The sequence below is a fragment of the Curtobacterium sp. MCBA15_001 genome (assembly GCF_001864835.1).
In the GTDB taxonomy this organism is placed as follows: Bacteria; Actinomycetota; Actinomycetes; order Actinomycetales; family Microbacteriaceae; genus Curtobacterium.
This window is the reverse complement of the sequence record NZ_MJGI01000023.1, coordinates 360,912-416,553: the sequence shown is the minus strand read 5'-3', so window position 1 is coordinate 416,553 and position 55,642 is coordinate 360,912. Positions and strand designations below refer to the sequence as shown.

55 protein-coding genes, 1 pseudogene and 1 riboswitch (1 of these 57 running past the window's edge) are annotated in these 55,642 nt (G+C 72.5%); of the genes and pseudogenes, 24 read left to right on the top strand and 32 right to left on the bottom strand.

Annotation, left to right across the window (positions count from 1 at the left end; all coding sequences use genetic code 11):
- A protein-coding gene (locus tag BIU90_RS11315; protein WP_071300275.1) for a TetR/AcrR family transcriptional regulator crosses the window boundary here: on the top strand, window positions 1-513 show its 3' portion. Its footprint begins 78 nt before the window's first position; only the last 513 of its 591 coding nucleotides appear in the window; its start codon lies beyond the left edge, outside the window; its stop codon occupies window positions 511-513.
- Window positions 514-579: 66 nt separating this feature from the next.
- Here the strand turns inward: BIU90_RS11315 and BIU90_RS11310 are convergent, their stop codons facing one another.
- From BIU90_RS11310 to BIU90_RS11290, 5 genes are all read right to left on the bottom strand, one after another.
- On the bottom strand, window positions 580-1,194 hold the full coding sequence (locus BIU90_RS11310; protein WP_071300274.1) for a superoxide dismutase: 615 nt from the start codon (window positions 1,192-1,194) through the stop codon (window positions 580-582).
- Between the two features lie 44 nt (window positions 1,195-1,238).
- Window positions 1,239-1,778 (bottom strand): flavin reductase family protein, encoded by a 540-nt coding sequence (locus BIU90_RS11305; protein WP_071300273.1) that lies wholly within the window; start codon window positions 1,776-1,778, stop codon window positions 1,239-1,241.
- 156 nt (window positions 1,779-1,934) lie between these two features.
- A complete protein-coding gene (locus BIU90_RS11300; protein WP_071300272.1) occupies window positions 1,935-3,458 on the bottom strand; it encodes an MFS transporter in 1,524 nt (507 codons plus the stop codon).
- Window positions 3,459-3,638: 180 nt separating this feature from the next.
- The gene (locus BIU90_RS11295; RefSeq protein WP_071300271.1) at window positions 3,639-4,676 is read right to left on the bottom strand and encodes a LacI family DNA-binding transcriptional regulator; all 1,038 of its coding nucleotides are present in this window, start codon (window positions 4,674-4,676) and stop codon (window positions 3,639-3,641) included.
- Window positions 4,655-6,715, bottom strand: a complete 2,061-nt coding sequence (locus BIU90_RS11290) for an aldo/keto reductase (protein ID WP_071300270.1) — start codon at window positions 6,713-6,715, stop codon at window positions 4,655-4,657. Before BIU90_RS11290 ends, BIU90_RS11295 begins: the two co-directional genes overlap by 22 nt.
- Before the next feature lie 202 nt (window positions 6,716-6,917).
- Between BIU90_RS11290 and BIU90_RS11285 the strand changes: the two genes are divergently transcribed.
- From BIU90_RS11285 to BIU90_RS18720, 5 genes are all read left to right on the top strand, one after another.
- Window positions 6,918-8,228 carry an ABC transporter substrate-binding protein gene (locus BIU90_RS11285; RefSeq protein WP_254787023.1) on the top strand — a complete coding sequence of 437 codons (1,311 nt, stop codon included), beginning with the start codon at window positions 6,918-6,920 and terminating at the stop codon, window positions 8,226-8,228.
- Window positions 8,225-9,268: a carbohydrate ABC transporter permease gene (locus tag BIU90_RS11280; RefSeq protein ID WP_083403901.1), complete on the top strand. Its 1,044-nt coding sequence runs from the start codon at window positions 8,225-8,227 to the stop codon at window positions 9,266-9,268. The genes BIU90_RS11285 and BIU90_RS11280 overlap by 4 nt, the downstream gene beginning before the upstream one ends.
- Window positions 9,265-10,182, top strand: a complete 918-nt coding sequence (locus BIU90_RS11275; protein WP_083403900.1) for a carbohydrate ABC transporter permease — start codon at window positions 9,265-9,267, stop codon at window positions 10,180-10,182. The genes BIU90_RS11280 and BIU90_RS11275 overlap by 4 nt, the downstream gene beginning before the upstream one ends.
- Window positions 10,183-10,246: 64 nt before the next feature.
- Window positions 10,247-10,795 (top strand): TetR/AcrR family transcriptional regulator, encoded by a 549-nt coding sequence (locus BIU90_RS11270; protein WP_071300269.1) that lies wholly within the window; start codon window positions 10,247-10,249, stop codon window positions 10,793-10,795.
- Window positions 10,796-10,862: 67 nt separating this feature from the next.
- The gene (locus BIU90_RS18720) at window positions 10,863-11,033 is read left to right on the top strand and encodes a hypothetical protein (RefSeq protein ID WP_175470196.1); all 171 of its coding nucleotides are present in this window, start codon (window positions 10,863-10,865) and stop codon (window positions 11,031-11,033) included.
- A gap of 197 nt (window positions 11,034-11,230) precedes the next feature.
- Here BIU90_RS18720 and ribH read toward each other — a convergent pair whose 3' ends face one another.
- The 7 genes and pseudogenes from ribH to BIU90_RS18710 all read right to left on the bottom strand — a co-directional run bounded on the left by ribH (window position 11,231) and on the right by BIU90_RS18710 (window position 20,810).
- Complete coding sequence (gene ribH, locus BIU90_RS11265; RefSeq protein ID WP_071300268.1) at window positions 11,231-11,713, bottom strand: 6,7-dimethyl-8-ribityllumazine synthase; 483 nt, start codon at window positions 11,711-11,713, stop codon at window positions 11,231-11,233.
- Window positions 11,714-11,733: 20 nt separating this feature from the next.
- Window positions 11,734-12,357, bottom strand: a pseudogene (gene ribB / locus BIU90_RS11260) (3,4-dihydroxy-2-butanone-4-phosphate synthase); the annotation flags it as partial.
- Window positions 12,358-12,485: 128 nt separating this feature from the next.
- Window positions 12,486-13,157, bottom strand: a complete 672-nt coding sequence (locus BIU90_RS11255) for a riboflavin synthase (RefSeq protein WP_071300267.1) — start codon at window positions 13,155-13,157, stop codon at window positions 12,486-12,488.
- A gap of 118 nt (window positions 13,158-13,275) precedes the next feature.
- Window positions 13,276-13,409, bottom strand: a riboswitch (FMN riboswitch).
- Between the two features lie 119 nt (window positions 13,410-13,528).
- On the bottom strand, window positions 13,529-15,952 hold the full coding sequence (locus BIU90_RS11250; protein ID WP_139195239.1) for a bifunctional lysylphosphatidylglycerol flippase/synthetase MprF: 2,424 nt from the start codon (window positions 15,950-15,952) through the stop codon (window positions 13,529-13,531).
- A complete protein-coding gene (locus tag BIU90_RS11245) occupies window positions 15,949-17,277 on the bottom strand; it encodes an esterase family protein (RefSeq protein ID WP_083403899.1) in 1,329 nt (442 codons plus the stop codon). The genes BIU90_RS11250 and BIU90_RS11245 overlap by 4 nt, the downstream gene beginning before the upstream one ends.
- A 251-nt stretch (window positions 17,278-17,528) precedes the next feature.
- Complete coding sequence (locus BIU90_RS18715) at window positions 17,529-19,415, bottom strand: chaplin family protein (protein WP_175470195.1); 1,887 nt, start codon at window positions 19,413-19,415, stop codon at window positions 17,529-17,531.
- Window positions 19,416-19,499: 84 nt separating this feature from the next.
- Window positions 19,500-20,810, bottom strand: coding sequence for a hypothetical protein (locus tag BIU90_RS18710; protein ID WP_071300264.1), 1,311 nt, complete (start codon window positions 20,808-20,810; stop codon window positions 19,500-19,502).
- A gap of 109 nt (window positions 20,811-20,919) precedes the next feature.
- Between BIU90_RS18710 and BIU90_RS11230 the strand changes: the two genes are divergently transcribed.
- On the top strand, window positions 20,920-21,351 hold the full coding sequence (locus BIU90_RS11230) for a GNAT family N-acetyltransferase (RefSeq protein WP_071300263.1): 432 nt from the start codon (window positions 20,920-20,922) through the stop codon (window positions 21,349-21,351).
- A 33-nt stretch (window positions 21,352-21,384) separates the two neighbouring features.
- Here the strand turns inward: BIU90_RS11230 and BIU90_RS11225 are convergent, their stop codons facing one another.
- Genes BIU90_RS11225 through BIU90_RS11215 form a run of 3 tightly spaced genes read right to left on the bottom strand, consistent with a single transcriptional unit; the run spans window position 21,385 to window position 22,887 of the window.
- Window positions 21,385-21,909, bottom strand: coding sequence for an Lrp/AsnC family transcriptional regulator (locus BIU90_RS11225; RefSeq protein WP_083403919.1), 525 nt, complete (start codon window positions 21,907-21,909; stop codon window positions 21,385-21,387).
- A gap of 59 nt (window positions 21,910-21,968) precedes the next feature.
- Window positions 21,969-22,475, bottom strand: a complete 507-nt coding sequence (locus BIU90_RS11220) for a hypothetical protein (protein WP_071300261.1) — start codon at window positions 22,473-22,475, stop codon at window positions 21,969-21,971.
- Between the two features lie 22 nt (window positions 22,476-22,497).
- Window positions 22,498-22,887, bottom strand: coding sequence for a DUF5997 family protein (locus tag BIU90_RS11215; protein WP_071300260.1), 390 nt, complete (start codon window positions 22,885-22,887; stop codon window positions 22,498-22,500).
- A 33-nt stretch (window positions 22,888-22,920) separates the two neighbouring features.
- Here BIU90_RS11215 and BIU90_RS11210 point away from each other — a divergent pair, with 33 nt between their 5' ends.
- Entirely contained in the window at window positions 22,921-23,700 is a 780-nt protein-coding gene (locus tag BIU90_RS11210; protein ID WP_071300259.1) for a LysR family transcriptional regulator substrate-binding protein, read from the top strand.
- Complete coding sequence (locus BIU90_RS11205; protein WP_071300258.1) at window positions 23,697-24,167, top strand: GNAT family N-acetyltransferase; 471 nt, start codon at window positions 23,697-23,699, stop codon at window positions 24,165-24,167. The genes BIU90_RS11210 and BIU90_RS11205 overlap by 4 nt, the downstream gene beginning before the upstream one ends.
- A gap of 21 nt (window positions 24,168-24,188) precedes the next feature.
- Here the strand turns inward: BIU90_RS11205 and BIU90_RS11200 are convergent, their stop codons facing one another.
- The 3 genes from BIU90_RS11200 to BIU90_RS11190 form a co-directional block, all read right to left on the bottom strand.
- Entirely contained in the window at window positions 24,189-25,022 is an 834-nt protein-coding gene (locus tag BIU90_RS11200) for a DJ-1/PfpI family protein (protein WP_139195238.1), read from the bottom strand.
- Between the two features lie 9 nt (window positions 25,023-25,031).
- Entirely contained in the window at window positions 25,032-25,622 is a 591-nt protein-coding gene (locus BIU90_RS11195; protein ID WP_071300257.1) for a DNA-3-methyladenine glycosylase I, read from the bottom strand.
- 178 nt (window positions 25,623-25,800) lie between these two features.
- Window positions 25,801-27,945: a heavy metal translocating P-type ATPase gene (locus BIU90_RS11190; RefSeq protein ID WP_083403897.1), complete on the bottom strand. Its 2,145-nt coding sequence runs from the start codon at window positions 27,943-27,945 to the stop codon at window positions 25,801-25,803.
- An 84-nt stretch (window positions 27,946-28,029) separates the two neighbouring features.
- Between BIU90_RS11190 and BIU90_RS11185 the strand changes: the two genes are divergently transcribed.
- Window positions 28,030-29,121, top strand: a complete 1,092-nt coding sequence (locus tag BIU90_RS11185; protein ID WP_139195237.1) for a glycoside hydrolase family 5 protein — start codon at window positions 28,030-28,032, stop codon at window positions 29,119-29,121.
- Here BIU90_RS11185 and BIU90_RS11180 read toward each other — a convergent pair.
- Entirely contained in the window at window positions 29,105-30,091 is a 987-nt protein-coding gene (locus tag BIU90_RS11180; RefSeq protein ID WP_083403896.1) for a CPBP family intramembrane glutamic endopeptidase, read from the bottom strand. The two genes, BIU90_RS11185 and BIU90_RS11180, sit on opposite strands and share 17 nt — an antisense overlap.
- A 79-nt stretch (window positions 30,092-30,170) precedes the next feature.
- Between BIU90_RS11180 and aroQ the strand changes: the two genes are divergently transcribed.
- A complete protein-coding gene (gene aroQ, locus BIU90_RS11175) occupies window positions 30,171-30,614 on the top strand; it encodes a type II 3-dehydroquinate dehydratase (protein WP_071300256.1) in 444 nt (147 codons plus the stop codon).
- Window positions 30,615-30,618: 4 nt separating this feature from the next.
- Here the strand turns inward: aroQ and BIU90_RS11170 are convergent, their stop codons facing one another.
- Entirely contained in the window at window positions 30,619-31,215 is a 597-nt protein-coding gene (locus tag BIU90_RS11170) for an NAD(P)H-dependent oxidoreductase (RefSeq protein ID WP_071300389.1), read from the bottom strand.
- A gap of 88 nt (window positions 31,216-31,303) precedes the next feature.
- On the opposite strand from BIU90_RS11170, the gene BIU90_RS11165 reads away from it, so the two are divergent.
- Window positions 31,304-31,879: an MSMEG_6728 family protein gene (locus BIU90_RS11165; protein ID WP_083403895.1), complete on the top strand. Its 576-nt coding sequence runs from the start codon at window positions 31,304-31,306 to the stop codon at window positions 31,877-31,879.
- Here the strand turns inward: BIU90_RS11165 and BIU90_RS11160 are convergent.
- The 7 genes from BIU90_RS11160 to BIU90_RS11130 form a co-directional block, all read right to left on the bottom strand.
- Window positions 31,839-32,129 carry a hypothetical protein gene (locus BIU90_RS11160; RefSeq protein ID WP_071300255.1) on the bottom strand — a complete coding sequence of 97 codons (291 nt, stop codon included), beginning with the start codon at window positions 32,127-32,129 and terminating at the stop codon, window positions 31,839-31,841. The two genes, BIU90_RS11165 and BIU90_RS11160, sit on opposite strands and share 41 nt — an antisense overlap.
- Before the next feature lie 239 nt (window positions 32,130-32,368).
- A complete protein-coding gene (locus BIU90_RS11155; protein ID WP_139195236.1) occupies window positions 32,369-32,635 on the bottom strand; it encodes a hypothetical protein in 267 nt (88 codons plus the stop codon).
- 97 nt (window positions 32,636-32,732) lie between these two features.
- Window positions 32,733-33,887, bottom strand: a complete 1,155-nt coding sequence (locus BIU90_RS11150; RefSeq protein ID WP_071300253.1) for a cysteine desulfurase family protein — start codon at window positions 33,885-33,887, stop codon at window positions 32,733-32,735.
- Window positions 33,888-33,890: 3 nt separating this feature from the next.
- Window positions 33,891-34,775 carry a carboxylating nicotinate-nucleotide diphosphorylase gene (gene nadC / locus BIU90_RS11145; RefSeq protein ID WP_071300252.1) on the bottom strand — a complete coding sequence of 295 codons (885 nt, stop codon included), beginning with the start codon at window positions 34,773-34,775 and terminating at the stop codon, window positions 33,891-33,893.
- Complete coding sequence (locus BIU90_RS11140; protein ID WP_071300251.1) at window positions 34,772-36,403, bottom strand: L-aspartate oxidase; 1,632 nt, start codon at window positions 36,401-36,403, stop codon at window positions 34,772-34,774. Before BIU90_RS11140 ends, nadC begins: the two co-directional genes overlap by 4 nt.
- Before the next feature lie 3 nt (window positions 36,404-36,406).
- Window positions 36,407-37,678: a quinolinate synthase NadA gene (nadA, locus tag BIU90_RS11135; RefSeq protein ID WP_071300250.1), complete on the bottom strand. Its 1,272-nt coding sequence runs from the start codon at window positions 37,676-37,678 to the stop codon at window positions 36,407-36,409.
- A gap of 8 nt (window positions 37,679-37,686) precedes the next feature.
- Entirely contained in the window at window positions 37,687-38,394 is a 708-nt protein-coding gene (locus BIU90_RS11130) for an NUDIX domain-containing protein (protein ID WP_071300249.1), read from the bottom strand.
- Window positions 38,395-38,516: 122 nt separating this feature from the next.
- Here BIU90_RS11130 and BIU90_RS11125 point away from each other — a divergent pair, with 122 nt between their 5' ends.
- The 3 genes from BIU90_RS11125 (at window position 38,517) to BIU90_RS11115 (ending at window position 41,761) form a co-directional block, all read left to right on the top strand.
- Window positions 38,517-38,798 (top strand): acylphosphatase, encoded by a 282-nt coding sequence (locus BIU90_RS11125; protein ID WP_071300388.1) that lies wholly within the window; start codon window positions 38,517-38,519, stop codon window positions 38,796-38,798.
- 99 nt (window positions 38,799-38,897) lie between these two features.
- The gene (locus BIU90_RS11120) at window positions 38,898-40,388 is read left to right on the top strand and encodes an MDR family MFS transporter (RefSeq protein ID WP_071300248.1); all 1,491 of its coding nucleotides are present in this window, start codon (window positions 38,898-38,900) and stop codon (window positions 40,386-40,388) included.
- Between the two features lie 134 nt (window positions 40,389-40,522).
- Entirely contained in the window at window positions 40,523-41,761 is a 1,239-nt protein-coding gene (locus BIU90_RS11115) for a D-arabinono-1,4-lactone oxidase (protein WP_071300387.1), read from the top strand.
- A 76-nt stretch (window positions 41,762-41,837) separates the two neighbouring features.
- Here the strand turns inward: BIU90_RS11115 and BIU90_RS11110 are convergent, their stop codons facing one another.
- Window positions 41,838-42,332, bottom strand: coding sequence for a 2'-5' RNA ligase family protein (locus BIU90_RS11110; protein WP_071300247.1), 495 nt, complete (start codon window positions 42,330-42,332; stop codon window positions 41,838-41,840).
- Between the two features lie 157 nt (window positions 42,333-42,489).
- On the opposite strand from BIU90_RS11110, the gene BIU90_RS11105 reads away from it, so the two are divergent.
- From BIU90_RS11105 to BIU90_RS11095, 3 genes are read left to right on the top strand one after another with little or no spacing between them, the layout of a single operon-like run.
- On the top strand, window positions 42,490-43,443 hold the full coding sequence (locus tag BIU90_RS11105; RefSeq protein ID WP_071300246.1) for a MetQ/NlpA family ABC transporter substrate-binding protein: 954 nt from the start codon (window positions 42,490-42,492) through the stop codon (window positions 43,441-43,443).
- Window positions 43,443-44,495 (top strand): methionine ABC transporter ATP-binding protein, encoded by a 1,053-nt coding sequence (locus tag BIU90_RS11100; RefSeq protein ID WP_071300245.1) that lies wholly within the window; start codon window positions 43,443-43,445, stop codon window positions 44,493-44,495. Before BIU90_RS11105 ends, BIU90_RS11100 begins: the two co-directional genes overlap by 1 nt.
- On the top strand, window positions 44,492-45,163 hold the full coding sequence (locus BIU90_RS11095) for a methionine ABC transporter permease (protein ID WP_071300244.1): 672 nt from the start codon (window positions 44,492-44,494) through the stop codon (window positions 45,161-45,163). Before BIU90_RS11100 ends, BIU90_RS11095 begins: the two co-directional genes overlap by 4 nt.
- A 218-nt stretch (window positions 45,164-45,381) precedes the next feature.
- On the opposite strand, the gene BIU90_RS11090 is transcribed toward BIU90_RS11095, so the two are convergent.
- Both BIU90_RS11090 and BIU90_RS11085 read right to left on the bottom strand, forming a co-directional pair.
- Window positions 45,382-46,140 carry an endonuclease/exonuclease/phosphatase family protein gene (locus BIU90_RS11090; RefSeq protein WP_083403892.1) on the bottom strand — a complete coding sequence of 253 codons (759 nt, stop codon included), beginning with the start codon at window positions 46,138-46,140 and terminating at the stop codon, window positions 45,382-45,384.
- A 195-nt stretch (window positions 46,141-46,335) separates the two neighbouring features.
- The gene (locus BIU90_RS11085) at window positions 46,336-47,742 is read right to left on the bottom strand and encodes an MFS transporter (RefSeq protein ID WP_071300243.1); all 1,407 of its coding nucleotides are present in this window, start codon (window positions 47,740-47,742) and stop codon (window positions 46,336-46,338) included.
- A gap of 126 nt (window positions 47,743-47,868) precedes the next feature.
- On the opposite strand from BIU90_RS11085, the gene BIU90_RS11080 reads away from it, so the two are divergent.
- From BIU90_RS11080 to BIU90_RS11060, 5 genes are read left to right on the top strand one after another with little or no spacing between them, the layout of a single operon-like run.
- Window positions 47,869-49,080, top strand: coding sequence for an alanine racemase (locus BIU90_RS11080; protein WP_071300242.1), 1,212 nt, complete (start codon window positions 47,869-47,871; stop codon window positions 49,078-49,080).
- Window positions 49,080-49,904: an IclR family transcriptional regulator gene (locus tag BIU90_RS11075; protein WP_071300241.1), complete on the top strand. Its 825-nt coding sequence runs from the start codon at window positions 49,080-49,082 to the stop codon at window positions 49,902-49,904. The genes BIU90_RS11080 and BIU90_RS11075 overlap by 1 nt, the downstream gene beginning before the upstream one ends.
- On the top strand, window positions 49,901-50,866 hold the full coding sequence (locus BIU90_RS11070; RefSeq protein ID WP_083403891.1) for a sugar kinase: 966 nt from the start codon (window positions 49,901-49,903) through the stop codon (window positions 50,864-50,866). The genes BIU90_RS11075 and BIU90_RS11070 overlap by 4 nt, the downstream gene beginning before the upstream one ends.
- 25 nt (window positions 50,867-50,891) lie before the next feature.
- Window positions 50,892-51,569 carry a bifunctional 4-hydroxy-2-oxoglutarate aldolase/2-dehydro-3-deoxy-phosphogluconate aldolase gene (locus BIU90_RS11065; RefSeq protein ID WP_071300240.1) on the top strand — a complete coding sequence of 226 codons (678 nt, stop codon included), beginning with the start codon at window positions 50,892-50,894 and terminating at the stop codon, window positions 51,567-51,569.
- Window positions 51,566-53,125 carry an amidohydrolase family protein gene (locus tag BIU90_RS11060; RefSeq protein ID WP_071300239.1) on the top strand — a complete coding sequence of 520 codons (1,560 nt, stop codon included), beginning with the start codon at window positions 51,566-51,568 and terminating at the stop codon, window positions 53,123-53,125. Before BIU90_RS11065 ends, BIU90_RS11060 begins: the two co-directional genes overlap by 4 nt.
- 59 nt (window positions 53,126-53,184) lie before the next feature.
- Here the strand turns inward: BIU90_RS11060 and BIU90_RS11055 are convergent, their stop codons facing one another.
- Window positions 53,185-53,571: a RidA family protein gene (locus tag BIU90_RS11055; RefSeq protein WP_071300238.1), complete on the bottom strand. Its 387-nt coding sequence runs from the start codon at window positions 53,569-53,571 to the stop codon at window positions 53,185-53,187.
- Between the two features lie 162 nt (window positions 53,572-53,733).
- On the opposite strand from BIU90_RS11055, the gene BIU90_RS11050 reads away from it, so the two are divergent.
- Window positions 53,734-54,963 carry a hypothetical protein gene (locus BIU90_RS11050; protein ID WP_083403890.1) on the top strand — a complete coding sequence of 410 codons (1,230 nt, stop codon included), beginning with the start codon at window positions 53,734-53,736 and terminating at the stop codon, window positions 54,961-54,963.
- Window positions 54,964-55,005: 42 nt separating this feature from the next.
- Here BIU90_RS11050 and BIU90_RS11045 read toward each other — a convergent pair whose 3' ends face one another.
- Window positions 55,006-55,497 carry a pyridoxamine 5'-phosphate oxidase family protein gene (locus BIU90_RS11045; RefSeq protein ID WP_071300237.1) on the bottom strand — a complete coding sequence of 164 codons (492 nt, stop codon included), beginning with the start codon at window positions 55,495-55,497 and terminating at the stop codon, window positions 55,006-55,008.
- Between the last annotated feature and the right edge of the window lie 145 nt (window positions 55,498-55,642).

Below are 55,642 nucleotides of genomic sequence, written 5' to 3'. Positions count from 1 at the left end.
GAGGATGTCTCCGTCCGGAGCCTGGGTCGCGTGCTCGGCACCAGCGCCTACCCGATCGTGTACCACTTCGGGACACGTGACGCGCTCATCGACGCCGTGGTGGACCACCTGGACCCGGCCGATGCCGCCCCGCGCCTCGACCCCACCGCGGACGACGACGACCTGGCACGCTGGTTCGTCGCCCGGTTCGGTGGCCTCGACGACCCCGACCGTGCACTCGCTGCCCGACTGACCTTCGAACTCGGAGCCGTGGAAGCGCTCGGGGGCCGTGACCGCGAGCACCGCACGCACGTCGAGCTGGTCGATGCGGTCCGAGCGTGGTGCACGGCGAACGGCCACCCGGAGTCCGATGCGCCCGCTGCCGCGCGGGCCGCGGTCCTGGCCGCACGGGGCGTGCAGTGGGGCCGGGTGGTCGAGTGTGAGCCGACGGACGTCGACGCCGCGCTGCGCGCGATCGCGGGCACGCTGTCCGCCGGCGCCCGCGTCACGTCCGGTCCACGCACCCGCTGCTGACCACACGGACGACGGGAGGCCAGGTGCCAGCTGGCACCGGGCCTCCCGTCGTTCAGGCGGTCACGCTCAGAGCGTGACGAACTGCTGCGACTTCGCGGTGGCGAAGCGCGCGGCGACGTTCTCCCAGTCGACGATGTTCCACACGGCCTTGACGTAGTCCGCCTTGACGTTGAGGTAGTCGAGGTAGAAGGCGTGCTCCCACATGTCGAGCATGAAGATCGGCACGACGCCCAGCGGCACGTTCGCCTGCTGGTCGAAGAGCTGGAACGTGACGAGCTTCTGGCCGACGGTGTCCCAGGCCAGGACGGACCAGCCGGAGCCCTGGATGCCGTTGGCGACCGCGGCGAACTGCGCCTGGAACGACTCGAACGAGCCGAAGAACTCGTCGATCGCGGCGGCGAGCTCACCCTCGGGGACCTTGGTGTCCGGGCCGAGGTTGGTCCAGAAGATCGAGTGGTTCACGTGGCCACCGAGGTGGAACGCGAGGTCCTTCTCGAGCTTGTTCACGGCACCGAAGTTGCCGGACTCGCGGGCCTCGCCGAGCTGCTGCAGCGCGGTGTTGGCACCGGTGACGTAGGCCTGGTGGTGCTTGTCGTGGTGCAGCTGCATGATCTTGCCGCTGATGTGCGGCTCGAGCGCGGCGTAGTCGTACGGCAGCTCCGGCAGGGTGTACTCAGCCATGTGAGTTCCTTTCGATCAGTGGTGGGCGGACGGTGCTCCGCGGCTCACGAGAGCCGGGAACGATCGGTGAGGGAGTGGAATTCCCGGTTGTGGTAGACCAGCGGCTCGCCCCGGTCGGCACCGAGGACGATGTCGAGCACCTCGGCGACGACCACGGTCGAGCTGCCGATCGGCGTCGTCGACAGCGGGCGGCAGCGCAGGACCGCGGCGGCGGAGGGCAGGTAGCGGTCCCCCGACGGCAGCGTGCCCCACACCGGGTCGTCGGCGGCGGGGCTGCCCGTGGAGGCGAAGCGCTTGGCGAGGGCGACACCGTGCGAGTCCATCAGGTGCACGACGAACAGCGGCGCGCCGAGGATCGTGCCGGCGGAACCGGAGCCGGTCGACAGCGAGAACACCAGGACCGGCGGGTCGACGGCGACGCTGGCCACGCTCGACGCGGTCAGGCCGGTGGGGCCGTCGGGTCCCTCGGCGGTGATGACCGCAACGCCCGCGGGGTGGCCGCGGAACGCCGCCTTGTAGGCGTCGGCGACGGTCGAGGGGACGGTGGTCGACGCGGCTGCGTCCGACGGTGCTGCTTCGGGCATGGGTGTCGTGGTTCGTTCCTCGTGAGGGGTGGCGGTCACGGTGCTCGCGGCCATGTCCCAACGTAGGACCTCAACCAAGGTCGAGGTCAACGATTCACAGGTTCGCGGTGCCCCGGGCGTGGCGCGGGGGACGCACGGTGCGCGCCCGCGCCCGCGTCAGCGGCGGCGGAGCATCACGACAGCGCCGGCAGCAGCGACGAGCATCAGCACCGCGGCGACGCCGGCCGTGATCGTCACGCCGGAGTCGAACGCCGCGCGGGCCGACTCGAGCAGGGCCTGCCCGGCACTCCCCCCGAGCGACGACGCCGCGGCGACCGCTCCCCCGAGGGTCTCCTGCGCTGCGGTGTGCTCCGCCCCGAACAGCCCGTTCGGCACCGACACGTGCGCGCGGTACGCCGACGCCAGGATCGTCCCGAGGATCGCGGTCCCCAGCACGGCACCGATCTCGTACGCGGTCTCCGACACCGCCGAGGCCGCGCCGGCCTTGTCCGCCGGGGCCGTCGAGATGATGAGGTCGTTCGTGACGGTCTCGGACGCACCGATGCCGATGCCGAGCAGCACGAACGCGAACGCCAGCGCGGCGATCGAGGCGTGGTGCCCGAGCACGGCGACGAGGGCGTACGCGGCCGCCGAGAAGAGCAGCGCGACGGCGACGACCCAGCGCGGTGCGACCCGGGCGACGATCGGCACGACGACGAGTCCGGCGACGATGGTGAGCACCGACCCGGGGATGAGCACGATGCCGGAGGCGAACGGGTCGAGCCCGGCGACGAGCTGCAGGTGCTGCGCGATGAAGAACAGGAAGCCCGTCAGCGAGAACATCGCCGCCATGTTCATGAGCACGCTGCCGGTGAAGGCGGTGCTGCGGAACAGCCGCAGGTCGAGCATCGGGGTCCGCGTCCGCAGCTGCCGACGGACGAAGGCCACGCCGCACAGGACGCCGACGGCGAGCATCGCGATCGCGAGGCCGCGCTCCTCCGGGTGCACGACGGACTTGATGGCCCAGGCGATCGGCGCGAGGGTGCCGAGCGAGAGCAGCATGCTCACGACGTCGACCGGCCCCGGGTTGCGGTCGCGCGACTCGGGCACGCAGAACGGCACGGCGACGAGCATGACCACCAGGATCGGCACCGCGACCAGGAACACGCTCCCCCAGTGGAAGTGCGCGAGCAACGCCCCACCGACCAGCGGACCGAGCGCGTTGCCGGCGGCGAACATCGTCGACCAGACGGCGAGCGCCATGCGCCGCTCTCCCGCGTCCGGGAACACGTTGCGGATGATCGACAGCGTCGCCGGCATGAGCATCGCGCCGAAGACGCCCATCGCGATGCGGGCGGCGACGAGCATCCACGCGTCGGTGGCGAACGCGGCGGCGACGGAGAGCAGGGCGAAGCCGGTGGCGCCGACCACCAGGATCCGGCGACGGCCGATCCGGTCGCCGATGCTGCCCATCACGACGAGCAGCCCGGCCAGGACGAGCGGGTAGGCGTCGACGATCCAGAGCTGCGTGGTGGCGTCGGGGTTGAGGGCGCGGGCGATCGACGGCAGCGCGAAGCTGAGGATCGTGTTGTCGACCGAGATGAGCAGCACGGGCAGCATCAGGACCGCGAGCGCCAGGAACCGTCGGGGACGGCTCGCGGTGACGCGCGTCGCGATCGGGCTGGTGAGGAGTGCGGACATGGTGGTGCTCCACGGACTTCGAGGGGGCGTCACGGGCGCGGAAGTCGTCACGCAGCCCGGCAGGACTCTCCTACTGTACCGTCTGGACGGGTTGGTTGCAAATGCAACCAAACGCCGGATGGGAGGCTCGTGGCGGCGCCGCCACGAGCCTCCCGTCCCCGCGAAGTGGCGGTGGGCCGACTACGCGGACTCGCGGAGCAGCAGCCGGTGGCGCACGGTGCGCTGCACCGCAGCGCCCTGCCGCGGTAGCTCGCCGGCCAGCATGCCGAGCGCGAGTTCCAGCGCCTCGGCGGCCACGGCGTCGAGGTCGACCGCCAGCGTCGTGAGCGTCGGCGTGACCAGCGTGCCGAGCGGCAGCCCGTCCACGCCGACCACCCGGACGTCACCGGGCACGTCGACCCCTGCCCGTCGGCACGCGGAGAGCACGCCGAGGGCCATCACGTCGTTGAACGCGAGGATCGCGTCGAGCCGGCGGCGACGCCCGAGCAGCCGTTCGGTCTCCTCGGCCCCGCACTCGGCGGTGCCGTGCGCGGCGTGCACGATCTCGGGGAGGTAGCCGCGGCGGCGGAGCGCGTCGAGCATGAGCAGCCCGCGGGCGCTCGGTTCGTCAGGCTCGGAGTTGTCGAGCACGACGGGGTGCCGGACGCCGGTGGCGACGAGGTGGTCGGCGAGGACCTCGATCGAGTCGGACGGGTCGATCCAGACGGCGCCCGTCGGCGGCTCGGACGCCGGGTCGAGCTCGACCATCGGCACGGTGCCGAGCACCTCGTTCCAGCGCTCTCGACGTGACCCGAAGTACCCGATGACCACGTCGGTCTGCGCACCGAGCGCCGCGACCATGCGATCGGCGTCGCTGGCCAGGTCGACGTCCGCGAGCATCACGTTCCAGCCCTGCTCGGCTGCCAGACGGACCACCGCGGCGGCGAGCTGGGGCGTGTAGGGGTTCCGCAGGTCGTTGACGACCAACCCGAGCTGGTGCTCGCCACCCGTGACCAGCCCACGACCGAACCGGGACGGACGGTAGTGCAACTGCGTCGCCGCAGCGAGGACGCGCTCCTTCGTGGCCGCACTGATGCCCGGCATGCCGTTCATCGCCCGGGTCACGGTCTGGCGCGAGACACCGGCGGCCGCGGCGACGTCGATGATCGTCGCGCGGCCACCGGCGGTCTGCCCTGGGGCAGGGGCAGCGTCCGGTGTCAGTCGCGGAGGTCCAGCCATGCCACCTGTTCGGGAGTGAGGTCGACGGAGAGGCCGGTCATGGACGACCGGGCCTCCGCGATCGTACGCGGTCCGAAGAGCGGGAACGTCGGGAACGGCTGGTTGAGGACGTAGGCCAGGGCGATCGCGGTCGCGGGGACACCGAACTGCTCGCCGAGCTCGGACGCCCGACGGAGCCGCTCGAAGTTCTCGTCGCTGTAGTAGCAGCGGACGAGTTCGGCGTCGCTGGTGTCCTCCGGCTTCGCGCGACCGGTGAAGAACCCGCGCGCCTGGGACGACCACGGCAGGAGCGGGACCTGTCGTTCCTCGAGCCAGGCCTTCGATGCCGGGTCGGTCGCGTGGCGGCAGCCGGCCCACGGGACGTCGTACGCCTCGGCGAGCCCGAAGTGGTTGCTCAGGACCTCGAACTCGTGCTTGCCGTTGGCCCGGGCGTAGGCGTTCGCCTCGTCGAAGCGCGCGAGGCTCCAGTTCGAGCCGCCGTAGACGCGGATGCGGCCGGCGCGGCGGTGCTCGTCGAGGACGTCGACGAACTCCCCCACCGGGATGTCCTCGTTGTCGCGGTGCATCATGTAGATGTCCGCGTAGTCGGTCCCCTGGCGCTCGAGGCTCTCGAGCAGCTGGCGGGTGAGCGACTCGGGGTCGCAGTACGGGGTGTGGGCGCCCTTGGTGATGACCACCACGTCCTCGCGGACGCCGCGGTTCTGGATCCACTTCCCCAGGCGTCCCTCGAGCACGCCGCCGCCGTAGATGTACCCGGTGTCGAAGACGTTGCCGCCCCGCTCGACGAACAGGTCGAAGATCGCGCTCGCGTGCGCCAGGTCGGGCTGGTTGTCGACGCCCATGACCAGGCGGGACATGCGCTTGCCGACGCCGGGGACTTCGCCGTAGCGCATGGTGTTGTCGTCCTGCACGGTCAGCGTCCGGCCGCTCACGGTGGGGATGTCCGCCGTCTCGGCTTCGAACGGGTAGCGCAGGTCGATCGCGGCGCGCCACCGGTCGAGCGTGCGGGCGGTCGCGAGGGACTCGTCGAGCGTCATCTCCGGTGCCTCGACGCGACCCCCGGCGAGCGCCGCCGTGGTGGCGTCTGCTTCTCGGGCGTACGGGTGTTCTCCGGCGAAGGACAGCGTGCGGGGGTCCTCGTCCACGGTGCGGACCTCGATCGTGGGGTCGTCGCCGAGGGTCCAGGGGTCGGTGAGGCGGATCCGCCCGGTCGTGCCGTACACGGTGACCGCGTTGTCGTCCTCGACGCGGACCCCGGTGCGGACGCTTGCGGTGATGACGGCCGGACCGGTGGCACCACCGCGGTAGGTCAGGTGCGCGCTCGTCCACTCGTCGACCCCGGTCGGACCGAGCGACCCGGTGGCCGTGAGCTCGGTCGGCTCGGCGACCGCGACACCGGTCGCGGCCTGCACGACCGCGGCGGCCATCGTGACCGGGTAGCCACCGACGTCGAGGATGCCGCCGCCGGCGGTGTCGACGTCGAACAGCCGACCGGCGCGGGACCCGGCACGGAACGCGAAGGACGCGTCCACGTGGGTGACGTCGCCGATCGCGCCGCGCCGCACGAGGTCCAGCAGCGCGGCGGTCTGCGGGTGGAAGCGGTACATGTACGCCTCGACGAGCGGCAGCCCGGCCTGGCGCGCGGCGTCGACCAGGGCCATGGCGGTGCCGTGGTTCGGCGACAGCGGCTTCTCGCAGAGCACGGCCTTGCCGGCGTCGAGCGCGGCGAGGACCAGGTGCGCGTGGCCGGTGTGGACGGTCGACACGTACACGGCGTCCACCCGCGGGTCGGCGAGGACCTCGGCGTAGGTCGTCGGGGTGACGTCGGCGAACCCGTGCTCGGCGGCGTCGGCGGCGAACGACTGCGCACGCTCGGGCGACGAGCTGCCCGCGGCCACGAGGGTGCCGCCGGCCGTGCTGGCGGGGAGCTGGGACAGGAACCGACGGGCGATCCCACCGGGGCCCAGGACGGCCCAGCCGGGGGTGTCCCCGGTGCCGCGGGTCGTCGTGTCTGAGGTGGTCGCGGTCTGCGCTGACATGCGGGTCCTGTTCGTCTCGTGAACCTTCACGGTGCTTCGGGTCGGAACGACGCTACTGCCCGAGTTCCCGCACTGCAACGGCACGGCGGTACTGAAGTGCTTGACACGGCGTGTCGCCCAGGCAATGCTCTGGTCAGTTCCGTGAGCGTTCACGGTCGAACGCGCACGACAACCCGATCTCAACGACGAGAGCAGGTCTCCAGTGACAGCAGCATCACCGATCAGTCTGAGCCGGCGGGGGTTCCTCGCCGGTGCCGGTGCCCTCGGGGCACTCGCCACCACCACCCTGTTGGCAGGGTGTTCCACCGGCACCGCCATCTCGAAGGACCCCGACGAACTGGTGCTCTGGTACTGGAACCGGTCCCTCGACCCGAAGTTCCTGCAGCAGGCCGCGAAGGGCATCGACGGGCACCAGCCCAAGCGGCTCCGTCCCGACCTGATCGGCGGCGCGTCCTACGACACGAAGTTCCGCACGGCACTCGCGGGCAACGCGTTCATCCCCGACGTGCTCATGGTCAACTCGAACTGCTGGCTGTACTTCCCCGACGAGCAGCTGTTCACCGACTTCGACGACCACGGCGGTGGCGCGAAGCGGTCCGAGTACTACGACTGGAAGCTCTCGCTCGGTCGCACGCCGAGCGGACGGCAGTGCTTCTGGCCCGTCGACACCGGCCCGACGGCGTTCTTCTACCGACAGGACGTCCTGGCGAAGGCGGGGCTGCCCACCGACCCCGACGAGGTGTCCGCGGCGATGCGCACCTGGGACGACTTCCGCCGGTTCGGCTCGACCCTGCGCGAGAAGACCGACGTCGCGACCGTGATCACCGCGAACCAGCTCTTCAACCAGTACGTGTACGCCAGCCCCACGCGCTACTTCGACCGCGACGACCAGCCCGTGTTCGAGCGGGACGACAGCAGCATCCGCAAGGCCTGGGACAACGCCGTCGCGTGTGCACGCTCCGGCGTCACCGGGAACCTGCAGTCCGGCACCGACCAGAACGCCGGATGGGTGTCGGGTCGGGTCGCCGGGCAGATCGAGGGCGCGTGGTGGACGCAGGTCATCCACGACACCGCGCCGGACTCGGCCGGACAGTGGCGGATCGCGCGCCAGCCGGAGCGGCCCGGCAACAGCGGCGGGTCGTTCCTCGCTGTGCCGAAGACGTCGAAGGACCCGGCCGCCGCGGTCGCCTTCGCGCAGTGGATCACCTCGCCCGAGGTGCAGTCCCACACGTACAACGACATCCAGCTCTTCCCGTCGACCCCGGGCTCGTTCAGCAACGGGCTGATGCGGCAACCCGGCGACTTCTTCGGGGACCAGGACCCGCTGGCGTTCTTCAGCGACACCGCCGGCGACGTGCCGGTGACCTACATCTCGAACTCGGAGCGCTTCGTGGGCGCCTTCGCGACCGAGATCACCAACGTCGAGGCGGCCGGCAAGGACCCGGACCGCGCGTGGCAGGACGCCGTCGACCAGACCAACCGGGTCCTCGAGAAGCGTGGGGTCGGCGCATGAGCACGAAGCAGGCACCACCGACCACGAGCATCCCGGCGGTCGTCGGGACGCCCACGTCCTCGATCACGACCGCGGCGACGGGCAAGCGCTTCGGACTGCGCCGCTTCTGGCCGCAGTACGTCGCCATCGCGCCCTTCTACGTCCTGTTCCTGGTGTTCGGCCTCTTCCCGATCGTGTTCTCGATCGTGCTGTCGTTCACCGACTGGGACGGCATCGGCGCTCCGGCCTGGGTCGGGTTCGCGCAGTACCAGTACCTGCTCGGCGACCCGCGGTTCTGGAACGCCGTCGCCAACACCTTCCTGATCTGGATCATGTCGACGATCCCGATGCTGTTCCTGGCGCTCGTGCTGGCGTTCCTGCTGCACGGCAACATCCGCGCCAAGGGCTTCTACCGCGTCGCGTTCTTCATCCCGAACGTGACGAGCATGGTCGCGATGGCGATCGTCTTCGGCTCGGTCTTCTCCGACGGCTTCGGCCTGGTGAACGCGGCGATGCGGGCGATCGGCGCTGACCCGGTCGGCTGGCTGTCGTCGTACTGGGGCATCAAGGTGACCATCGCCGTGATGGTCATCTGGCGGTGGACCGGCTACAACGCGATCATCTACCTGGCTGGGCTGCAGTCGATCCCGACCGAGCTCTACGACGCCGCCAAGGTCGACGGCGCCAACACCTGGCAGATCTTCTCGCGGATCACGGTCCCGCTCCTGCGCCCGGTCATCCTGTTCACGGTCATCACCTCGACGATCGGTGGGCTGGGGTTGTTCACGGAGCCGCAGATCCTGTTCAACGGCGGCTCGGTCGGTGGTCCCGACGAGGCCGGCATGACGATCGTGCTCTACCAGTACGACCAGGCGTTCAACCAGTTCGACTTCGGGTACGGGTCGGCGATCGCCTGGGTGCTGTTCATCTTCTCCGTGGTCTTCGCGATCATCAACTGGCGGTTGCTCAGCGAACGCGACGGCCTCAAGACACCGAGGCGACTCCGCGCACCGCGCCAGGTCCGCGCCGCCTCGATCACCAGGACGGGGGTCGACGCATGACCGCGACACAGCCCACCACGACGACGACGAACACCGCCGCCGCCCTCGGACGACCCGGCGCCGCCGGCGACGACCGGCACCGCGGGTTCCGCCGCGGCTGGGTCGGCACCCTCGTCACGCACGTCTGCCTGGTCATCGGCGTCGTGCTGTCGATCTTCCCGTTCTGGTGGTTGCTCGTCATGTCGACGTCCACGAACGCGCAGATCTTCGGCTACCCGCCGTCGCTGTGGTTCGGCACCAACGCGCTGCAGAACGTCGCGTCGGTGTTCGCGAACGTCGACATGCTGCGGGCACTCGGGAACACCGTCATCGTGGCGGGTGGCACCGCCGTCCTGGTGATGCTGTTCGACTCGCTCGCCGCGTTCGCCTTCGCGAAGTACGAGTTCCCGTTCAAGCGGTCGCTGTTCACGGTCATGCTCGCCACCTTCCTGGTGCCGGGCAGCCTGTCGCTGGTGCCGAGCTTCGTGCTCATGTCCCAGCTCGGGTGGATCGGCGGACTGCAGGCGCTGATCATCCCCGGGGCCGCCAACGCGTTCGGCATCTTCCTGCTCCGGCAGTTCGCGACCGGGTCGATCCCGAACGAGATCATCGACTCGGCCCGGGTCGACGGCGCAGGGTTCTTCCGCACCTGGTGGTCGATCGCCGTGCCGATGCTGCGCGGTGGTCTCGCGTTCCTCGGCATCTTCACGTTCATCACCGCGTGGAACGACTACGTCTGGCCGCTCATCGTGTTGATCGACCCGAAGGGGCAGACCCTGCAGGTCGCCCTCGCCGGCCTGAGCTCGGTGAACGCGACCGACCTCGGAGCGGTGATGGCCGGCGCGGTGATCAGCGTCTTCCCGCTGATCGGGGTGTTCATCATCGGCTCGCGGCACTTCATCGCGAACATCGCCGCCGGTGCCCTGAAGGGATGAGGCCGCAGGACGCAACGGCGCGGATGGCACGCCGTTGCGTCCTGTACTCCCTAGACTCCTCCCCATGGCCAGTGCCCGCGACCGCGTCCTCGACAGCTTCGTCGCCATCGTGTGCGAGGAGGGCGAGCGTCCTGCCACCCTCGACGCCGTCGCCGCGCGCGCCGGTGTCTCGAAGGGCGGGCTGCTCTACCACTTCGGGTCGAAGGCGGCGCTGGTCGAGGGGCTGTGCGACCGCCTCGCCGACCTGTCCGCCGCCGACGTCGAACGGATGCGCGACGCCGAGGACGGCCCGGCACGCTACTTCGTCCGCAACTGCCAGTTCGTCGGCAGCGAGCTCGATCTGGCCCTCCTGGCGGCCAGCCGACTGCAGCAGGCCGGGTACGCCGAGGCCGGCCGGACCCTGGACGAGACCGAGAACGCGTGGCTGGCGACCCTGGTCGACGCGCTCGGGGACGTCCCCACCGCGCAGGCGATCAAGCTCATGGGCGACGGGCTGTACCACGCGGCGTCCCTCGGCGCGGCGAGCGAGGTCCGCCCCGACCGCGCCACCGTCGACATGGAGCCGCTGCTCGTCGTCGTCGACCGCCTGGTGTCCGCCCGGCCGTCCGCGTGAACGTCGCCGTCACCACCTGGGGATAGACTGGCAGCGATCCACCCGCCTGACTTCCGGAGGTACCACCGTGGGCCGCGTCATCGCTGCTGTCTTCTCGATCCTGCTGCTCGTGGTCTCGATGTACCTGTTCGGTCTGGCCTTCCAGGTCGCCGCGGGTCAGGCCTTCGTCTTCATGGGCGGCGTGCTGCTCATGTGCATCTCGTTCTTCCTGCCGATCCACGTGTTCGGCAAGCGCTAGGAACCACGCGACGCCCCACTGCGGCCCGCGCACAAGGACGGCCCGCACGCAGAACGGCCCCGTACCGATCGGTACGGGGCCGTTCTACGTGCTGCCCGCAGTGCGTCGCACCCCGGTACGGACATCGCACCCCGAAGCGACGGGGTGCGATGTCCGCCACGGGGCGCGATGCGGCCGCACGGGCCCGTGACCGGGACTCAGACCACCGGCACCGTCAGCGTCTTGAGCAGGACCGCCGTCGCCACCGCGGCGTGCGCGGCCTCGGCGCCCTTGTCCTCCTTCGAGCCGGGGAGCCCGGCGCGGTCGATCCCCTGCTGCTCGTCGTCCAGCGTCAGCACGCCGAAGCCGACCGGCTTGCCCGACTCGATCGCGACCTGCGTCAGGCCGTCGGTCGCCGCGGACGAGACGTACTCGAAGTGCGGGGTCCCACCGCGGATGATCACGCCGAGCGCCACGACGGCGTCGAACCCGGCGCTGAGTGCGGCCTTCGCGACGACCGGGAGCTCGAAGCTGCCGGGGACGGGCAGGACCATCGCCGAGGCGCCGAGCCGCTCCACCTCGCGCTGGGCACCCGCGAGCAGTCCCGCCGCGATCGTCTCGTGCCACTGCCCGGCGACGATCGCCACCCGGACCCCGCTGCCGTCGACCTGGTCGCGCTCGGCTGCGCCTGCTCCGCTCATCGTGCTGTCCCTTCGGTGGGCGCGGCGTCGGCCGCCGCCCGGTCTGCCGCGTCGAGCCACTCGACGAGTGCGGCGATGGTGATGACGGGCACGTCGGCGCGTGCCCCGAGTTCGACCAGGCGCGGCAGCCGCATCATGCTGCCGTCCTCGTCGACGATCTCGCAGATCGCCGCGGCCGGGCGCAGGCCCGCCGCGGTGACCAGTTCGATCGCGGCTTCGGTGTGCCCGGCACGCTCGCGGACCCCGCCGGGTCGCGCCCGCAGCGGCACGACGTGGCCGGGCCGGTGCAGGTCGTCGCGGACCGATGCGGGATCGGCGAGGACCCGGAGGGTCCGGGCGCGGTCGTGTGCGCTGATGCCGGTCGTCACGCCGACCGCTGCGTCGACGGTGACGGTGTACGCGGTGCCGCGGACGTCCTCGTTGAGCGCCACCATCGGCGGCAGGTCGAGGGCGTCGGCGATCTCGGCGCTGACCGGTGCGCAGATGAACCCGGACGAGTGGGCGACGGTCCAGGCGATCCACTCGGGGCTGGCGAGCTCGGCGGAGAGGATGACGTCACCCTCGTTCTCGCGCTGCTCGTCGTCGGCCACGATGACCGGCCGCCCGGCGGCGATGGCGGCCACGGCCGCCTCGATCGTGGACAGGCCGGAGACCGCGGACGGGTCGGAGACGGTGGACGGGACGGGGACCGCGGACGGGACGGTCGGACTGGAGGCCGTGGTCACCGGCCCTGGACCGGTCACGTCGGCGGGGTGCCGGGTCTCGGTGCCCATCACCGGGCCTCCTGGCCGACGGCCTGCGACGCGCTTGTCTCGAGCGTCTGCGACGCCGCGGCGTCGAGCCGGAGCATCCGGCGGACGTGCCGGGCCAGGACGTCCGTCTCCACGTTCACCCGGTCGCCCGCGACGCGGTCGCCGAGCGTGGTGGCAGCCAGGGTCTCGGGGATCAGGCTGACCTCGAACCAGGCGTGCGCGGGGTCGGTGTCCTCGGACGAGACGGCGCTCACCGTCAACGACACCCCGTCCAGCGCGACCGAGCCCTTGTCGACCACCAGCGGGCTGAGCGCGGGCGACAGCGCGAAGCGCACCCGGCGCCAGCCGTCGCCGTCGGCCGTCTCGAGCACCGTGGCGGTGCCGTCGACGTGCCCCTGCACGATGTGACCACCCAGCCGGTCCCCGACCGACGCCGCGCGCTCGAGGTTGACCGGGTCCCCGACCTGCAGCGACCCGTGTGCGCTCATGTCGAGCGTCTGCTTCATCACGAAGGCGGTGAAGGACTCCGGGGTCTGCTCGACGACGGTCAGGCAGACGCCGCTCGTCGCGATGGAGTCGCCGTGACGCGCGTCCTGGACGACCAACGGGCCGCGGATGGTGAGCGCGACGGAGTCGCCACGGTGGTCGACCGCGGTGACGGTGCCGAGTTCCTCGATGATGCCGGTGAACACTGGTGTCCTCTCAACGGGACTCCGGGCGTGCACGACGGTCGTCGGCTGCAGCGGAAGGCGAGGAGCACCCCCGAGGGGTGGTCCGTGCCGTCCACGAGGGGACGGACTTGCCTTCCGCCAGCGCTTCCTCCCGTCCGGACTCTCACCGTCGGTCCCGGGATTCCACCGGGTCAACCTCTGCCGGGTCTGCACCCGTCATCAGTTCGTGGACTGTCACCACCGGTTCGGACTTGCACCGACCCCGGAGCGCTTGCGTACCCCGAACGATACCCCAGCGCCCCGACGCCCGCGTCCGGGCGGGTCATGCGCCGTCACGGACGGAGCGGCCACGCCGGTCAGCCGGCCGCGCTGGTCCGCCGCGGCTGTGCCGGTCAGCCGCGCCCGCGTGCCAGGGCGAGCGTCTGGCGCAGGGACAGGTCGGGCAGGTACGCCCGGACGACGGCCACGCCGATCGAGGGCAGGGCGACGGCGTCCGGGTACGCCAGCACGAGCGGGTGCAGGTCGGGCCCGAACTTCAGCTTGAACTTCAGCAGCGACCGGAAGCCGTAGACGGGCTCGAGCACGCCGCCGACCAGGTCGAGCAGGCTCTGCACGCCGTCGCCGGACGGAGCCGAGCCCGGGGCCTGGGCGAGGGGCGCCGCCGACAGGCTGAGTCGCTCGACGCCGTCCTCGCGCATCTGGTCGGCCGCGCTGGCGACCAGGAACTCCATCACGCCGTTCGGCGCGGCGCCGGTGCGGCGCATCACGTCCAGCGTCCAGCCGACGACGCGGCCCTCGCGGTACGACGGGAGCCAGCTCGTCACCGCGAGCACGGTGCCCTCGGCGTCCTGCGCGACGAGCGTCCGGACGTCGGGATCGCGCATCTCGTCGACCCCACCCAGTGTGAAGCCCATCTCAGGCAGCTCACGCTCGGACACCCACTCCTCGGAGATCGCCTCGATCTGCCGGGTCGTCGCCACGGGCAGGTCGTGCCAGCTCGACCACGTGGCGGTGATGCCCTCGCGCTTCGCCTTGTTGACCGAGGTCCGGACGTCCTGCTTCTTCTTGCCGCTGGTCGTCCACGGGCGGGGGTCGAAGTCGGCGTCCTCGGCGACGGGCAGCGTGCTCCAGCCCACCGCGCGGAGCGGTGCGGCGACCGAGTCGTCGACGCCGTAGAACACCGGGGTCCAGCCGTTGTCGTCGCAGTGGCGAGCGAACGCGGCGAGCGCCGGGGTCCTGGCGTCCTCGTACCCGAACGGTCCGCCCAGGGTGACGGCGACGCCGCCGTTCCGTCGGTAGGCGATCCCGGCACGGCCGTCCGGCGCGAACCAGTAGGCGTTGCCGTGCCAGGTCGTCATCCACCCGAACGTGTCACCACCGCCGGCCTTGAGGAGCGCGCGGGCACGGTCGCGGGCGTCGCGCGTGCCGTCCGGGTCGTGGTCCTGCGGCGCGGCACCGGTCGGGCGGACCGCGGCGATCGCCACGACGAGCCAGAGCACGGGGCCGGCGATCCCGAGGGCGAAGCGCAGACCCGGGTCCATCGAGGGCAGGTGCTCCCAGAACGTCGTCGGCGAGATCGGCCCCAGGGCGGCGACGGCGATGCGCAGGGGGTCGTCGACCCGGGCGGGCGAGGCGTCCGCGACGACGAGCAGGATCCCGACCAGGACGACCGCCGTGCCGAGGACGACCGCGCCGAAGGTCGCGAGTCGACGGCGTGTGGGCAGCACGGTGAACGAGCGGCGGAGCACGACGAGGACCACCGCCGTGGCGAGCGGCACCAGCACCGAGGCGACGATCGACAGCGTGACGATGAACTGGTCCTCGGTGCCGTGCAGCCGTGCGACGCGTCCGGGGACGGCCGTGTAGGTCACGGCGGCGGCGATGGCCGTCACGGTGTCGATGACGACGACGAGCCACACCGCGAAGCGGCTGCCGCGGAACAGCCCGAGCGCGCCGACGACCAGCGCCAGCAGCGGCGGGACGACGAGCAGCAGCGTCCACGGGTCGCTCACTCGGTAGGCGAGCAGGTGTCGCAGGCACTCCCCCGCCACCCCGTCGGCACGGCACCCGGACACGGGCGTGACGGGCCCGGTGCCCACGACGGCGGCGATCGGGGCGAGGAGGCCGACGCGGGCGCGCGAGACGAGTGCGATGACCGGGCCGACGGCGGACACGAGCACCACGGTCCCGAGCAGCACCCGGGTCTCGCGGTGGGAGCTGCGCGTCCAGCCGGTGCGCTTCGGGGTCTTGCGGAGGACCTCGCCGAGGATCCAGCCCGCGGCGGCTGCGAGCACCGCGTACAGGTCGGACGCGTGCCCGGCGTAGAGGAACAGCGCGGCGACGACGGCGAGCGTGTTCACGCGGATGCGGCGACGCCAGAGCGGGCCGGCGAACGCGCTCGCGGTGGAGATGGTCCCGACGACGGCGGTCCACGGGTCGAACGCGGTCGCCCGGCCGAGGATCAACGCTCCGGCGTCGCGGCCGTCCAGGTCGATGAACGCGCTCAGTGCTCCGAGCCCGGTGCCGACCACGGTCGTGACGACGAAGGCGGTGGCGGTGCGCCACGAGCCCATGAGCCGTTCCGAGGCGCCGACGAGCACGATCACCCCGGCCAGCGTGAGCAGGAACGCGACGACGCCCGTCGAGGCGGCGAAGACCCGGAACGGCCCGAACGCCTGCTGTCCCATCGTGTGGTGGGCCACGCGCATCGCGACGCCGACGGCCGACGTCAGGACCACGAGCAGGAACACGGCCACGGTCACCGGAGACTGCCGTGCCCGACGCACGACGGGCATGACCACTTCGCGCGGGCTCACAGCGCGCCGTCCTGCGCTGGCAGGCCGAGGTGCGCGATCACCGGCGGGAGACCGTGTGCGAGCACGTACCGCACGGTGTTCCAGTCGTGGGCCGAGCCCGGGGAGACGATCACCTGGGTCTGCATGCCGGCCTGCTCCGCCGCGGCGCGGAGCTTCGCGGTCGTGGCGCGGTAGGGCGCGTCGTCCTGGCCGAACCCGAAGACCGTGAGGTGGTCGCGGTAGGGGGCGTTGCGGTGCATGACGGCGATCGGTGCGGCTGCCGCGTACTTCGCCATCGAGCCGTGGAAGGCCACCTGCGCCGAGTGCTGGGCCGACCCGGTGAAGGGGGCGAGCTCACTCGAGACGGCGAGGGTGGACCCGAACACGTCGGGGTGTTCCGCGGAGAACTGCATCGCGCAGGTCGCGCCCTCGGAGAAGCCGTCGACGCCCCAGGCCGAGGGGCCGGTCCCGACGTTCAGGTGGTCCTTGATCCAGTTCACGGTGTCGGTCATGACGTAGGTCGCGCTGCGTCCGAGCTGCCGAGAGTCCAGGCACATCGGGTTGCGGTTGGGCGCACCGAGCTGGTCGGGTGCGACGACGATGGGTGCCAGGCCCCGGTGCGCAGCTGCATAGGCGTCAAGGTAGCGCCCCATGCCGCCCGCCTGGAACATGTCGGACGGCTGGCCGGGTTGTCCGGAGAACGTCACCAGCACCGGGAGCGTCGGCGGGTCGGCGGTGAGGGCGGCCGGCGGCAGCCACACGACGGCCTTGCGGGCTCGGAAGTGCGACACCTTCCCCGGGATGCGGAAGGACATCGCCTTGCCGGTGCGCGGCATGCCCGCCGGTGCCGTCCAGGTCGCTGCGTCGACCACCGTCGCTCCGGCGGCCGCCGCGTGCTCGTGGCCGAGTGATCCGTTCGGGTAGGGGTTCGTGGTGATCGCCTGGTCGATGGTGCGGTAGGCGCCGAAGTCGACGTTGACGCCGAGTCCCGCGGCGAGGGTCACGGCCAGCATCGCCGCCACCGCCACGCCGCGGCGTCCCCAGGCCCGCCCGCCGAGACCGCGCTGCACCAGGACCACGAGCCCCATGACGATCGCGCCGGCAGCCAGCGCGATCCACATCCGCGTGACGGGCGTGAACGCGACGCCGAACTCGTCGCGGACGTCGCCGAACCACCACACCGCCAGCAGGCCGAGCCCTGCGCCGACGACGAGCGCGACGAGCCGCACGAGCAGCCCCCGCCGACGACCGAAGAGCGTGAGCAGCGCCAGCACCGCGGCCAGGACGTCGACGGGGACGAGCACGTCAGGAGTGACGATCGGCATGCGGAGCAGTTCGTTGAACACGTGTTCATCGTCCTGCCGAGCGGCTGCCGAGGGGCTGCCGACGCGCTTCCGCTGTTCACAGCATCGACATGAACCACACCCAGACAGCGACCGGCTGACTCACAGGGAACGGCCGGTGCCGTCAGGGCGACCCGCCTGGAGGCCCGGTGCCGGTCCGCCGGATCGGCTCCGGGCCTCCAGGCGGTTGCATCCTCGACCGGGCATGACTCCGAGGGGCACCGGCGCAACCGGTGCCCCTCGGAGTCGATCGGTCAGTGCCGGCGACGGAGGACGAGCGTCCCGGCGCCTGCGAGGAGCAGCAGCAGCGCGAACCCGACGGGCACGAGCGGCGAGGACGCCCCCGTGTAGGCCAGGGTCGACGGGGTGGTCCCCGACGTCGCCACCGTGCTGGCGGCGGCCGGGACGGTGGTCACCGCGGCGGCGGTGACCGTCGGGGTGATCGCCGAGGCGGTGGTCACGGCGCCGGTGGTGCCGACGCCCTCGGAGACGGTCGTGCCGCCACCGTCGGTCGGCGTCGTGCCGGTGCCCGGGTCCGTGCCGTCACCGGGGTCGGTGCCGTCGCCCGGGTCCGTACCGGTGCCCGGGTCCGTGCCGTCGCCCGGGTCCGTGCCCGTGCCCGGGTCCGTGCCGGTGCCGGGGGTCGTCGTGGTGCTGGTGCCGTCCCCGACGATGCCGATGCCGTTCCCGCCGATGGTGATCGGGATGCCGATCACCGGTGCGATCTGCGTGCCCGAGAGCAGGCCGCCATCACCGGTGGTCGTGCTGCCGGTTCCGGTGCCGGTCGCGGGGCCCGAGCCCGTCGATCCCGAGCCGGTCGTGGTGGCGGTGCCGTCACCGACGAGGCCGATGCCGTTCCCGCCGATCGTCACCGGGAGCGAGACCACCGGGACGACCTGGGTGCCCGAGAGTGCGCCGTCCGATCCGTCGGTCGACGGACCGGTGGTGGCGCCGGTGCTCGGCGTGCCGGTGCTCGGCGTCACGGTGCCGGAGCCCGCAACGGGACCGGTGGCGGTGCCGTCACCGACGAGGCCGATGCCGTTCCCGCCGATGGTCACGGGAACCGAGACCACCGGGACGACCTGGGTGCCCGAGAGTGCGCCGTCCGATCCGTCGGTCGACGGACCGGTGGTGGCGCCGGCGCTCGGCGTGCCGGTGCTCGGCGTCGCGGTGCCGGAGCCCGCAACGGGACCGGTCGCGGTGCCGTCACCGACGAGGCCGATGCCGTTCCCGCCGATGGTCACCGGGACCGAGATCACGGGCGCGACCTGCGAACCCGAGGCGATGCCGTCAGTGCCGTCGGTGGTGGTGCCACCGGTGGGCTGGCTGACGGTCCCGGTGCTCGGTGCGGCGGTGCCGGTCGCAGCGCCGTCGCCGAGCAGTCCGATGCCGTTGCCGGTCACCGTGACCGGGACGGACACCACGGGGACGACCTGCGTCCCCGAAGCGATGCCGTCCGAGCCGTCCGTGCTGGCAGCCGGCGCATCCGATGCCGGAGCAGCCGGAGCAGCCGGAGCAGCGGGAGTGGCCGCAGTCGGCGTGGTTGCGGCCGACGTCGCGTCACCGAGCACGGAGACCGCGTTCCCCGTCACGGCGACGGGCAGGTCGACTGCACCCGCGACCTGGGTGCCGGAGGCGATGCCGTCCGAGCCCGAGGTGGTCGGGACTGCGGCCGGAGCCGGGGCAGCAGGCGCGGCCGGAGCTGGAGCTGCCGGGGTGGTGGCAGCCGGGGCCGTCGAGGTCGACGTGGCGTCACCACCGACGGCGACAGCGGTGCCGCCGACGGTCACGGGCGCGGTCACCTGGGGCACGACCTGCGTGCCGGAGGCCACCCCGTCCGACCCGGAGGTCGAGGGAGCAGGAGCCGGAGCAGCGGGCGCGGGGGCCGGAGCTGCCGGGGCAGGTGCCGCCGGAGCGGGCGCAGCAGCCGGGGTCGTGGTCGTCGACACCGCGTCGCCGAGCACCCCGAGGGCGTTGCCGAGGACGGACACGGGGGCGTCGACGGACGGCGCCACCTGGGTCCCGGACACGGCACCGTCAGCGCCGGTGGTGGTCGCAGCGTTCGCCGCGGCGCATCCTCCGAACGTCAACCCGCCGACGAAGAGGGCGAACCAGAGCCCTCTGGAGACGTACTTGTTCATGGTCATCACTCCTGATCTGAGATGTCCCGACCGCGGTCACGGTCGGTGGTGCGCTTCCTGCCGTGCTGGGCAGGTGCACCGATCTCAGTCAGGAGCGACGTCGTGCTCGCCGGAGAGCGACGCGGGGACCACGTCGTCGGCGAGGGTGCCGCGCATCCCGGCGGCGAGGGGGTCCTGGTCGGCGAGTCCGCCGACGGTGCCGACGACACCGGCGCCGGCACTGCCGGAGCTCAGGGTGCCGCCGGAGGTCGTGGAGCCGGTGCCGCCGAGGGGCTGGTCACCGGGCATGCCGCCGTCGGGGACGACGAGTGCGACGCCGCCGAGGGTGGCGGACGCGGGGAATCCCGAGCGGTCGGCTGCTGCGACGGTCGCGCTGAGGGCTGCACCCGGCTGCGGCGCCGAGGCAGTCACCCCCGCGGTCGTGGCGAGGTCCTCCGTCGTGGCCGGGGCAGCGGTCGGCGCTGCGGCCGGAGCCGTGACCGGCGTCGCGGACACGACCGGGGCTGCGGAGCCGCCGACCACCGGGGGCGCGGGGGCAGGCAGGACGGGGGCGGGGCCTCCAGGCAGGGTGAGAGTGGGCGGCACGACCTGGGACACGACGTCGGGGACGTCGGCGACGATCGTCCCGACACCACCGAGGGTGTCGTCGACCAGGCCGGTGACCGGCCGCGTGACCGTGCCGAGGGTGTCGTCACCGAGCACCGTGCCGACCACCGGGACGGCGCCGACGACGTGGTCGAGCGCGTGCACGACGGTGGTGACCGGATGGGCGCCGGTCAGGCCGTCGACGGTCCCGGTGACGGGCCGGAGGACGGTGACGAGCGCGTCACCCAGCGGACGGGAGGCCGTGGTGGCGACCGTCGGTCCGGCCGGCGTCGCGGGGGTGGTCGCCGCCGAGGCCTCGCGCGGTTCCGTGGGCTGGGTGACGGTCTGGACGGGGGCTGCGGGTGCCGGAGCCATCGGGCTCGACGACGCCGGCGCTGCCGGGGCTGGCGCTGCCGATGCGGGTGCTGCGGGGGCCGGCTTGGCGTGCGTCTGCGGCGCTGCCGGAGGTGCAGGGGCTGGAGCCGGGGCTGCTGGAGCTGCCGGCGCGGGAGCCGGAGCGGCAGGCGCGGGTGCCGGAACAGCGGGTGCCGGAGCCGCGGGGACAGCCGTCCGCACGGGGTCGACGACGCCGCTGACGACCTCGCCGACGCCGCCGGAGACACCCTGCACGGTCGACCCGAGGCCCTGCACGACACTGCCGACCAGGCCCTGCGCGGGTGCTCGCTCGGCGGCCGACGCGGTGTGCGCGCCGACGGTCAGCGAGAGCAGCACGGCGGCGGCGCTCACCCCGGTGCCCATGAGGGCGTACCGGATCGCAGCGCGCCAGGGTGCGCGCAACGGCTTGTCCATGCGCTCACCTCCTGATCTGGCTGCGCACGTAGAGTGGTTGTCCGGAACGGTACGCCCCTCGGCGCGATCGTGGAACCCCCTTCTCAAGCAATCGTCAGGAAAACCCCGCATGGCCTCGGTCTTCAGCGCCCCCACCCGCAACCTCGACGTCGTCACGCTGCACGAGATCCTGCGGCTGCGACAGGACGTGTTCGTCGTCGAACAGGGGTGTGCGTACGGGGACATCGACGGCCGTGACCTCGAGCCCGGCACCGTGCAGTTCTGGGCGGGCGAGGGCTCGGTCGACGCCACGCTGCGGCTCCTGCGTGAGCCCGACGGCACCGAGCGGATCGGCCGTGTCGTCACCGCCGCCCGCGCCCGCGGCACCGGTCTGGCCGCACAGCTCATCGAGGCAGCGCTGGCCGAGACCCGCTCTCCCGTCGTCGTGATCGGCGCCCAGGCCCACCTCGAGCAGTGGTACGGCCGCTTCGGCTTCGTGCGCTCCGGCGAGGACTACCAGGAGGACGCGATCACCCACGTCCCGATGACCCGCACGCGCTGACCCGGCAGCAGGTCAGGCACCGGCGCAGCCGGGTCAGGCGCGCCAGCGCCGCAGTTCGTCGTACGACCGGGCCTGACGCTCGCGGTCCGCGGTGAGCCGTTCGAACACGATGTTCGTCTGGGTCGTCGCGACGGACGGGTCCCCGCTCAGCTCGTCGGCGACGAAGTCCCGCAGCTGCGCGGTGGACGTGCAGGCGATGTGCACGAGGAAGTCCTTGTCGCCGGCCAGGAACGACACGTCGAGCACGACGGGCACCCGGAGCAGGCGCTTGGCGAAGTCGCGGAGCTCGTGCCGGGCGGCGGCGTGCACCCGGACGGACACCATGGCCTCGATCGAGAACCCGAGCCGCGCGACGTCGACGTCCGCGCGGTAGCCCCGGACGACGCCCGCGTCCTCGAGCGCCCGCACCCGTGCCAGGCACGTCGACGGCGCGATGCCCACCGCGGCCGCCAGCCGGTTGTTCGGGATCCGGGCATCCGCCGCCAGGGTCCACAGGATGCGCTCGTCGACCTCGTCGAGGCGCGGCGCGGGATCGGGTCGAGCAGCACGGTCGGACACGTCGACCACCGTAGCGCGGGGCTGCCGCCGCGGTCGCGGTCGCCCGTGGGTGTCCGTCGCTACATCGCCAGGGTCATGCCGAGGACGGCGACCGTCATCGCGAAGACCTCGCCGCTCCGCACCGCCCGGCGGTCGTCCCGCGCCCACTCGTACCGCAGCAGCCACCCGCTGAACGCGCAGTACCCGATGACCCCGCCCCCGAGCACCGCCATCAGGGCCAGCCCGTGCGCGGCGTGCGCGTCGGCGAGGCCCGTCGCGTGCCCCATCAGCAGCATGCCGGCCATCACGACCGACGACAGTGCCCGGTGCACGTCCATCGGCTCGGCCCGACGCCCGTCGGCTCGGCGCCGTCGCATCACGGGCAGCGGTGCGAGGAGCAGCAACGCAGTCGCCGCGAGCAGCGTCCACACCGCGCCGGCGTCGACGACGGGCAGCAGCATCGCCACGAGCATCACCGCCGCGGGGACGATCACCCCGGGACGCGGTCGGTACCGGTCACCGACGATGCAGCACACCGAGGCGAACTGCGGCACCACGAGCAGTGCGTCGGAGACCGTCTGGTGCACGTCGATGCAGTCTCGGGAGCGGTCAGCCCTCGGCGCGAGCTGCGGCCTTCGCGGCGCGCTCCTGCTTCACGCGGGCGTTCTCGGCGTGCACTGCGGCCTGCGTGGCACGCTCCTGCACGAGCCACTCGGGCTTCTCGACGAGCAGGTCCTTGATCTGCGCCGTGGTCAGCGCGTCGTCGATCCCGGAGCGGCTGAGCCCGGAGATCGAGACACCGAGCTTCTGGGCGACGACGGGACGCGGGTGCGGGCCGTCGCGACGCAGGTCCTCGAGCCACTCGGGCGGCGAGGTCCGCAGTTCGTCGAAGGCGGTCCGCGTGACGGGCGCGTCGCGGAAGGACTCCGGAGCGGCCGACAGCAGGATGCCGAGCTTCTTCGCAGCCGTCTCGGGCTTCATCGTCTGTTCCTGCGCCATGGTGACAAGGGTACGGCCCCTATGCTCGGTTGCATGACCGCGGCACTCACCATCGCTTTCGTGCCCGGCGTCTCCCCGGCCAAGTGGGCCCGGGTCTGGCGCGACCGGTTCCCCTCCGTCGAGCTGCTGCTCCGCCCGATCGGCCAGGCCGACGTCGACGAGACCCTGGCCGGCGACGTCGACATGGTGTTCGCCCGGCTCCCCGTGTCCGAGGTCCACAACGCGATCCCGCTGTGGACCGAGACCGCGGTGGTCGCCACCCCGAAGGACTCCGCCCTGGCGAAGGCGACCGAAGTCACCGCCGCCGACCTGGCCGCCGTGCACGTGGTCGACGCCGGCCCCGTCCCGGCGGACGTCGACGGCGCGCTCGACCTGGTCGAGGCGAACGTCGGCGTCGTGGTCCTGCCGCAGTCGCTCTTCCGCAAGGCCAGCCGCAAGGACCTGGTCGCCCGTCCCCTGGCCGACGCCGAGGGCACCCGCGTCGCCCTGGTCTGGCGGGACGAGGACGCGTCGGACCTGACCGCCGAGTTCATCGGGGTGGTACGCGGGCGGACCGCCAACAGCTCCCGCAGTCAGCTGGACCAGCCAGGAGGCTCCGGACAAGCAGCCGACGCCGGTTCGCGTCCGACCCGCGGCGGCGCCAAGGCCGGGTCGGGCGGCCAGGACGGCACGGTCGGCGGCAAGGCCAAGGCGAAGTCCCCGGGCGGCGGCAAGTCCGGCGCGGGCAAGAAGTCGAACACGGGCAAGGGCCCGACGCCGGGCCGCGGCAAGATGCGCGGCAAGCCGAGCCGGGGGTCGAAGGGCAACCGATGACGGACACGCGCCTGCGGACGATGCCGGCCACGAGCCTCCCGGCCTGGTTGGAGACGACCATGGCGGAGTACGTGGCGTCGCGGATGCGCTCCGGCGAGAGCCGCGAGCGCGCCGAGGCCAACAAGCAGTCGTCGCTCGAGACGTGGTTCCCGGGCGGTCAGCCGCTCGCCGGGCACCACGTGTGGGACGTGCTCGACGGCGACGACACGGTCGTCGGGTTCCTGTGGATCGGACCGTTCGCGGTCGGCAGCCCGGACTGGTGGGTGTTCAACGTGGAGATCCACGCCGAGCACCGGCGACGTGGCCATGCACGTCGGGCACTCGAGCTCGGGCAGCAGGTCGCACGGGACGAGGGCGCGACGAGCATCGGCCTCAACGTGTTCGGGTACAACACCGGCGCGCAGGAGCTCTACGAGCAGCTCGGGTACGGCGTCACCTCGACGCAGATGCGACTGCCCCTCGACTGACGGCTCGCGCGCCGGGGTCCGTCAGCGCATGACGGCCGCTGCGGCCTGCGCGACCCGGTCGCCGCGTGCCGCCTCGGCTGCGGCGCGGGCCTCGGTCACGACCCGGGCGTCGGCGCGCTCGGCCGATCCGGCGTCGAACGGCGGCTGCGGGTCGTACTCGATCTGCAGCTGGATCCGCTCAGCCTCGGGCTGCCCGGCCAGCTCCGCTGCGAGCCACAGCGCCATGTCGATCCCCGCGCTCACCCCGGCGGCCGTCACGACCGAGCCGTCGTCGACGATCCGGTCGTCCGCCGGGGTCGCCCCGAACGCCGCGAGCATCGGCTTCGACGCCCAGTGCGTGGTCGCACGCTTGCCCGCCAGCAGCCCGGCGGCGCCCAGGACGAAGGCGCCCGTGCACACCGAGGTGACCCAGGTGGCGCGCTCGGCCTCGCGGCGGACGAACGCGACGACGTCGGGGTCGAGCATCGCGGTGAAGGCGCCGTCACCGCCCGGGACGACGAGCACGTCTGCGGGGGTGGCGTCGCTCAGGGTCGCCGTCGGTGTCAGCGCGAGACCACAGTCGGTCGCGATCGGGTCCAGGGTCGCGGCGACGTACTCGACGTGGACGCCCGGCAGACGGGTGAGCACCTGGGCGGGGCCGACCAGGTCAAGGAGCGTCAGGTCGGGGAACAGCAGGAACGCGATGCGGAGCTCGGCGGGGTCGTGCTCCGGGGTCGTCGCGTCGGTGGCGCGGGCCTCGGGTTCGGGGACGGCGACGTCGAGCGGGACGGCGACCTGCTCGGCGTCGACCGGGACCACCGGCGTGGTGCGCGGGGATGCGGCCGGGTGCTCGTGCTCGCCGTGCTCGTTCGTCATGGCGTGAGGCTAGACCCAGACGCCGGAGGTGCCCCGTCGGTGGCTGTCGACCAGGTGCGTGTCGACGATGCCGAGCGCCTCCATCAGGGCGAACATCGTCGTCGGGCCGACGAACGTGAAGCCGCGCTTCCGCAGCGCCTTCGACAGGGCGACGGACTCGGCGCTCGTCGTCGGGACGTCTGCGAACGTCGTCGGCTCCGGCGTCGACTCCGGCCGGAAGGACCACACGAAGTCAGCCAGACCTCCGTCGGCGCGCAGGGCGATCGTCGCGTTCGCGTTCGTGATCGTCGCCGCGATCTTGGCGCGGTTGCGGACGATCCCGGTGTCTGCCATCAGCCGCGCGACGTCGTCCTCGCCGAACGCCGCCACGGTGTCGGGGTCGAATCCGGCGAAGGCGGCGCGGAAGGCCGGGCGCTTGGCCAGGATCGTGCGCCAGGACAGGCCGGACTGGAACGCCTCGAGCGAGAGTCGTTCGAACACCCCGCGCTCGTCCCGGACGGGCATGCCCCACTCGGTGTCGTAGTACTCGCGCAGCATCGGGTCGACCGACGCCCACGCGGGTCGGGCCAGTCCGTCGTCTCCGGTCACCAGATCGCTCACGCTCCCATCCTGCCGTGCCGCGCCGACGTGGCGGGGGTTCCCCGGGCCTCCCGTCCGCACCGAGGTGGCACGACTCGCCGCCGGCCGGCCGTCGAGGTGTCACGGAAGATCGGTCCGGCTGCTCGAGGTGCCGGAATTTCGGCACCTCGAGCAGCCCGACCCGCGACCGCGCGGAGCGTCAGGCGCGGAAACGGCGGAGCAGCTGCGCGTTCAGGCTGACGATGACCGTCGACAGGCTCATCAGCACGGCGCCGACCGCAGGCGACAACACGAACCCGACCCCGGCGAGCACCCCAGCGGCGAGCGGCACCGACAGCAGGTTGTAGCCGGTCGCCCAGACCAGGTTCTGCACCATCTTGCGGTAGGTCGCCCGGGACAGGTCGATCACCGTGAGCACCCGACGCGGGTCGTTCGACGCGAGCACCACGCCGGCGCTCTGCACCGCGACGTCCGTCCCGGCGCCGATCGCGATGCCGACGTCCGCGCGGGCCAGCGCGGGCGCGTCGTTCACGCCGTCGCCGACCATCGCGACAACAGCACCGCCCTGTTGCAGACGGGCGACCTCGGCGTCCTTGTCCTCGGGCAGGACCTCGGCGCGGACCTCGTCGATCCCGAGCTCGCGTGCGACGGCGTCGGCGACCTGCTGCGCGTCGCCGGTGACCATCGCGACCCGGACACCGCGGTCATGCAGCGCGCGGACGGCCTCGGCGGACTCCGGGCGGACGGCGTCGCGGACGGCGAAGGCCGCCTGCACGGTCCCGTCGACGACCGCGACGATCACAGCGGCACCGTCGGCACGCCAGCTCGAGACGGTGTCCTCGAACGCGGCCGGCACGGATGCCTCACGCTCGCGGAGCATCGCGGGCCCGCCGACCTCGACGCGCTGACCGCCGATCGTGGCAGTCACGCCTCGGCCGGGCACCGAACCGGTCTCGGTGACGTCGGACGGCACGGCGATGCCCCGCGAGGCGGCAGCGGCGACGACCGCCCGCGCGACGGGGTGTTCGCTGTCGCGTTCGGCCGCTGCGGCGAGCCCGAGCACGGCGTCGTCCCCGACGGTGTCCACGACCTCGGGCGATCCGGTCGTGAGGGTGCCGGTCTTGTCGAACACGACGGTGTCGACGTTCCGCATGGCCTCGAGCGCCAGGCGGTCCTTCACCAGGATGCCCGCCTTGGCGGCACGCTCGGTCGAGATCGCGACGACGAGCGGGATCGCGAGCCCCAGGGCGTGCGGGCAGGCGATGATCAGCACGGTGACGGTGCGGGTGATCGCCTCGGTCGGGCTGCCGAGCAGGATCCACACGACGAACGTGATGATCGCCGCCGCGGTGGCGAAGTAGAACAGGAGGGCTGCAGCGCGGTCCGCCAGCACCTGGGTGCGCGACGACGAGGACTGCGCCTCGGCGACCATCCGCTGGATGCCGGACAGCGCGGTGTCGTCGCCGGTCGCGGTGATGCGGACGCGGACGGAGCTGTCGGTGGCGACCGTCCCGGCGACGACGCGGTCACCGGTCCCGCGCTCGACCGCGACGGACTCCCCCGTGATCATCGACTCGTCGACCTGCGCGCGGCCGTCGACGACCTGGCCGTCCGCCGGCACGCGTCCGCCGGGACGCACCAGCACCGTCTGTCCGACCTGGAGGCTCGACACGGCCACCCGGGACACGTCGCCCTGGTCGTCGACCACGTCCGCCTCGTCGGGCAGCAGGGCCGCGAGCGCGTCGAGCGCACTCGATGCGACGCCCATCGCCCGCATCTCGATCCAGTGCCCGAGCAGCATGATGACGATGAGGAGCGCGAGCTCCCACCAGAAGTCGAGGTCGAGCCCGAAGAGACCGAGGCTCGTCACCCACGAGGCGACGAACGCCACGACGATGGCCATGCCGATGAGCAGCATCATGCCGGGCTGGCGCGACCGGGCCTCCGAGACGCCGCCGGTCAGGAAGGGCCAGCCGCCGTAGAGGAAGAGCACCGTGCCGAGGACCGGTGAGACCCATCCGGCCCATGCGGCGTCGGGAAGCGGATAGTGCAGGATGTCCGCGAACATCGTGCTGAACGCCACGACGGGGACCGCGAGGACCAGGCTCCACCAGAACCGGTCCCGGAACATCGCGGCGTGGTCGCCGTGCCCGTGGTGGTCGTGCCCGCCGCCACCGTGCGCGTGGTGATCGTGGCCGGCGTGGTCGGGTTCGGCATGGGCATCGTGATCGGCGCCCCCGTGGTGGTCGTGGTGGTCGGCGCCGAGGTCGTGCTGCCGGGCCGCGTCGTGTGCGGCGTCCCGGACGGTCGTCCCCTGGTGCTGGTGCTCGTCGCGCTCGTCCATGTCTTCCACCATACCCCCAGGGGGTACTCGACGGGTGATGCTCCCCCGCTGGACACGCCTGGATGCCGGGTGGACCATGAGCCCATGCAGCAGACCAGCAGGATCCGGCGCAGCGTCGCGACCGGACTCACCGTGATCGCCGTCGTCGTCGGGGTCCTGGTCCCCGCGACCACCGCGTCCGCGGCCACCACGCCCGCGGTCCCGGTCACCGCACTCCGGGTGTCCGGCACCGTCATGGTCGACACCGCAGGGAAGGCCGTGAAGCTCCGCGGCGTGAACCGCTCGGGCACCGAGTACAACTGCCAGCAGGGCGGCGGCGTCTTCTCCGGCCCGACCGATCAGGCCTCGATCGACCTGCTGCGGTCGTGGAACGTCAACGCGGTCCGGATCCCGCTCAACGAGCACTGCTGGCTCGGCATCGACTGGGCGCCGCAGTCGACCGGCGAGCCGTACCGCGCGGCGATCCAGGACTACGTCAACCGGTTGGCGGCGAACGGCATCCGGTCGATCCTCGACCTGCACTTCACCGGGCCGAAGGCGATCTGGGGCGAGCAGCAGAAGGAGATGGCGAACACGACGTACTCGCTGCCGTTCTGGACCTCGGTGGCCAGCCGCTTCGCGACGAGCCCTGCCGTGCTCTACGAACCGTTCAACGAACCGCACGACATCTCGGTGGACTGCTGGCGCAACGGGTGCTGGATGCCCGAGGGGTGGCAGGCAGCCGGCTACCAGCAGCTGGTCTCCACGATCCGCGCCACCGGTGCCGAGCAGCCGATCATCGTCAACGGGCTGGACTGGGGCCACGACATGTCGCCGTTGACCACGGCGATGCCGACCGACCCCGCGAACGCCCTGGTCGCCGGGCAGCACCTCTACAACTTCAAGCGCTGCGTGACCGCGTCGTGCTGGTCGTCGCAGTTCGGTCCCGTCGCGGCGAAGATGCCGATGGTGGCCGGCGAGATCGGCGTGAACGACTGCTCGACCGCGATGCCGCTGGCCTTCATGCGGTGGATGGACGCGAACGGCGGGGACGGGTACGTGTTCTGGAACTTCGGCGTGAGCGGCTGCCCCGACGGCGGACAGTACGGCGGATCGGCGTTGATCAGCGACTGGAACGGCACACCGACCCCCTACGGTGACGCGGTCCGGCAGTACTTCCTCAGCCGCCCGGTGTGACAGGCGGTGCCGTGGGCGCCTCGGTCGGTCCGAGCTGCCCGCGGCGCCGGATCGCACCCGTCAGCACGAGCACGGCGATGACCACCGCCATCACGATCCAGCCCGAGTACCCGAGCGGACTGTGGAGCACGGTCGACACGCCCACCCCGGACGCCGAGAGGACGGCACCGACGCCCGCCGCACCGTTCACCCCGGCGTGGGCGAACACGGCGGGCCACACGGAACCCGTGCGCAGGCGCAGCCACCCGAGCAGGATGCCGAGCAGCACGCAGGCGACGACCATGTACAGCACCCCGAGCCCGTCGAACCGGCCGAAGTTGTACCCGAGCAGGATGATCGGCGTGTGCCAGAGCCCCCACACGACGCCGGAGACGAGCAGGGCCGGCCAGGTGCCGAACCGCTGCAGTGCGGGGACGAGGAAGCCGCGCCACCCCAGCTCTTCGCCGATGGTGACGAACACGTTCACCAGCGAGACGAACGGCACCGCCACGAGCTGGATCGTCACGAGCACGCCGATCGGAACGGGCAATGCGGACAGGCCCTGCGCGAGCAGTGCGTCACGGAAGCCGCCGAAGCCCTGCAGGTCGAGCGGGAACCACCCCAGCAGCGCAGCGACGACGAGCGCGGCGACCGGCAGCAGGACCCCACCGAGGTAGGCCGCCACGGTGGCCCACACCGTCCGACGCGCGGGACGGAGCGGCCAGACCCCGAGGAAGCGCAGGACCGGTCGGGGGCGCCGTCGGCCGAGCACCAGGAGCACGAGCACCGCTGAGACCAGCGGCGTGAACATCATGCCCACCATGACGAAGGTGGCGAAGGGCGTGCTGAGCCCCCGGCCGGACAGCCACAGGGGCAGCGTCGCCAGCCAAGCGCCGCCCAGCGCGAGCACCAGGAACAGCAGCACCGCCCAGACCGGGATCGGGCGTGGCGGTGCTGTGGTGTCGTCGAGGTCCCCCTGGGTGGTGCGCACACTGGAACATTACCGGCCGCCACCGACGCCGCACCCGGTCCGACCCAGCCTGTGGACAGTCGCTCGCTAGGCTCGGACCATGACCGAGCAGCCGCGCATCCTCGTCCTCAACGGCCCGAACCTCGACATCCTCGGCCGTCGCGACCCGGCGCAGTACGGCACGGTCACGCTCGCCGACCTGCGGGCGCTCGTGGAGGCCGAGGCGGCACGGCACGGCCTCGGGGTCGACTTCCGGCAGACGAACCGCGAGGGCGAGCTCGTCGAGTGGCTGCACGAGGCGCTCGACGACTTCACGGCGGTCGTGATCAACCCCGCCGCGTACGCGCACACGTCGGTGGCGCTGCACGACGCCGTCGAGGCCCTGAGCGTGCCCGTGGTCGAGGTGCACCTGTCCAACACGTGGAAGCGCGAGCCCTTCCGACACGTCGACCACGTCGCCACCGCGGCGACGGCGGTCATCGCGGGGGCCGGGGCCGACGGCTACCGCCTGGCGGTCGCGCACGTGGCCTCGCTGCTGGCCTGACCCGCTAGAAGTCCGCCGGTCGCGGCACGTCCGCCGCGGCAGCCGTCACGAACCCACCGCGGATGATCGGCAGCGCCCGGCGCACGGCCTGGTCGATGCGCAGTTCGAGGTCGAGGCTGCTGATGTCGTAGCCGCCCTCGCGCTTGGTGAAGTCCCGTTCGTTGCCGAAGACGCCGAGCGGCAGCGTCGTCGACTGGAAGAAGCCGAACAGCGGTCGCATCTGGTGCTCGACGAGCAGCGCGTGCCGGTCGCTGCCGCCCGTGGCCGTCAGGAGCACCGGGGTGTCGACGAGGTCGTACTGCCCGACCCAGTCGAAGAAGAGCTTGAACGCGCCGGAGTACGCGGCGCGGAACGCCGGGCTGCCGACGACGAGCACGTCCGCGTGCTCGACGGCCTCGAGCGCGGCGACCGTCGCAGGTGCCATCGCCGACCGGTCCGTCGCAGCACCGAGGTCGGCCAGCAACGGCCCGATCTCGACGACCTGCGTCCGGGCGTCCTCCACCTCGTCCGCCAGCCGTGCGACCGTCGCGGCCACCAGGGTCGACGTCCGCGAGGGGTCCGACGGGCTGCCGCTGACACCGACGACGAGTTCTCCGCTCATGCGACCGATCGTCACACGCGGCACGGGGGGCGCGTCCGCGTGTGACGACATGTGTCGGTCCAGCCGGGTCGGCGTACCGTCGTCCGACATGCAGACGTTCCTGCCCTTCGCCGACTTCCGCGCCTCGGCCGAGGTCCTCGACGACAAGCGGCTCGGCAAGCAACGGGTCGAGACGCTGCAGGTGATGCGGGCGCTGACCCTGCCGGGCTACGGCTGGCAGAGCCACCCGGTCACCGCGATGTGGCGCGGGTACCGTCCGGCGCTGATGGCGTACCAGGACGCGACGTGCTCGGTCTGGCTGGAACGCGGGTACGCGGACACGTGCCTGGCGAAGACCCTGGAGGACCTGGCTCGGTCACCCGAGGACCTGGCCGCCTACGAGCGCGGCGACTACCCCCGCCCGGCCTGGAACGTCGACGAGGCGGTGCACCGCTCGCACCGCTCCAAGCTCGTGCAGAAGGACCCCGAGCACTACCGGCCGTTGTTCCCCGACGTGCCGGACGACCTGGACTACGTCTGGCCCGTCCCGTCCGCGAAGAAGACCGGAACCGCGAAGCAGACCGGAACCGCGAAGCAGGCCGGGACCGCGCAGAAGCCCGGAACCGCGAAGCAGCCCAGCCCGGTCAGGCGATCGGCGTCCACCGGCCCCCGTCGCGCCGGGTGACAACGGACGACCGGACCTCGACGGTGTCGCGCAGCCCGTCGACCACGTGGTGGGCCACGTCCACGGCCTCGGTGTCCTCGGCGGCTCCGTAGCGGACGACCGCGCACGGCACCCCGCGCAGCAGTCGGACGTCCTGCGCCTCGACCACGGTGCGCTCCCCCGCCAGCCGCGCCGCCTCGGGCAGCACGGCATCGGGGGCCGTCCCGGGCGCGAGGGCTCCGACGGCGAGCGTCACACGGTACGAGGGCACGAATCAACCGTACGGGAAGGGTGCACCCCGACCCGCCGCGGGCACAGGGGCTCGGAGGCGTCGTCCAGGGGTGACGACGATTCCGCGTCCAGCGGCGGGTCTCGGGGTGCAGCGGGCGACGACGACAGGGGATGTCGCCTCCCGCTCCGGACGCCGCTACAGGGGGTGGGCGTCCGGCTGTTCGCGTCGCTCGAGCCTCGGGTTGGGGGGTTCGTGCGGCGCGGGCCTGGGGTGGTGCCTCAGAGGTGTTCGGTGTCCTCCTGGTACCGGTCCGACTCGGACGGGGCGGGCAGGTCCCGCCGCTCGCTCCGTGGACACGCCAGCGGCAGCAGGGCGCTGCCGAGGGTCGCGAGCGCCCCCACCACGGCGATCAACCCGAGGGGAGCCGACCCGACGTGGTGTCCGGCGGCGACGGCGAGTGCGAGGACGGTCGCGGGCGCCGGCAGGAGCTGCACCGCTCGGAAGCGGTCCTCCCGGGGTGCCCGTCGTGTCATCGCGTTTGCCATGACGACACTCTGTCGCAGATTCCGTGTCCGCAGAAGGGGGGACACGACCCCAGTGATGGAGTAGACCGTCTAGTACACCCCCGTGTTCAGCAGCGCGTCAGGCCAGCGCGCGTACGGACGCCACCGACGCCGCGACCGCACCGACGACCAGCGGGACGTCCTCGAGCGGGAGGGACGCGTCGAACGTCAGCCGCACGGCGCTCCGCGCGACGTCCTCGGGCAGCCCGAGCGCCGTCAGCACGTGGGACGCCTCGGTGCTGCCGGCCGCGCAGGCGCTCCCGGACGAGGACACGACGTCGCGCTGCTCCAGTTCGAGCAGGACCGTCTCCCCGGTGACCCCGGGGAAGCAGAACGATGCGTGCCCGGGCAGCCGTTCGACGGTCGACCCCGGCACGAACGCCCCGGTGACGAAGGCGCCGGGGACCGCGGCCAGCACCCCGGCCACCACGGCGTCCCGCGTGGCGACGGCCGCAGCGGCAGCGTCTCGCCGGCCCGCGGCAGCGATCCCCAGGGCCGTCGCGACGGCGACCGCACCGGCGACGTCCTCGGTGCCCGAGCGCCGTCCTCGCTCCTGTCCCCCGCCGTGCACGAGCGGTTCCATCGGCGCCCCGGAACGGACCGCGAGCACGCCGGTGCCCTTCGGCGCGCCGAGCTTGTGCCCGGAGAACGAGAGCGCGTCGACGCCGAGCACGTCGAGCCCGACCTCGAGCCAGGGCGCCGACTGCACCGCGTCGGTGTGGAAGCGCGCCCCCACGGCGTGTGCCGCCGCCGCGAGCGCCCGCACGTCCTGCACGGTGCCGATCTCGTTGTCGGCGTGGGCGATCGACACCAGCGTCGTGTCCGGCCGGAGCGCCGCCGCGAGCACCGCCGGGTCGACCCGTCCGACCCGGTCGACCGGCAGCACGGTGACGGTGAAGCCGTGGAACCGTTCCAGGTAGGCGCAGCTCTCGAGCACGGCCTCGTGCTCGATGGCGCTCGTCACGACGTGGCGACCACGCGGCGTGGCCAGGGCGAGTCCCTTCACCGCCGTGTTCGCCCCCTCGGTGCCGCCCGCGGTGAACACGACCTCGGCCGGCCGGCAGCCGAGGACCCCGGCGACCTGCTCCCGCGCCGCCGCGAGTCCCCGGGCGGCCTGGTCGCCGAGGCCGTGCGTGGACGACGGGTTGCCGAAGCCCCCGGTCAGCCACGGCCACATCGCCTCGAGCACCTCGCGGCGGACGGGCGTGGTGGCGGCTCGGTCCAGGTAGAACACCGGTCAGTCCGCGGGTGCCACGGCGATGTCGAGCCCGAGGTCGAGCGCGCGGGCCGAGTGCGTCAGCGCACCGACCGAGATCACGTCGACCCCGGTGGCGGCGATCGCGGCGACGGTGGCGAGCGAGACCCCGCCGGATGCCTCGACCAGGGCGCGACCGCCGACGAGGGCAACCCCCGTCACCAGGTCCTCGGTGCTGAAGTTGTCGAGCATGATCGTGTCGACCCCGGCCGACACGACGGGCTCGATCTGGTCGAGGCGGTCCACCTCGACCTCCAGGTGGACGGTGTGCCCGAGCCGCTGCCGCGCCCCGCGGATCGCCGTGCCGAGTCCGATCCCGCTCGCCAGCAGGACCGCCAGGTGGTTGTCCTTCGCCAGCACCGCGTCCGACAGCGACGTCCGGTGGTTGTGCCCGCCGCCACAGCGCACCGCGTACCGCTCGAGGGCACGGAGCCCCGGAGTGGTCTTGCGGGTGTCGACGATGCGTGCGGCGGTCCCGGACACCGCCGACACGTACTGCGCGGTGACGGTCGCGATGCCGGACATGCGCTGCACCAGGTTCAGGGCGACGCGCTCCGCCCGCAGGACCGCACGGGCCGGACCCGTCACGGTCGCCAGGACGTCGCCCGGCGCGAAGACGACACCGTCCTCGACCTGCAGGTCGACGCGGATCGCGGGGTCGACGGCGTGCATCACGTGCGCGAAGACCGCCCCGCCGCTGAACACGCCAGGCTCGCGCGCGCCGAGCGTCGCGGTGGCGGTGGCGCCGGCCGGGATCAGGGTCTCGCTCGTGACGTCACCCCACGGCGCGTCCTCCTCCAACGCGGTCTGCACCACCCGGTGCAACGCGTGCGGCGGGATGGTGCCGGGCTCGACGGTGGTGCTCATGCGAAGGCTCCCTGAGGGACGGCGGCGGTGGCCGGTGCGGCGACCCACGCCAGCGAGGCCGCGGCGTCCGGGTCGGTGTCGGGGTGGTCGGTGCGGGCGTGGGCGCCGCGGGACTCGGTGCGGGCCTCGGCGGCGCGGGCGGTCAGACGGGCCAGGTCGAGCAACGCCCGGTCCTCGTGCGCGCTGACGGTCTGCGGGTCGGGCACCGCGAGTGCAGCGAGCGCGACACGCGCCGCGGCCAGCCCGTCGCCGTCACGCAGCAGGCCGACCCGGTCGGTCATGACGGTCTGCAGCGTCTGCCGGACGTCGGCGACGGGGCGGGACCGCACCGGGCCTCCCGGCCGTTCCGTCCCACGATCCGGACGGGAGGCACGGGTCGGCTCCGCCACGTCGGCCACCGTGGTGACGGCGAGCGTCGCGTCGCCGCGCAGCCGGAGCAGGCCGGGTCGGGCAGAACCGAGGGCGTCCGCTGCGCGGACGGCGAAGACGAGGCCCTCGAGCAACGAGTTCGAGGCGAGGCGGTTCGCACCGTGCACGCCGGTGCAGGCCACCTCGCCGACGGCGGACAGGCCGGGCAGGCTCGTGCGGCCCTCGGCGTCCGTCGCGACCCCGCCCATCGCGTAGTGCGCGGCCGGGGCGACCGGGACCCTCTGCCGGGTCCAGTCGAATCCCGCAGCGCGGGTGGCACGCGTGAGCCCCGGGAACCGGGCGACCAGGAACGCCGGGTCCATCACGGTGGCGTCGAGCTCGACCAGACCGGTGTCGCGGAGTGCGGCCGCGATGCCCCGGGCGACCACGTCACGCGGCGCGAGCTCGCCGTCGGGGTGCACGTCGGCCATGAACCGACGGCCACGTGCGTCGCGCAGGACGGCGCCCTCACCGCGGACGGCCTCGGAGAGGAGTCCGCCGCCGGGGACCGCGAGCCGGGTGGGGTGGAACTGCACGAACTCGACGTCCGCCAGCACCGCTCCGGCGCGCCAGGCCGCCGCCTGCCCGTCGCCCGTCGCGACGAGCGGGTTCGTCGTCTCGCGGTACAGGTGTCCGGCGCCGCCCGACGCCAGCACGACGGCGTCGGCGTCGATGCGCCGGGCCTCGCCGAGCAGGTCGAGGACGTCGATGCCGACGACCGCGCCGTCCCGGACGGCCAGGTCGGTCAGGCAGGTGCGTTCGAGGATGGTGACGTGCTGCCGGTGCAGTGCCCGGATCAGGGTCTGCTCGATCGCGGCACCGGTCGCGTCGCCGTCCGCGTGCACGACGCGCCAGCGCGAGTGCGCAGCTTCACGGCCACGGGCCAGGTCGTCGCCGTGGCGGTCGAGGCTGGCCGGGTCGGCAGTCCGGTCGAAGGGCACGCCGAGGGCCAGCAGGTCGCGCACCCGGGCCGGTCCGTCGGTGCAGAGGACCTCGACCGCGCGGGCGTCGGCGCTGCCCGCCGCGGCCACGTGGGTGTCGGCCTGGTGCAGCGCCGCGGTGTCGTCCGCGCCGAGCGCCACGGCGATGCCGCCCTGCGCGTGGCTCGTCGCAGCGTCGGCGAGGAGCCCCTTCGTCACGAGGGTGACGTCGTGGCGGGCGCTCGCGCGGACGGCGGCGGTGAGGCCGGCGATCCCCGACCCGACGATGACGACGTGCACGGGTCAGCCCTTCGGCTTGGCTGCCAGCATGCGCTCGAGCGCGACCTTGGCGTCGGCCTTGACGGCATCCGGCACGACGATCTCGTTGAGGACCTCGCCGCGCACGAGCGCCTCGAGCACCCAGGCGAGGTAGCCCGGGTGGATCCGGTACATCGTCGAGCACGGGCACACGACGGGGTCGAGGCAGAAGATCGTGTGCTGCGGGTACTCCGCCGCGAGCCGGTTGACCATGTTGATCTCGGTGCCGACGGCGAACGTCGTCGGTTCGGTGGCGGCGGCGACCGTCTTGCGGATCAGGTCGGTGCTGCCCGCGACGTCAGCGGCGTCGACGACGGCCATCGGACACTCGGGGTGCACGATCACCTGGACACCCCGGTGGTCCCGTCGTGCCTGGTCGATCTGGTCGACCGTGAAGCGGCGGTGCACCGAGCAGAAGCCGTGCCACAGGACGACCTTCGCGGCCTGCAGGTCGTCGGCGGTGTTCCCGCCGAGGGGCTTCCGCGGGTTCCACATCGGCATCAGGTCGGTGCTGATCCCCATCGCCTTCGCGGTGTTGCGGCCGAGGTGCTGGTCGGGGAAGAACAGCACGCGCTGCCCACGCTCGAACGCCCACTCGAGCACAGTCGCGGCGTTCGACGACGTGCACACGATGCCGCCGTGCCGACCGCAGAACGCCTTGAGGTCGGCGGCGGAGTTCATGTAGGTGACGGGGATGACCGGCACGCGGCCGTCGGCGTCGGGCTGGGTGCCGTAGACGGACTCGAGCTCGGCCCACGCGGCTTCCACACTGTCGATGTCCGCCATGTCCGCCATCGAGCAGCCGGCGGCCAGGTTCGGCAGGATCACGTGCTGGTCGTCGCGGGCAAGGACGTCGGCGGTCTCGGCCATGAAGTGCACGCCGCAGAACACGATGGCCTCGGCGTCGGGCTTCGTCAGCGCCGCGTTCGCGAGCTGGAACGAGTCGCCGAGGAAGTCAGCGTGCCGGACGACCTCGTCCCGCTGGTAGAAGTGCCCCAGCACGACGACCCGGTCCCCCAGCGTCGCCTTCGCCTGCTCGATGCGCGCGTGCAGTTCGTCCACGGGCGCGTGCTTGTACTCGTCCGGGATCACCCCCTGGCGCGGTGCAGTGGTCGGGATCACGTCGGACATCGACGAGCCGGGACCGTACCCGGGGCGGGCATCGAAGTCCCACGTCGGCATCGCGAGGTCGGGCGTGCAGGTGCTGCCGTCGGCCTTGCCGTTGGAGATGAGCTCGATCGTGGTGGCGATGGACACTGTGGTTCCTATCGGTTCTGCGCGTGGTGCTGCCGGGGGTGGACGGGCTGCAGCGGGCCGTTGTCCGCGTAGGCCAGGTCGGGGTTCGAGCGGTACAGCCGGGCCGGTCGGTGCCGGTCGCCGCTCGTGGTCTCGTCCGTCGCGACGACGGCGTCGGACTGCGCGACCTGGCGGCGGAAGTTCGCCGGGTCGAGGGTGCGACCGAGGACCGCTTCGTACACGCCGCGGAGCTCAGCGAGCGTGAACCGGTCACCGAGGAACGCCTGCGCGATCCGCGAGTACGACATCTTGTTGCGGAGCCGCCACAGGGCGTACTCGGCGATGCGGTCGTGGTCGAAGGCCATCGGTGGGTGCTCGTCCGCCAGGAACCACCGCACGTTCCAGTCGTCGGGCACCGAGCTCGCCTCGTCCGGGCGGACCAGTGCCCAGTACACGATCGACACGACCCGGGTCGGCGAGCGGTCGACGTCGCCGAACGCGTAGAGCTGCTCCAGGTAGCGCGGTTGGACGTTGGTCGTCTCGCGCAGTCGGGCGGCGGCGGAGTCCTCGAGCCCTTCCTCGGGACGGACCCACCCGCCGGGCAGCGCCCAAGCCCCCTGGTGCGGCTCGGTCGTGCGCCGGACGAGCGGCATCCACAGCGCCGGGGCCCCGGTGTCGGGGTGCGGGCGCAGGGCGACGATCACGGTCGAGACCGCGACGCGGATGCCGTCGTCCATTGGGAGCCTGTTCTGGTCAAGTTGACCCGAAGTGTTCGGGTTACGCAGACACTATCACCGTGTCGCCGTTTCGTGACACTGCCGAGACGCTCCGGAAACACGGTCGGCCTACCGTGACGGACATGACAACGGTGACACGGGTGCACGCCGTCGTGACGGGGACGGTCCAGGGGGTCGGGTTCCGGTACTGGACGGCACGCAAGGCGGACGGACTCGAGCTGGCGGGGTACGCCCGCAACCTGTTCGACGGCACGGTCGAGGTCGAGGCCGAGGGGCCCTCGCACGCGGTCGACGCGCTCGTCGAGCTCCTGCACACGGGGCCGCCGAGCGCCACGGTGCGCGACGTCACGATCCGACCGGTGGTGCCCCACGGCGACGCCGAGTCGTTCGACGTCCTGCACTGATCGTTCATCCCGGCCGCGCGGCGTGTCGTGGAATGATCGAATGCGTTCAGGTGCTGCACCGGAGCAATGCCCATCGACTCTCGTTCGGAGCCCCACGCCATGACCGACCACGCCATCGACACCGCACCGCGGACGGGCAGTCAGCCGCAGCAGCCGGGCCGCTCCGCCGCGGACGACCGCCTGGTGATCGGACTGCTGCTCGTCTCGGCGTTCGTCGTCATCCTCAACGAGACGATCATGGGCGTCGCGCTCCCCCGGCTCATGGACGACCTCGACATCAGTGCCGCGACCGGGCAGTGGCTGACCACCGGCTTCCTGCTGACGATGGCCGTCGTCATCCCGATCACCGGGTTCCTGATCCAGCGCTTCAACACCCGGCCGGTGTTCATGTGGGCGATGAGCCTGTTCTCCGCGGGCACGTTGATCGCGTTGGTCGCGCCCGGGTTCTCGGTGCTGCTCATCGGCCGCATCGTGCAGGCCAGCGGCACCGCGATCATGATGCCGCTGCTGATGACCACCGTGCTGACGCTCATCGACCCCGCGCACCGCGGTCGCGTGATGGGCAACATCTCCATCGTCATCTCGGTCGCCCCCGCCGTCGGTCCGACGATCTCCGGCCTGATCCTCAACGCGTTCTCGTGGCGCTGGCTGTTCGGGTTCGTGCTGCCCATCGCGATCGCGGCGCTCATCCTCGGCATGGTGAAGGTCCGGAACGTCGGCGCCCCCCGACCGGCTCCGCTCGACGTGCTCTCGGTCGTCCTGTCGGCCTTCGCGTTCGGTGGGATCGTCTACGGCCTGTCGAGCATCGCCGAGATCGCGGCCACCGGCCCCGCGATGCCGATCGCGGCGATCGTCGTCGGTGCCGTCGCCCTGACGCTGTTCGTCGTCCGGCAGACGCGGTTGCAGCGCACCGACCGCGCCCTGCTCGACCTGCGCACGTTCCGGACGAAGGGCTTCACGGTCCCGATCGTCGGGATGGGCCTGGCCTTCCTCGTGATGCTCGGCACGCTGATCCTGCTGCCGATCTACCTCGAGCGCGTCCTCGGGCTCGACGTCCTGAACGTCGGCCTGCTCCTGCTGCCCGGCGGCCTGCTCATGGGGCTGCTCTCGCCGATCGTCGGTCGCGTGTACGACCGGTTCGGCCCGCGGGTGCTGCTGATCCCCGGGTCGGTCATCATCGCCGCCGTGCTCTGGGCGCTCGCCACCGTCGGCGTCGACACCAGCGTGTGGTTCGTGCTCGGGGCCCACGTGGTGCTCAGCATCGGCCTCGCGCTGACCTTCACCCCGCTGTTCACCGCCGCGCTCGGTGGCCTGCCCCCGAAGCTGTACTCCCACGGCAGCGCGGTGCTCGGCACGGCACAGCAGCTCGCCGGTGCCGCGGGCACGGCGCTCTTCGTCACGCTGCTCACGATCGGTGCGGCGACGGCCACGGCGGGCTCGGGTGCCGAGGGCGCCGTGCGCGCCACGGCCTCGGGCGTGAGCACGGCGTTCCTGGTCGGCGGCGTGATCTCGCTGTTCGGCATCGTCGCCGCGTGCTTCGTCCGGAAGCCGGCCACCCCCGAGGGCGCTCCCGCCCCGATGGTGCACTAGCCGCCCGCCGGCCCAGCCGGATCGCACCCGCGCACGAACATCGCACCCTGTCCCGACGGGGTGCGATGTTCGTGCAGGGGTGCGACGCGAGCAACCCGGGTCCGCGTGTCGGCCCCGCGTGGCATCGTGGGCGCATGCGGTCGACGACGAGCGAGCTGAACTGGTCCGGCACGGTCACCTACACGGCGGCGCGCGTCGAACGCCCGACCTCCCTCGATCAGGCCGCCGCGATCGTCGCCCGCGAGCCCCGCGTCCACGGCCTCGGCACCCGGCACTCGTTCAACGACGTCGCGGACACCCCCGGCGTCCTGCTCGACCTGACGCAGGTGCCCACCGACCTGGTCATCGGCACCGCCCCGGACGGCACGAGGACCGCGACGCTCGGCGCCGGCACCCGGTACGGCGACGTCGCCCCGGACCTCGACGCCGCAGGCCTGGCGCTGCACAACATGGGCTCGCTCCCCCACATCTCGGTCGGCGGCGCGATCGCCACCGGGACGCACGGCTCCGGCACGACGCTCGGCTCGCTCAGCACCGCCGTCCGCGCCCTCGAGCTGCTCGGCCCGGACGGCACGCCGCGCACGGTCACGAGCGACGACCCGGACTTCCCCGGCACGGTGCTGCACCTCGGCCTGCTCGGCATCGTCACCCGGGTCACCCTGGCGGTCGAGCCCTCGTACGGGATGCGCCAGGACTCCTACGGCCCGTTCCCATGGCGCACGTACCTGGACCACGCCGCCGAGATCCACGCCGCGGGGTCCTCGGTCTGCGCCTACACCCGCTTCGGCGACGAGATCAGCGAGGTGCTCGTCAAGTCCCGGTCCGACACCACCCCCGACGAGCTGTTCGGCGCCCCTCGACGACCCGGCACGCCCGGCGACGAGCACCGCACCGCCCGCGACGGCTCGACCGGTCCGTGGTGGGACCGGCTGCCGCACTTCCCGATCGGCTCGGTCCCCTCCCACGGCTCTGAGGTCCAGAGCGAACACTTCGTCCCGATCCGGCACGCGGCCGCGGCCCTCGACGCGCTGCGCGGGCTGGCCGACCGGATCCAGCCGCACCTGCACGTCGCCGAGCTCCGCACGATGGCCGGTGACGACCTGTGGCTCAGCCCGACGCAGGGCGAGGACGTCTTCTGCATCGCCTTCACGTGGAAGAAGCACCCGGCCGAGGTCGCGGCGCTGCTGCCCGACCTCGAGGCCCGCCTGGCCCCCTTCGGCGGCCGTCCCCACTGGGGCAAGATGAGCTCGCTCGACCGCGACGCGATCGCAGCGCTGTACCCGCGACTGCCCGCGTTCCGCGAGCTGGTCGCCCGGGCCGACCCGGACCGGACGTTCGCATCCGCGTTCGGTGAGCGGGTGCTCGGGACCTGACCCGGGCCTCCAGGCCGGACAGGACGAACGGGACGAACGGGACGGCCAGGAGGCCCGGCAGACCCGGACACGCACCTCACGCGATGCGGGTGGTCACCTTCGCCTCGCCGTCCCAGTGCCGCAGGCCACCGACGGTGAGCACCTCGGGCAGAGGTGCCGCGGCCGTGACGGCCCGCAGCCCAGCCGGCAGGTCGACGTCCCGGATGCGCCGGGCGAGCGTGACGTGCGGGGCCCACCGCCCGGGCGACGACGAGTCCACAGCGCCGGGCGCCGCCTCGTGCAGGGCCCGGTGGAAGCGCGCCAGCGGCTCGTCCACCACCACCCCGAGGCCGAACACGTGCCGCCCGGGACCGGCCGGGAACAGCAGCACCCCGGCGACCCGGAGCTCCGTCGGCAGGGGCACGTCGAGGCCCTCGGGGACCGGCAGCGTCTCGCCGGCGACGACGGTGACGTGCGGGTCGTTCGTACCGGCGTGCCCGAGGCTCGGCAGCTCGGCGTCGACCAGGATCTGCCAGAGACCTCGGACCACGGCGTCCGCGGTGTCGTCGAGGACGAGTTCGATGCTGCGCACGCACCGAGTCTGCCCGGCGGTGGCTGCGCCTGCGTCGGGCTGTGGCACGGGGCGCGGCTGTAACACGGCGGAACGCGAATCGCCTCGCCGTGCGCACCCGGGCACACTCGGTGCAGTCCACGAGCGTGTGACCCCGCCAGCCCACGAGGAGCACCCCATGACCGCACCCGTCCTGCCCGACAAGCCCCAGCGCAAGCGCCCGGTCGGCTGGATCGTCGCCGCGGCCGTCGTCGTCGTCGCGATCGTCATCGCCGTCGTCGCCGTCGCCGTCCGCTCCGGTGGGTCCTCGGACGCCGCTGCCGGCGGGTCCGACGCCGCGCCGAAGACCGTCACCATCGGGGTCGCGGACAAGTCGCTGCCGTACTGGAACACCTACGTGCAGCTCGCGAAGCAGAAGCTCAACGTGACGGTCCAGCTGCAGAACTTCTCGGACTACTCGCTGCCGAACCCGGCGCTCAAGGACAAGCAGATCGACCTGAACCAGTTCCAGCACATCCAGTACCTGGCGAACTACAACGTCAGCTCGAACGACGACCTGCAGCCGATCGGGGCGACGGCCGTCTACCCGCTGCCGCTGTACTCGACGAAGGTGTCGAAGGTCTCGGAGTTCGAGGACGGTGCGAAGATCGCGATCCCGAACGACGCGATCAACGAGGCCCGCGCGCTCCTGGTGCTGCAGTCGGCCAAGCTGCTCGAGCTCAAGGACGGCGGCAACGCGTTCTCCACCGTCGCCGACATCACCTCGCACAAGGTCGACGTGCAGCCGCTCGACGCCTCGCAGACCGCCAACGCGCTGCAGCAGGGGTCGGTCGAGGGCTCGATCGTCAACGTGAACTACGCCACCTCGGCCGGGCTCGACACCAAGGACGCGATCTTCCAGGACGACCCGAAGAGCGCCTCGGCAGCCCCGTACGTGAACGTCTTCGCCGCGCGGGACGCCGACAAGGACAACGCGACGTACCTCGCCCTCGCGAAGCTGTTCCAGGACCAGGCCGTGCAGAAGGTGTTCGCGAAGGACTACCCCGACGCCGTGACCAGCGACGCCAGCCCGGCCACGCTGCAGAAGGAGCTCACCACGGTCGAGCAGGACGCGAAGGCGGCAGCGAAGTAGTGGCCGCCCTCGTCGAACTCCGCGGCGTCTCGAAGCGCTACCGCCGCGCCGACACCGGCGAGACCGTGGTCGCCGTCGAGGACGTCTCCCTCGACGTCGAGCAGGGCGAGGTCCTCGGCGTCATCGGGTACTCCGGAGCCGGCAAGTCGACGCTGGTCCGCCTGGTGAACGCCCTCGAACTGCCCACCTCGGGCACCGTGACGGTGGCGGGCCAGGAGCTGACCGCGATCCCCGAGCGGGACCGCCGTCAGGCGCGTCGTCGGATCGGCATGGTCTTCCAGCAGTTCAACCTGTTCCGCTCGCGCACGATCGCCGGCAACGTGGCGTACCCGCTCAAGGTCGCCGGCGTCGGCAAGGCGGAGCGCGACCGACGTGTGGCCGAACTGCTCGACTTCGTCGGGCTGCTCGAGCGGGCGTACGCGTATCCGGAGCAGCTCTCCGGTGGGCAGAAGCAGCGGGTCGGCATCGCCCGGGCGCTGGCCTCGAACCCCGAGCTGCTGCTCGCCGACGAGGCCACCAGCGCCCTCGACCCGGAGACCACCTCCGAGGTGCTGTCCCTCCTGCGCCGCGTGAACCGGGAGCTCGGCGTGACGATCATCGTCATCACGCACGAGATGGACGCCGTCCGGCAGATCGCGGACCGGGTCGCCGTGATGGAGCAGGGCCGCGTGGTCGAGGTCGGTGACGTGTACGACGTCTTCTCCACGCCGAAGACCGGGGCGGCGCAGCGGTTCGTCCGCACGGCGCTGCACGACCGGCCCTCCCCCGAGACGCTCCGGCGGCTGCGGGAGCGGCACCCCGGGCGGCTCGTCACCGTGCAGATCGACGACGAGCCCGGTCTGCAGAACCGGATCGACGCGGTGTTCCGCTCCGCCGGGGTCATCGCCGAGCTGGTGTACGGCGGGGTCGGCGAGATCCGGGAGCGACGGATCGGGTCGCTGACGTACGAGCTGACGGCCGCGGGCGGGCCCGACTCCGGCTCGGTCGACGCTGCCGTCGCGGCCCTGCGCGCGGCGGGCGTCACCACCGACGAGGAGGAGGTCACCGCATGAACACCGGGTTCCAGAGCGTGATCGACACGTTCGACGTCTTCCTCGGTGCCGTCCGCGACACGATCGTGATGACGCTCATCTCGCTCGTCGTGGCCGGCATCATCGGGCTCGCGCTCGGACTGGCGCTGTACGCCACCCGACCGGGCAACCTGCTCGGCAACCGGGCGTTCTCGACCGTGCTGAACGTGGTCGTCAACATCGTCCGTCCGATCCCCTTCGTGATCTTCCTCGCCGCGATCGCACCGCTCTCGCGCGTCGCGGTCCAGACGACGATCGGCGTGCCCGCGGTGACGTTCGCGATCTCGCTGGCGGCGTCCTTCGCCGTGGCGCGCATCGTGGAGCAGAACCTGCTGGCGGTGGACCCCGGGGTGGTCGAGGCCGCGCGGGCATCCGGTGCGCACCCGGTGTCGATCCTGCTGACGGTGCTCATCCCCGAGGGCCTCGGGCCGCTCGTGCTCGGCTACACGTTCGTCTTCGTGGGCATCGTCGACATGACGGCGCAGGGGGCGCTCATCGGTGGCGGTGGCCTCGGCGAGTACGCGATCACGTACGGGTCGCAGCGCTACAACTGGTGGATCGTGTACGTCGCGGTCGCTGCGATCGTGGTCATCGTGCAGCTGGGGCAGTTCCTCGGCAACCGGCTGGCGCGGGCGACGCTGCGGCGCTGACGCGGGACGACGCGAGCCGCCGACGGACGGGAGGCACGGTGCCAGCTGGCACCGTGCCTCCCGTCCGTTCGCGGGGTCGCGGTCAGACCGCCGGGGGTGCCACAACACGCCGCTCACGTCCGCCGAGGTTCCACCATGCACCCGTCCGCGAGGTCGAGATGCCGAGATTTCGGCACCTCGTGGGTGCGGGGTGGTGCGGGTGCAGGCGGGCGGGCGCGTCAGGCGGCGCTGTCGGCGGCGGCCGCGGGCTCCTCGTAGTGTGCGCGGACCAGGATCGGGCGGTGGTCGGAGATGCCCGCGGGCAGGGTCTCGACACCGGCGATGTGCAGGCCGACGCTCGTGGCGAAGTCGAAGTGGCCCGTGAACTTGCGGTAGCGCAGGTAGGTCGGCTGGTCCGAGAGTGACAGCGCGAAGCCGTGCGACTCGATCTTCCGGCGCAGGTTCGTCTGGAACCAGGGGTAGTTGAAGTCGCCGACCATGATCGCCGGGGCCTCGCTCGACAAGTCGCGGACGAACTGGTGCGCGGCCTCGATCTGCTTGCGGCGCAGCGAGTTCGTCGCGGTCAGCGGCGAGGCGTGGAACGAGGCGACGATGACGTCGTTGCCGGCGTGCTCGTCGTGCAGGTGCATCGCGATGAGCCGCTCGTGCGCGGGGGCGAGCACCCGGTCGTGCAGCGACTTCTGCAGCGAGTGGATGCTGAAGTCCTTCACCTGGAAGCGGTCGTCCCGCTTGTAGATCGCCAGGCCCAGGCGGTTCGCCTTGGTCGACGCCGCCAGGGTGAGGCCGCCGACGGCGGGGGCGAGGTCGTTGCTGTCGCACTCCTGGACGCAGAGCACGTCGGCGTCCGACGCTTCGGCGAGGGCGGCGAGTTCGCCGTTCGCGGTGTGCTCACGCAGGTTGTAGCTGACGACGCGGATCGTCCTGGCGTCGACGTCGGTGTCGCCCGGGACGGTTCCCTGCTGGTCTGGCACGGTCATGCTGCCTTCCTTCCGGAGCATCGGTCCCTGCCACCTGCTCGCTCTGCCGCGTGAACGCTACTCGTCGTCCGCAAGCGGTTGCTGAGACTGTAGCGTCTGGCGGGTTTCGCGCGCGTGACGTGCGGACGAACGAACGCGGCACCGGGCCGGGAAACGCACCACGCCGGGCTCAGACCCGCACGCGCCGCGCCGGGCTCAGGCCCGCACGCGCCGCGCCGGGCGCACGGTCTCGCCGGCCGTCCTGCTCATCAGCACGCCCTCGACGCAGGCCACCGCGAGCAGCGCCGCGATCACCCAGAACGCCACGACGTACGGCCCCGATCCCCCGAGGCCGGCCGCGGCGCGGATGACGACCGCGGCGACCGCGACGCCGAACCCGGCCGCGGTCTGCTGCAGCGTCGAGGACAGCGTGTTGGCCGGGGTCATGTCCGCCTGCTCGACGTCCGCGAACGCGATCGTGTTGTACGCGGTGAACCCGACCGACCGCGCGGCGCCGCTCACCACGAGCAGGACGGCGAGCAGCCAGAACGGGGTGCTCGGCGCGAGGAAGGCCATCGCCACGACGGAGAGCGCCGCGACCGCCGAGGACACGATGATCACCGGGCGGTACCCGAACGCCCGCAGCAGTGGGGTGGTCGTCGGCTTGATCCCGAGGTTGCCGACGAAGACCCAGAGCACCGCGGACCCGGCCTCGAGCGCGGTCCACCCCCACGCGTCCTGGAACAGCAGGGGCAGCACGAAGGGCACTGCGGAGACAGCCAGGCGGAACAGGCTGCCACCGGCGTGCGAGACCCGGAAGGTCTCGAGCCGGAACGCCTCGAGCCCCATGATCGGGTGCGGTGCCCGGCGGAAGTGCCGGATCGCGAGCCACGTGCACACGGCGCCGACGACCCCGGCCAGCACGGCGGGTACGACCGGCACGACGTTGAGTGACAGCAGCGAGGCCATCACCACGAGCGCCCCGAGCCCGAAGCACGCCAGGAGCGACCCGAGCCAGTCGAACGGGATGCGCTGCGCGGCCCGCTCCTGCGGCACGAGCACGATCGCCGCGACGAGGGCGATGACCCCGAGCGGGATGTTGATGAGGAAGATCCAGTGCCAGGACAGCGTGTCGACCAGCACGCCGCCGATGAACGGCGCGATGATCGGGGCAGCCAGAGCCGGCCAGGTCAGGATCGCGATCGCGGTGACGAGCTGGTCGCGTCCGGCACTCCGGAGCACGACGAGCCGCCCGACGGGGACCATGAGCGCCCCGCCGATGCCCTGCACGATGCGCCAGGCCGTCAACTCGACCAACCCGGTCGAGGCGGCACAGAGCGCTGAGGCGATCGTGAACAGGGCGATGGCCGCGACGAACACCGTACGCGAGCCGATGCGGTCGGTCAGCCAGCCGCTGACGGGGATGAGCACCGCCAGGGTGACCAGGTACGCGGTGATGGCGATGCCGATCGCGGCGGAGTCCACCCCGAGGTCGCGGCCCATCGCTGGCGCGGCCGTCGCCAGGATCGTGCCGTCGAGCAGCTCCATGAAGTAGGTGCCCGCCACGAGCACGGCGACCGCCGTGCTGCCCGTCCGTCGTCTGGCTGGTGTCGTCGTCGTCATCTCGCGTCTCAGCGTAGGCCGCGGCTGCTGCCTGGACATGCCGTTCTGCATCGTGGAACGCTGGCGGGGACGCTGTTGTCCCTGCGGGTGCCCCTGCACGACCGTGGAGGCGACGAAGGAGGATCGATGTCGACCACCCCCGCCACCGTGACGGCGAAGGGCGCCTGGGACCCGAGCGGTGCCGAGCCGCACCACGTGCTGCAGGACGCCCACCTGCCGGTGATGACGCTCCGCGACTCGGCGCTCCGGAACAACACCCGGGTGATGCAGGCGTACGTCGAGCGCCACGGCTTCCGGTTCGCGCCGCACATGAAGACGCACATGGCACCGGCGCTCGCCCACCGACAGGTCGAGGCCGGCGCATGGGGCGTGACGCTGGCCTCGGTGCAGCAGGCGATGGTCGCGTGGGAGCACGGGCTGCGGCACGTCCTGGTGGCGAACGAGGTCCTCGACCCCGCCGGACTCGCCTGGCTGGCGTCCCGACGCAGCGTCGATCCGACGTGCGACGTGCTCTGCTACGTCGACTCCGCGGCCGGGGTCGAGGCCGCCGCCGCCGCGGTCGACGCGGTGCAGGGCGACCTGCACGTGCTGGTCGAGGTCGGCTTCCCCGGCGGACGCACCGGCGTCCGCGACGCAGCCACGGCACGTGCCGTCGCCGAGCGTGCGGACGCGGCCGGGCTGACGCTGCGCGGAGTGTCCGGGTACGAGGGCGGTCTGCCCGGCGTCGACGCGGCCCGCGCCTACGTCGACGGCGTCCTGGCGATCGCAGCCGACCTCCGACCGCTGATGCACCAGGACCGAGCGCTGCTGAGCATGGGCGGCAGCGCGTGGTTCGACGCCGTCACCGAGGCCGTCGGCGCGCGCCCGGCGGACCTCGACGTGCTGCTCCGGTCCGGCGCCTCCCTGACCCACGACGACGGCTTCTACGAAGCACGCACGCCCTTCCACCGCCACCCGACCGAGGGCGCGCTCGTCGCCGCGATCCAGATCTGGGGCCGCGTCACGTCGTGCCCGGAGCCCGGCCTGGCCCTCGTGGCGGTCGGCAAGCGGGACATCTCGTTCGACGAGGGGCTGCCGGTGGTCCGGCAGGTCCGGCGCGTTCTGCCGGGAGGCTCGGTGCAGGACGCAGGGAGCGTCCCGGCTCCCGGGGCGGTCACCGTCACCCGCCTGGACGACCAGCACTGCTACCTCGCGCTGGCGGACGGGGCGACGCTGACGCCGGGTGACGTCGTCGTGTTCGGCATCTCGCACCCGTGCACGGTGTTCGACAAGTGGCGACAGGTGCACGTGCTCGACGACGACGACGTCGTGCTCGAGACGATCGCGACGTGGTTCTGATGACGTCGGACGTGCAGGAGCTGCCGACGCGCAACGCCGCCCTCTCGCTCCGTCGGGGTCTGCGCATCCTGGACCTGGTGGCGGACCGGACCCGGAACGGCGAGGCCTCGGTCAGCCTGACGACGCTGAGCACCGCCCTCGGCACCGCGAAGTCGACCGTGCTGCGCCTGACCGCCCCCATGCTCGAGAACGACCTGCTGCGGCGCACGCCCGACGCCGGGTTCACGCTCGGGCTCGGGTCGCTGTTGCTCGGGCAGAGCTACCTCGAGGGCATCGACCTGCGGACGGCCGCCGCACCGTTCCTCCGTCGCACCGCCGAGGCGACCGGGCTGACCTGTCACCTCGTCGTGCCCGACGGCACCGACATCGTCTACGTCGACAAGGTCGAGACGCGGGGCACCGTCCGGATGGCCTCGCGGATCGGCAACCGCCTGCCGATGCGCAACACCGCGTCGGGCAAGGCGATCGTGGCCTACGGCGCTCCCGACCTGCTCGACCGGGTCGTCGCGCTGCCGGTCCACGCGACCACCGAGCACACCATCACGGACGACGACCGTTGGCGGCACGAGGTCGCGCGGACCCGTGACCGCGGCTACGGCATCGACGACCGCGAGAACGAGCCCGACATCCGCTGTGTCGCCGCGCCGGTGTTCGACCACGCGAACCAGGTGGTGGGTGCGATGAGCATCTCCGGGCTGGCGTCCCGGTTCCCCGCGTCGGCGGTGCGCGAGCTCGGCGGCGGTGTCGTCCGGACCGCGCTCGAGATCTCCGTCGCGCTCGGGTCCTCGTCCGCCCAGCTCGCCCTCGCCCGGGGTGCGCGGTGAGCGGCGTCCTGACCTTCGGCGAGACGATGCTGCTGCTGACCGGCAGCGGACCGCTCGCGGACCTCGACACGATGCGGGTCGACACCGGCGGGTCGGAGAGCAACGTCGCGATCGGGCTCGCGCGCGCCGGGGTCGACGTGACGTGGATCGGCCGCGTCGGCTCCGACCCGGCCGGCGACCGCGTGCTCGCCGACGTCACCGCCGAGGGGGTCGACGTCGTCCCCGTCCGCGACCCGGCTCGATCGACGGGGATCATGGTCAAGGAACGCCTGCCCGACGGCCGGACCCGAGTGACCTACCACCGCCGCGGTTCGGCCGCGTCGGCGCTCACCCCCGGCGACCTGCCGTCCGGCGTCGTCGAGGACTCACGGCTGCTGCACGTCTCGGGAATCACGCTCGCCCTGTCCGACACCGCGCGGGAGACCGTGCACGCGGCGGTCGTCCGGGCCGACGACGCCGGGGTCCCGATCGCGTTCGACGTGAACCACCGCCCCAAGCTCGTCGACGACCGGACCGGACGCGGCTGGTACCGGGCGGTCGCCGCGCACGCCGCGGTGGTCTTCGCCGGTGACGACGAGGCGCGGCTCGTCCTGGGCATCGACGAGCGTCCCGGTGACGAAGCAGCCCTGGCGCACGAACTGGCCGCGCTCGCGAAGGGGCGGGCGGTCGTCAAGCTCGGGTCTCGCGGCGCGGTGGCCTCGATCGACGGTGTGCTGCACCGACGCGACGCCAGCCGGGTGCACGTGGTGGACCCCGTCGGCGCGGGCGACGCGTTCGTGGCCGCCTGGCTCGCCGCTGACCTGACGGGTGCGTCGCCCGAGGCCGCCCTGGACCGCGCGGCGGACGCCGGCGCCCTCGCCTGCACGGTCGACGGCGACTGGCGCCGGCCCGACCCCACCGCGCTCGGGCGCATCGACACGACCGGCGTCGACCACGCCGTGCACGACCGGGTCGACCGGTGACCACCACCTGCAGAGGAAGCACACGATGACCGACACCACCAGCACCGACGTCCCCGCTGCCCCCGCTGCCCCCGGCAGCGCACCCCGCCACCGACACCAGGCCGGTCCGGCGATCGCCATCCTGCGCGGCGGCACCGGAGACCACGTCGAGGACGTCGTCCGGGTCCTGGTCGACGCCGGGGTCACCGCGATCGAGATCACCACGAACACGCCCGGGTGGCGCGAAGGCATCGGCTGGGCGGTCGACCGGTACGGCACGGCGGCCTCGGTCGGTGTCGGCACGGTGCTCGACCCGCGGCAGCTCGACGAGGCGGCAGCGCTCGGTGCGTCCTTCGCCGTCAGCCCGCACACCGATCCGGCGATCGGGGAACGCGCGCACGAACGGGGCCTCGGCTGGTACCCGGGCGCGGCGACCCCGACCGAGATCGTCCGCGCGTGGCAGCTCGGGGCACGGGCGGTCAAGGTGTTCCCCGCGGCGCAGCTCGGTGGCCCGGCGTTCCTGCGGCAGGTGCTCGCACCGCTCGACTTCGTGGACGTCATCCCGACCGGCGGGATCGGTGTCGACGACGCGTGCGACTACCTGGACGCCGGAGCGGTCGCCGTCGGGCTCGGGTCCCCGCTGGTCGGCGACGCCCTGACGACCGGGGACCTCGACGCGCTGCGGGCCCGGGCGGAACGACTCGTCCTGGCACTGGGGCGATGACCGCCGTCCTGCTCCGCGGCGGCTTCGTGGTCGGGGACGAGGACGTCGTCCGCGCCGACGTCCTGGTCGAGGGCGAGCGGATCACCCGGGTCGGGCCGGACCTCGACGCCCCGGGCGACACCACGGTCGTGGACTGCGGCGAGCGCCTGCTCCTGCCCGGCTTCGTCGACGCGCACGCGCACGCCGGCTCGCTCGTGTTCGAGCCCGAGGTCCAGCTCGCGCTCCTGCGGCAGGGCGTCACGACGATCGTCACCGGGCAGGACGGTGTCGGCCCCGCGCCGGGCGGCGGGGCGTACGCGGACACGTACTTCGCGGCGATCGACGGTCCGCACCCGCGCCACGACGGCAGCGGCATCGCCGGGCTGCTGGCGACGTACGACGGCACGACACCGCTGAACGTGGCGACGCTCGTGCCCGCCGGCACCGTGCGGCACGCGGTGCGCGGGGACGACCCCGGGCCAGCTGCGCCGCACGAGCTCCGGGCCATGCGGACGCTGGTGCGGGCCGGGCTGGACGACGGCGCCGTCGGGCTGGCGACCGGGCTGGACTACGTGCCGGGGCTGTTCGCGGACACTGCCGAGCTCATCGCGCTCTGCGTCGAGGTCGCCGACGCGGACGCCCTCTACGTCTCGCACATGCGGGGCGGGTACGAGGGCAACGCCCGCGCGGGGCTCGACGAGGTCGCCGAGCTGGTCCGTGCGACCGGGGTCCGGGCGCACGTGTCCCACCTGCACGCCCCGGTGGACCTGGCGATCGCGGCGCTCCACGAGCTCGAGCGCTCGGGAGCCCCGATGTCCTTCGACGCGTACCCGTACTCCCGCGGCTGCACGATCCTGTCGATGTTGCTGCTGCCCGCCGAGCTCGCCCGCCCGGGGACGCCGGACCTGGCCCGCGCCGTGGCCGACCCCGCCGGACGGGCCCGGGTGCGCGGGGCGGTGCTCGACCGGGTGCTCGCCCGCGCGGACCTCGGCACCGGGTGGGCGGACCAGGTGACGCTGTCGCACGTGCCCGCGCCCGAGTTCCACGCGCTGCAGGGTCGGACCCTCGCCGAGGCCGCTGACCTGACCGGCAGCGACCCGCTCGACCTGGCACTCGACGTCCTGGTCGACTCCGCACTGCAGGTCACCGTGGTGATGCGGGTCCCCCACCCGCGCACCGTGGACGAGCTCACACCGCTGTTCCGGCTGCCCGGGCACTGCGCTGGGTCCGACGGCATCTTCGTCGGGACGCACCCGCACCCACGGGCGTACGGCACCTTCGCGCGGTACCTGCAGGACTGGACCCTGCCCGGACGGTTCAGCTGGCCCGAGACGGCGGCGCACCTGTCGACCACCGCGGTCCGGCGTCACCGACTCGGCGACCGCGGCGTGGTGTCCCCCGGAGCCGTCGCGGACCTGGTCGTGGTCGATCCCGCACGGGTGGCCGCGCGCGCGACCTACGCGCACCCGATGCGCCTGGCCGAGGGCATCGACGACGTGCTGGTCGCCGGGGTCCCGGTGCTCGCCGACGGCATCCTGACGCCCGCGACCCCCGGCGCCGGGCTGCGACGGGCCTGAGGGACAGGCCGGACGGACCGGGGTCGGGGATCGGTGAGGGTCGACTCAGGCGAGGTGTCTCAGGAGTCGGTGGGCAGCAGCGCGACGACGTCGATCTCGACGAGGATCGACGCCAGGTGCGACTGCACCGTGGTGCGCACCGGGTACGGCTGGGAGAAGTGCTTGGCGTACTCCTCGTTGAACGCCGGGAAGTCACGGTCCGAGTGCTCCAGGTGCACGGTCGACTTCACGACGTCGTCCAGCGTGGCGCCGTGCTCGGCGAGCACCGCGCGGATGTTCGCCAGGACCTGGGCGGTCTGCCCGGCGACGTCGTCGGCGATCTGCCCCGTGGCGGGGTCCTGCGGCCCGAAGCCGGCGGTGTAGAGGAACCCGCCGGCGACGATGCCCTGACTGTAGGGACCGGCGGGCTTCGGGGCGTTGTCGGTCACGATGGCGGTCTTCGGCACTGCGGGCTCCTCACGAGGTGCGGACGGGGACCTCCAGGGTAGGGCCGGGCACCGGGGTGCGACCCGGCCACGGGACGGCGCATTCCGGCCTGCACAACTGCAGGAGGGCCTCCCGTCCGCGTGGGGGCGAGCCGCCCAGGAACGGGCCGCTATCGTCGGGACGTGCCGTCCGCCCCGTCGTCGCTCGCCTCCGGCCGTCGCCGCGTCCTCGACGTGGTCACGAGCCTGCCCGTCTGGGCGACCGTCGTGCTCGTCTGGTTCGGCGGCCGGCTGCTCTCGTCGTCGTGGTTGGCGATCGTGTACCCGCTGGCCGGACGCGCGATGCCGGACAACGCGATCTGGGGCAACGACCACGGCTTCCTGCGTTTCCTGACCGCCTGGGACGGCCAGTACTACGAGCAGATCTCGCTGCACGGGTACCCGACGGTGCTGCCGCTCGACAGTGCCGGACACGTCGCACAGAACGCGTGGGCGTTCCTGCCGGCGTTCCCCTTCGCCATCCGGTTCCTGACCGTGTGGACGGGCATGACGTTCGAGGTCGCCGCACCGCTCATCGCCCTGGCGGCGGGGCTCGTCGCGGCGTTCCTGCTGCACAAGCTCGTGCGAGACCGGGCCGGCGACGCCGCTGCGCTCTGGGCGGTCTTCTTCTTCACGTGCGGGCCGCTGTCGTTCCTGCTGCAGGTCGGGTACGCCGAGAGCGTGTTCCTCGCGTTGACGTTCGGGGCGCTCCTGGCGATGGAGCACCGGCGGTACGGGCTGCTGACCGTGCTCGGCGTGGTCGCCGCGTTCACGCGTCCCGGGGCGCTGGCGATCCCGCTGACGCTCGGGGTGGTCGCCCTGGTGCGGTGGATCCGACTGCGGCGCAGTGCCGACCGGGTCCTGGACGGGTTCCCGTTGCGCGAGCAGGTCCGGGTCGTCGTCGCCGGCGGCGTGATGGTGCTCGCCGGTCTGGCGTGGCCCGTCATCGCCTCGCACGTGACCGGCCGACCAGACGCCTACCTGGCGACCGAGATGTCGTGGTGGGTGAACTTCATCGGCCGCGTGCAGTTCGTGCCGCTCTCGCCGTGGTTCCTGACAACCGCGAAGTGGCTCGGCGTCGGCGGGGTGCTCATCGTGATCGGGCTGCTCGTCGCCTACCCGGTCTGGCTCACCCGCCGGTCGACGCGGAAGCTCGGGTCGACGACCGTGCTGTTCTCGGGCGCCTACGCCCTGTACGTGTTCGCGGTGTCGTTGCCGATGGCGTCCACCCCGCGGCTGCTCATGCCCCTGGCGCCGCTGTTCGGGTCGCCCGAGCTCGTCGCGAAGCCGTGGATGCGGTGGACGCTCGTCACGTGCGCGCTCGCCGGCCAGCCCGTGCTCATCGCGGTGCTGTGGCTGCTCGGCCCGCCGTAGCGGACCGAGCAGCCGGGTCCCGCTGCTGAAGGGAACCCGCGGCTAGAGCTCGACGGTGCCGTGCGACCCGATGTCAGGGCGGTCCTGCTTGCCGAGCGCGGCCTTCATCGTCTGCACGAGGCTGCCGACTGGGCCGGTGTCCTGCGTCCAGTACTCGACGGAGTCACCCTCGACCGTGAGGAGTCGGATGCTCGGGTCCTGGCGGCCGTCCGGGAACCAGGCCTCGGCGAACGGGGACCACAGGTCGTCGATGACCGATTCGTCCTTCGTGACCGTGGCCGTGCCGGCGATGGACAGGTAACCGCCCTGCGACTCGATGGCGACGTTCACGTGCGGGTTCCGGGCGATGTCGTCGACCTTCTCGCTGCCGTCCTGCACCAGGAAGCGCAGGGTGCCGTCGAAGGTCTTGTCCTGCACCGCGAGCGGGCGGGCGTGCAGGCTGCCGTCCTCGCTGACGGTGGTCAGGAGGGCCGTTCGTGCGCCGTGGACGATGTCCGAGATGGCTGCGCGCTGGTCGGTCTGGTTGTCGGTCATGGTGCTCCTTCGCATCGTGCGCCCCGTCCGCCCGACGTTCCGGGCCCGGGGCCGTACCGTTCCGACCAGTCTGCCCCCGCAGCCTGGACGCGTCCGGCGCGCGGCTGCGCTCGCCGCGCGGAGCCGAGCCGAGCGCGTCAGGCCG

Excerpts from the sequence above, each read along its gene's own strand:
- BIU90_RS11290 (WP_071300270.1), bottom strand. The coding sequence starts at position 6,715 with ATGTCAGCGCAGACCGCGACCACCTCAGACACGACGACCCGCGGCACC.
- BIU90_RS11305 (WP_071300273.1), bottom strand. The coding sequence starts at position 1,778 with ATGCCCGAAGCAGCACCGTCGGACGCAGCCGCGTCGACCACCGTCCCC.
- BIU90_RS11170 (WP_071300389.1), bottom strand. The coding sequence starts at position 31,215 with ATGAGCGGAGAACTCGTCGTCGGTGTCAGCGGCAGCCCGTCGGACCCC.
- BIU90_RS11165 (WP_083403895.1), top strand. The coding sequence starts at position 31,304 with ATGCAGACGTTCCTGCCCTTCGCCGACTTCCGCGCCTCGGCCGAGGTC.
- BIU90_RS11295 (WP_071300271.1), bottom strand. The coding sequence starts at position 4,676 with ATGGCTGGACCTCCGCGACTGACACCGGACGCTGCCCCTGCCCCAGGG.
- BIU90_RS11275 (WP_083403900.1), top strand. The coding sequence starts at position 9,265 with ATGACCGCGACACAGCCCACCACGACGACGACGAACACCGCCGCCGCC.
- aroQ (WP_071300256.1), top strand. The coding sequence starts at position 30,171 with ATGACCGAGCAGCCGCGCATCCTCGTCCTCAACGGCCCGAACCTCGAC.
- BIU90_RS11130 (WP_071300249.1), bottom strand. The coding sequence starts at position 38,394 with ATGGACGACGGCATCCGCGTCGCGGTCTCGACCGTGATCGTCGCCCTG.
- BIU90_RS11090 (WP_083403892.1), bottom strand. The coding sequence starts at position 46,140 with ATGACCGTGCCAGACCAGCAGGGAACCGTCCCGGGCGACACCGACGTC.
- BIU90_RS11300 (WP_071300272.1), bottom strand. The coding sequence starts at position 3,458 with ATGTCCGCACTCCTCACCAGCCCGATCGCGACGCGCGTCACCGCGAGC.
- BIU90_RS11205 (WP_071300258.1), top strand. The coding sequence starts at position 23,697 with ATGACGGACACGCGCCTGCGGACGATGCCGGCCACGAGCCTCCCGGCC.
- BIU90_RS11060 (WP_071300239.1), top strand. The coding sequence starts at position 51,566 with ATGACCGCCGTCCTGCTCCGCGGCGGCTTCGTGGTCGGGGACGAGGAC.
- ribH (WP_071300268.1), bottom strand. The coding sequence starts at position 11,713 with ATGAGCGGAGCAGGCGCAGCCGAGCGCGACCAGGTCGACGGCAGCGGG.
- BIU90_RS11085 (WP_071300243.1), bottom strand. The coding sequence starts at position 47,742 with ATGACGACGACGACACCAGCCAGACGACGGACGGGCAGCACGGCGGTC.
- BIU90_RS11125 (WP_071300388.1), top strand. The coding sequence starts at position 38,517 with ATGACAACGGTGACACGGGTGCACGCCGTCGTGACGGGGACGGTCCAG.
- BIU90_RS11095 (WP_071300244.1), top strand. The coding sequence starts at position 44,492 with ATGAACACCGGGTTCCAGAGCGTGATCGACACGTTCGACGTCTTCCTC.
- BIU90_RS11310 (WP_071300274.1), bottom strand. The coding sequence starts at position 1,194 with ATGGCTGAGTACACCCTGCCGGAGCTGCCGTACGACTACGCCGCGCTC.
- nadC (WP_071300252.1), bottom strand. The coding sequence starts at position 34,775 with ATGAGCACCACCGTCGAGCCCGGCACCATCCCGCCGCACGCGTTGCAC.
- BIU90_RS11280 (WP_083403901.1), top strand. The coding sequence starts at position 8,225 with ATGAGCACGAAGCAGGCACCACCGACCACGAGCATCCCGGCGGTCGTC.
- BIU90_RS11215 (WP_071300260.1), bottom strand. The coding sequence starts at position 22,887 with ATGGCGCAGGAACAGACGATGAAGCCCGAGACGGCTGCGAAGAAGCTC.
- BIU90_RS11185 (WP_139195237.1), top strand. The coding sequence starts at position 28,030 with ATGCAGCAGACCAGCAGGATCCGGCGCAGCGTCGCGACCGGACTCACC.
- BIU90_RS11075 (WP_071300241.1), top strand. The coding sequence starts at position 49,080 with ATGACGTCGGACGTGCAGGAGCTGCCGACGCGCAACGCCGCCCTCTCG.
- BIU90_RS18715 (WP_175470195.1), bottom strand. The coding sequence starts at position 19,415 with ATGAACAAGTACGTCTCCAGAGGGCTCTGGTTCGCCCTCTTCGTCGGC.
- BIU90_RS11210 (WP_071300259.1), top strand. The coding sequence starts at position 22,921 with ATGACCGCGGCACTCACCATCGCTTTCGTGCCCGGCGTCTCCCCGGCC.
- BIU90_RS11120 (WP_071300248.1), top strand. The coding sequence starts at position 38,898 with ATGACCGACCACGCCATCGACACCGCACCGCGGACGGGCAGTCAGCCG.
- BIU90_RS11270 (WP_071300269.1), top strand. The coding sequence starts at position 10,247 with ATGGCCAGTGCCCGCGACCGCGTCCTCGACAGCTTCGTCGCCATCGTG.
- BIU90_RS11155 (WP_139195236.1), bottom strand. The coding sequence starts at position 32,635 with ATGGCAAACGCGATGACACGACGGGCACCCCGGGAGGACCGCTTCCGA.
- BIU90_RS11105 (WP_071300246.1), top strand. The coding sequence starts at position 42,490 with ATGACCGCACCCGTCCTGCCCGACAAGCCCCAGCGCAAGCGCCCGGTC.
- BIU90_RS11190 (WP_083403897.1), bottom strand. The coding sequence starts at position 27,945 with ATGGACGAGCGCGACGAGCACCAGCACCAGGGGACGACCGTCCGGGAC.
- BIU90_RS11115 (WP_071300387.1), top strand. The coding sequence starts at position 40,523 with ATGCGGTCGACGACGAGCGAGCTGAACTGGTCCGGCACGGTCACCTAC.
- BIU90_RS18710 (WP_071300264.1), bottom strand. The coding sequence starts at position 20,810 with ATGGACAAGCCGTTGCGCGCACCCTGGCGCGCTGCGATCCGGTACGCC.
- BIU90_RS11045 (WP_071300237.1), bottom strand. The coding sequence starts at position 55,497 with ATGACCGACAACCAGACCGACCAGCGCGCAGCCATCTCGGACATCGTC.
- BIU90_RS11200 (WP_139195238.1), bottom strand. The coding sequence starts at position 25,022 with ATGACGAACGAGCACGGCGAGCACGAGCACCCGGCCGCATCCCCGCGC.
- BIU90_RS11065 (WP_071300240.1), top strand. The coding sequence starts at position 50,892 with ATGACCGACACCACCAGCACCGACGTCCCCGCTGCCCCCGCTGCCCCC.
- BIU90_RS11230 (WP_071300263.1), top strand. The coding sequence starts at position 20,920 with ATGGCCTCGGTCTTCAGCGCCCCCACCCGCAACCTCGACGTCGTCACG.
- BIU90_RS11080 (WP_071300242.1), top strand. The coding sequence starts at position 47,869 with ATGTCGACCACCCCCGCCACCGTGACGGCGAAGGGCGCCTGGGACCCG.